Source organism: Stenotrophomonas sp. YJH_SMC_94-11, from assembly GCF_059370435.1.
On record NZ_JCAFTR010000002.1, the window covers coordinates 447,626 to 504,454 of the forward strand.

At 67.1% G+C, this 56,829-nt stretch carries 49 protein-coding genes (2 of these 49 only partly in view); 23 read left to right on the forward strand and 26 right to left on the reverse strand.

Annotation, left to right across the window (positions count from 1 at the left end):
- The 5 genes from AC5P74_RS06350 to AC5P74_RS06370 all read left to right on the forward strand — a co-directional run.
- A protein-coding gene (locus AC5P74_RS06350) for a hydrolase (RefSeq protein WP_005417006.1) crosses the window boundary here: on the forward strand, nt 1-409 show its 3' portion. 248 nt of this gene lie to the left of the window's left edge; the window shows 409 of its 657 coding nt (coding positions 249-657); the start codon falls outside the window, past its left edge; its stop codon occupies nt 407-409.
- 2 nt (nt 410-411) lie between these two features.
- Nucleotides 412-837, forward strand: coding sequence for a DoxX family protein (locus AC5P74_RS06355; protein WP_005417004.1), 426 nt, complete (start codon nt 412-414; stop codon nt 835-837).
- 119 nt (nt 838-956) lie between these two features.
- Nucleotides 957-2,804, forward strand: a complete 1,848-nt coding sequence (locus tag AC5P74_RS06360) for an amidohydrolase (protein ID WP_346607828.1) — start codon at nt 957-959, stop codon at nt 2,802-2,804.
- Entirely contained in the window at nt 2,783-4,066 is a 1,284-nt protein-coding gene (locus AC5P74_RS06365; RefSeq protein ID WP_070488933.1) for an alginate export family protein, read from the forward strand. Before AC5P74_RS06360 ends, AC5P74_RS06365 begins: the two co-directional genes overlap by 22 nt.
- Nucleotides 4,060-5,709, forward strand: coding sequence for an MFS transporter (locus AC5P74_RS06370; protein ID WP_235642272.1), 1,650 nt, complete (start codon nt 4,060-4,062; stop codon nt 5,707-5,709). Before AC5P74_RS06365 ends, AC5P74_RS06370 begins: the two co-directional genes overlap by 7 nt.
- A 103-nt stretch (nt 5,710-5,812) precedes the next feature.
- On the opposite strand, the gene AC5P74_RS06375 is transcribed toward AC5P74_RS06370, so the two are convergent.
- Nucleotides 5,813-6,637, reverse strand: coding sequence for an alpha/beta fold hydrolase (locus AC5P74_RS06375; protein WP_065196126.1), 825 nt, complete (start codon nt 6,635-6,637; stop codon nt 5,813-5,815).
- A 186-nt stretch (nt 6,638-6,823) separates the two neighbouring features.
- Here AC5P74_RS06375 and AC5P74_RS06380 point away from each other — a divergent pair, with 186 nt between their 5' ends.
- Nucleotides 6,824-7,210, forward strand: coding sequence for a hypothetical protein (locus tag AC5P74_RS06380; RefSeq protein WP_346607819.1), 387 nt, complete (start codon nt 6,824-6,826; stop codon nt 7,208-7,210).
- Between the two features lie 74 nt (nt 7,211-7,284).
- On the opposite strand, the gene AC5P74_RS06385 is transcribed toward AC5P74_RS06380, so the two are convergent.
- The 13 genes from AC5P74_RS06385 to AC5P74_RS06445 all read right to left on the reverse strand — a co-directional run bounded on the left by AC5P74_RS06385 (nt 7,285) and on the right by AC5P74_RS06445 (nt 19,880).
- Nucleotides 7,285-7,989, reverse strand: a complete 705-nt coding sequence (locus AC5P74_RS06385; RefSeq protein ID WP_329843570.1) for a DUF2968 domain-containing protein — start codon at nt 7,987-7,989, stop codon at nt 7,285-7,287.
- A gap of 99 nt (nt 7,990-8,088) precedes the next feature.
- Complete coding sequence (locus AC5P74_RS06390) at nt 8,089-10,242, reverse strand: TadG family pilus assembly protein (RefSeq protein ID WP_346607820.1); 2,154 nt, start codon at nt 10,240-10,242, stop codon at nt 8,089-8,091.
- A gap of 8 nt (nt 10,243-10,250) precedes the next feature.
- Nucleotides 10,251-10,718: a DUF3613 domain-containing protein gene (locus AC5P74_RS06395; protein ID WP_188247597.1), complete on the reverse strand. Its 468-nt coding sequence runs from the start codon at nt 10,716-10,718 to the stop codon at nt 10,251-10,253.
- A complete protein-coding gene (locus tag AC5P74_RS06400; RefSeq protein ID WP_171957158.1) occupies nt 10,715-11,605 on the reverse strand; it encodes a tetratricopeptide repeat protein in 891 nt (296 codons plus the stop codon). Before AC5P74_RS06400 ends, AC5P74_RS06395 begins: the two co-directional genes overlap by 4 nt.
- Nucleotides 11,605-12,540 (reverse strand): type II secretion system F family protein, encoded by a 936-nt coding sequence (locus tag AC5P74_RS06405; RefSeq protein ID WP_171957157.1) that lies wholly within the window; start codon nt 12,538-12,540, stop codon nt 11,605-11,607. Before AC5P74_RS06405 ends, AC5P74_RS06400 begins: the two co-directional genes overlap by 1 nt.
- Before the next feature lie 28 nt (nt 12,541-12,568).
- Entirely contained in the window at nt 12,569-13,525 is a 957-nt protein-coding gene (locus AC5P74_RS06410; RefSeq protein ID WP_346607821.1) for a type II secretion system F family protein, read from the reverse strand.
- Between the two features lie 2 nt (nt 13,526-13,527).
- Nucleotides 13,528-14,874, reverse strand: a complete 1,347-nt coding sequence (locus tag AC5P74_RS06415) for a TadA family conjugal transfer-associated ATPase (RefSeq protein WP_053500164.1) — start codon at nt 14,872-14,874, stop codon at nt 13,528-13,530.
- Nucleotides 14,859-16,115 (reverse strand): CpaE/TadZ family protein, encoded by a 1,257-nt coding sequence (locus AC5P74_RS06420; RefSeq protein WP_053500166.1) that lies wholly within the window; start codon nt 16,113-16,115, stop codon nt 14,859-14,861. Before AC5P74_RS06420 ends, AC5P74_RS06415 begins: the two co-directional genes overlap by 16 nt.
- 28 nt (nt 16,116-16,143) lie before the next feature.
- Nucleotides 16,144-17,502: a type II and III secretion system protein family protein gene (locus tag AC5P74_RS06425; protein ID WP_065178477.1), complete on the reverse strand. Its 1,359-nt coding sequence runs from the start codon at nt 17,500-17,502 to the stop codon at nt 16,144-16,146.
- 18 nt (nt 17,503-17,520) lie between these two features.
- Entirely contained in the window at nt 17,521-18,558 is a 1,038-nt protein-coding gene (cpaB, locus tag AC5P74_RS06430; RefSeq protein ID WP_346607822.1) for a Flp pilus assembly protein CpaB, read from the reverse strand.
- Between the two features lie 25 nt (nt 18,559-18,583).
- Nucleotides 18,584-19,060 carry a TadE/TadG family type IV pilus assembly protein gene (locus AC5P74_RS06435; RefSeq protein ID WP_053500170.1) on the reverse strand — a complete coding sequence of 159 codons (477 nt, stop codon included), beginning with the start codon at nt 19,058-19,060 and terminating at the stop codon, nt 18,584-18,586.
- Nucleotides 19,057-19,602, reverse strand: coding sequence for an A24 family peptidase (locus AC5P74_RS06440; RefSeq protein WP_053500173.1), 546 nt, complete (start codon nt 19,600-19,602; stop codon nt 19,057-19,059). The genes AC5P74_RS06435 and AC5P74_RS06440 overlap by 4 nt, the downstream gene beginning before the upstream one ends.
- Before the next feature lie 89 nt (nt 19,603-19,691).
- On the reverse strand, nt 19,692-19,880 hold the full coding sequence (locus AC5P74_RS06445) for a Flp family type IVb pilin (protein WP_005416979.1): 189 nt from the start codon (nt 19,878-19,880) through the stop codon (nt 19,692-19,694).
- 692 nt (nt 19,881-20,572) lie between these two features.
- Here AC5P74_RS06445 and AC5P74_RS06450 point away from each other — a divergent pair.
- The 4 genes from AC5P74_RS06450 to AC5P74_RS06465 all read left to right on the forward strand — a co-directional run bounded on the left by AC5P74_RS06450 (nt 20,573) and on the right by AC5P74_RS06465 (nt 28,210).
- The gene (locus tag AC5P74_RS06450; protein WP_053500175.1) at nt 20,573-21,553 is read left to right on the forward strand and encodes an AraC family transcriptional regulator; all 981 of its coding nucleotides are present in this window, start codon (nt 20,573-20,575) and stop codon (nt 21,551-21,553) included.
- A 235-nt stretch (nt 21,554-21,788) separates the two neighbouring features.
- Complete coding sequence (locus AC5P74_RS06455; protein ID WP_346607823.1) at nt 21,789-26,900, forward strand: YadA-like family protein; 5,112 nt, start codon at nt 21,789-21,791, stop codon at nt 26,898-26,900.
- A 61-nt stretch (nt 26,901-26,961) separates the two neighbouring features.
- Entirely contained in the window at nt 26,962-27,798 is an 837-nt protein-coding gene (locus AC5P74_RS06460; protein WP_346607824.1) for an OmpA family protein, read from the forward strand.
- A 148-nt stretch (nt 27,799-27,946) separates the two neighbouring features.
- Complete coding sequence (locus AC5P74_RS06465; protein ID WP_223224455.1) at nt 27,947-28,210, forward strand: DUF6959 family protein; 264 nt, start codon at nt 27,947-27,949, stop codon at nt 28,208-28,210.
- Between the two features lie 80 nt (nt 28,211-28,290).
- On the opposite strand, the gene AC5P74_RS06470 is transcribed toward AC5P74_RS06465, so the two are convergent.
- On the reverse strand, nt 28,291-29,118 hold the full coding sequence (locus AC5P74_RS06470; RefSeq protein WP_346607825.1) for a class I SAM-dependent methyltransferase: 828 nt from the start codon (nt 29,116-29,118) through the stop codon (nt 28,291-28,293).
- Nucleotides 29,119-29,280: 162 nt separating this feature from the next.
- Here AC5P74_RS06470 and AC5P74_RS06475 point away from each other — a divergent pair, with 162 nt between their 5' ends.
- On the forward strand, nt 29,281-29,685 hold the full coding sequence (locus AC5P74_RS06475; RefSeq protein ID WP_329843583.1) for a MerR family transcriptional regulator: 405 nt from the start codon (nt 29,281-29,283) through the stop codon (nt 29,683-29,685).
- Between the two features lies 1 nt (nt 29,686).
- Here AC5P74_RS06475 and AC5P74_RS06480 read toward each other — a convergent pair whose 3' ends face one another.
- The 3 genes from AC5P74_RS06480 to AC5P74_RS06490 all read right to left on the reverse strand — a co-directional run bounded on the left by AC5P74_RS06480 (nt 29,687) and on the right by AC5P74_RS06490 (nt 34,421).
- Nucleotides 29,687-30,403 carry an MgtC/SapB family protein gene (locus AC5P74_RS06480; protein ID WP_005416969.1) on the reverse strand — a complete coding sequence of 239 codons (717 nt, stop codon included), beginning with the start codon at nt 30,401-30,403 and terminating at the stop codon, nt 29,687-29,689.
- Between the two features lie 101 nt (nt 30,404-30,504).
- Nucleotides 30,505-32,277: a chloride channel protein gene (locus AC5P74_RS06485; RefSeq protein WP_050562703.1), complete on the reverse strand. Its 1,773-nt coding sequence runs from the start codon at nt 32,275-32,277 to the stop codon at nt 30,505-30,507.
- A 62-nt stretch (nt 32,278-32,339) separates the two neighbouring features.
- A complete protein-coding gene (locus AC5P74_RS06490) occupies nt 32,340-34,421 on the reverse strand; it encodes a TonB-dependent receptor family protein (RefSeq protein WP_346607826.1) in 2,082 nt (693 codons plus the stop codon).
- 131 nt (nt 34,422-34,552) lie between these two features.
- Between AC5P74_RS06490 and AC5P74_RS06495 the strand changes: the two genes are divergently transcribed.
- On the forward strand, nt 34,553-35,473 hold the full coding sequence (locus tag AC5P74_RS06495) for a M14 family metallopeptidase (RefSeq protein ID WP_346607827.1): 921 nt from the start codon (nt 34,553-34,555) through the stop codon (nt 35,471-35,473).
- 101 nt (nt 35,474-35,574) lie between these two features.
- Here AC5P74_RS06495 and AC5P74_RS06500 read toward each other — a convergent pair whose 3' ends face one another.
- Nucleotides 35,575-36,426, reverse strand: coding sequence for a LysR family transcriptional regulator (locus tag AC5P74_RS06500; protein WP_005416961.1), 852 nt, complete (start codon nt 36,424-36,426; stop codon nt 35,575-35,577).
- Nucleotides 36,427-36,586: 160 nt separating this feature from the next.
- On the opposite strand from AC5P74_RS06500, the gene AC5P74_RS06505 reads away from it, so the two are divergent.
- The 4 genes from AC5P74_RS06505 (at nt 36,587) to betT (ending at nt 39,916) form a co-directional block, all read left to right on the forward strand.
- The gene (locus AC5P74_RS06505; RefSeq protein WP_005416959.1) at nt 36,587-36,940 is read left to right on the forward strand and encodes an SMR family transporter; all 354 of its coding nucleotides are present in this window, start codon (nt 36,587-36,589) and stop codon (nt 36,938-36,940) included.
- Complete coding sequence (locus AC5P74_RS06510; RefSeq protein ID WP_069138327.1) at nt 36,940-37,263, forward strand: DMT family transporter; 324 nt, start codon at nt 36,940-36,942, stop codon at nt 37,261-37,263. Before AC5P74_RS06505 ends, AC5P74_RS06510 begins: the two co-directional genes overlap by 1 nt.
- Nucleotides 37,264-37,359: 96 nt before the next feature.
- Nucleotides 37,360-37,740, forward strand: a complete 381-nt coding sequence (locus AC5P74_RS06515; RefSeq protein WP_021204273.1) for a VOC family protein — start codon at nt 37,360-37,362, stop codon at nt 37,738-37,740.
- 196 nt (nt 37,741-37,936) lie between these two features.
- Complete coding sequence (gene betT / locus AC5P74_RS06520) at nt 37,937-39,916, forward strand: choline BCCT transporter BetT (protein ID WP_053500102.1); 1,980 nt, start codon at nt 37,937-37,939, stop codon at nt 39,914-39,916.
- Nucleotides 39,917-40,026: 110 nt separating this feature from the next.
- On the opposite strand, the gene AC5P74_RS06525 is transcribed toward betT, so the two are convergent.
- Both AC5P74_RS06525 and AC5P74_RS06530 read right to left on the reverse strand, forming a co-directional pair.
- The gene (locus tag AC5P74_RS06525; protein WP_495204811.1) at nt 40,027-42,654 is read right to left on the reverse strand and encodes a TonB-dependent receptor; all 2,628 of its coding nucleotides are present in this window, start codon (nt 42,652-42,654) and stop codon (nt 40,027-40,029) included.
- Nucleotides 42,655-42,934: 280 nt separating this feature from the next.
- Nucleotides 42,935-43,912 carry a zinc-binding dehydrogenase gene (locus AC5P74_RS06530; RefSeq protein WP_065179191.1) on the reverse strand — a complete coding sequence of 326 codons (978 nt, stop codon included), beginning with the start codon at nt 43,910-43,912 and terminating at the stop codon, nt 42,935-42,937.
- A gap of 433 nt (nt 43,913-44,345) precedes the next feature.
- Here AC5P74_RS06530 and AC5P74_RS06535 point away from each other — a divergent pair, with 433 nt between their 5' ends.
- From AC5P74_RS06535 to AC5P74_RS06550, 4 genes are all read left to right on the forward strand, one after another.
- Nucleotides 44,346-46,709 carry a ribonucleoside-diphosphate reductase subunit alpha gene (locus tag AC5P74_RS06535; protein WP_053500920.1) on the forward strand — a complete coding sequence of 788 codons (2,364 nt, stop codon included), beginning with the start codon at nt 44,346-44,348 and terminating at the stop codon, nt 46,707-46,709.
- A gap of 99 nt (nt 46,710-46,808) precedes the next feature.
- Nucleotides 46,809-47,849 (forward strand): ribonucleotide-diphosphate reductase subunit beta, encoded by a 1,041-nt coding sequence (locus AC5P74_RS06540; protein WP_005416944.1) that lies wholly within the window; start codon nt 46,809-46,811, stop codon nt 47,847-47,849.
- Nucleotides 47,850-47,874: 25 nt separating this feature from the next.
- The gene (locus AC5P74_RS06545) at nt 47,875-48,342 is read left to right on the forward strand and encodes a flavodoxin (protein WP_080375118.1); all 468 of its coding nucleotides are present in this window, start codon (nt 47,875-47,877) and stop codon (nt 48,340-48,342) included.
- A complete protein-coding gene (locus AC5P74_RS06550) occupies nt 48,314-48,640 on the forward strand; it encodes a thioredoxin family protein (protein ID WP_005416939.1) in 327 nt (108 codons plus the stop codon). Before AC5P74_RS06545 ends, AC5P74_RS06550 begins: the two co-directional genes overlap by 29 nt.
- Before the next feature lie 90 nt (nt 48,641-48,730).
- Here AC5P74_RS06550 and AC5P74_RS06555 read toward each other — a convergent pair whose 3' ends face one another.
- A complete protein-coding gene (locus AC5P74_RS06555; protein WP_346608040.1) occupies nt 48,731-50,062 on the reverse strand; it encodes an Nramp family divalent metal transporter in 1,332 nt (443 codons plus the stop codon).
- Between the two features lie 117 nt (nt 50,063-50,179).
- Here AC5P74_RS06555 and mntR point away from each other — a divergent pair, with 117 nt between their 5' ends.
- Nucleotides 50,180-50,650, forward strand: a complete 471-nt coding sequence (gene mntR, locus AC5P74_RS06560) for a manganese-binding transcriptional regulator MntR (protein ID WP_014647435.1) — start codon at nt 50,180-50,182, stop codon at nt 50,648-50,650.
- 69 nt (nt 50,651-50,719) lie between these two features.
- On the opposite strand, the gene AC5P74_RS06565 is transcribed toward mntR, so the two are convergent.
- The 3 genes from AC5P74_RS06565 to fabR all read right to left on the reverse strand — a co-directional run bounded on the left by AC5P74_RS06565 (nt 50,720) and on the right by fabR (nt 54,364).
- Nucleotides 50,720-51,280 (reverse strand): thioredoxin-like domain-containing protein, encoded by a 561-nt coding sequence (locus AC5P74_RS06565; protein WP_346608039.1) that lies wholly within the window; start codon nt 51,278-51,280, stop codon nt 50,720-50,722.
- Nucleotides 51,270-53,429 carry a TonB-dependent receptor plug domain-containing protein gene (locus tag AC5P74_RS06570; RefSeq protein ID WP_346608038.1) on the reverse strand — a complete coding sequence of 720 codons (2,160 nt, stop codon included), beginning with the start codon at nt 53,427-53,429 and terminating at the stop codon, nt 51,270-51,272. Before AC5P74_RS06570 ends, AC5P74_RS06565 begins: the two co-directional genes overlap by 11 nt.
- A gap of 278 nt (nt 53,430-53,707) precedes the next feature.
- The gene (gene fabR, locus AC5P74_RS06575) at nt 53,708-54,364 is read right to left on the reverse strand and encodes an HTH-type transcriptional repressor FabR (RefSeq protein WP_005416927.1); all 657 of its coding nucleotides are present in this window, start codon (nt 54,362-54,364) and stop codon (nt 53,708-53,710) included.
- A gap of 92 nt (nt 54,365-54,456) precedes the next feature.
- Between fabR and AC5P74_RS06580 the strand changes: the two genes are divergently transcribed.
- Together AC5P74_RS06580 and AC5P74_RS06585 are read left to right on the forward strand one after the other, a co-directional pair.
- Complete coding sequence (locus tag AC5P74_RS06580) at nt 54,457-55,527, forward strand: ferredoxin reductase (RefSeq protein ID WP_053498537.1); 1,071 nt, start codon at nt 54,457-54,459, stop codon at nt 55,525-55,527.
- 11 nt (nt 55,528-55,538) lie between these two features.
- Nucleotides 55,539-56,687 carry a fatty acid desaturase family protein gene (locus AC5P74_RS06585; protein ID WP_005416924.1) on the forward strand — a complete coding sequence of 383 codons (1,149 nt, stop codon included), beginning with the start codon at nt 55,539-55,541 and terminating at the stop codon, nt 56,685-56,687.
- Nucleotides 56,688-56,692: 5 nt separating this feature from the next.
- Here the strand turns inward: AC5P74_RS06585 and AC5P74_RS06590 are convergent, their stop codons facing one another.
- On the reverse strand, nt 56,693-56,829 hold the 3' portion of the coding sequence (locus tag AC5P74_RS06590) for a tetratricopeptide repeat protein (protein WP_053498539.1). Its footprint extends 199 nt past the window's final position; 137 of the gene's 336 nt are visible here — the last part of the coding sequence; the start codon falls outside the window, past its right edge — the gene reads right to left on this strand; the stop codon is at nt 56,693-56,695.

A 56,829-nucleotide genomic window follows, 5' to 3' on the forward strand; every position in this document is an offset into this window, starting at 1 on the left:
CCAGACGGTGTTCGATCGCACCTCGATGAACACCTGGGAAGACCAGCCTGTGATCGATGAGATCAACCGCATCGGCAAGCGCCGTCTGGTCATCGCCGGCCTGTGGACCAGCGTCTGCATCGTCGGCCCGGCACTGTCGGCGCTGGCGCAGGGCTTTGAGGTGTATGTGATCACCGATGCCTGTGGCGATGTCAGCGAGGAAGCGCACGAGCGTGCGATCACCCGCATGGTGCAGGCCGGCGCGGTGCCGATGACCAGCGTGCAGTACCTGCTCGAACTGCAGCGCGACTGGGCACGGGGTGAAACCTACGACCTGACCACCGGCATTGCGCGCGATCACGCTGGCGGCTACGGCATCGGCATCCAGTACGCCAAGCGGATGTTCGGTGCGCAGGAAGGCGGGCACTGAGCATGGTTGCCGGCCATGGCCTCGACCTGGCCCTGCTGATGCTGCGCGTGGCGGCAGGAGGCTTCCTGCTGCCGCACGCGCTGGGCAAGCTGTTCGGCTGGTTCGGGGGGCCGGGGCTTTCCGGCTTCGCCACCGAGCTGCGCGGTTTCGGGCTGCCGGCAGTGGCACCGTTGCCATTGCTGTTGGCCTTGCTGCAGGTGTTGTCCGGGCTGGCCGTGCTGCTGGGGTGGCAGACCCGCATCGCCGCGCTTGCGGCGGCTGCCTTCATCGGCTTCACCGTGCTGTTGGCCCTGCCCAAGGGCTGGTTCTGGATGCGCGGCGGCAGTGAGTACCCGTTGATGTGGACCACGGTGCTGCTGGCCCTCGCGCTGGCCGGCCCCGGCGCCTGGGCGCTGGACGGCCAACGCTTTCCGGGAGAATTCGCATGAGTCACGATCCCCTCGATCACGGCCGCCGCAACGTGGTGCTGGCCAGCGGCGCCGCTGTTGCGCTCGGCCTGGCAGGTCGCGCCGGTGCCGCACTCGATTCCGCTTCCAAGGAGCGTCGCATGAGCACGCTGGTCATCCGCAATGCCCGCATCACCACCCTCGACCCGCAGCAGCCGCATGCGCAGGCGCTGGCTGTACAGGAAGGCCGCATCGTCGCCGTCGGCAGCGACGAGGAGATCATGCGCGGCTGGGGCAATGAAGCGACGCTGATCGACGCGCAGGGCCGGCGCCTGCTGCCCGGCCTCAACGACAGCCATACCCACCTCATCCGTGGTGGCCTGAACTACAACCTGGAACTGCGCTGGGACGGCCTGCGTTCGCTGGGCGACGCCCTGGACATGCTGAAGGCCCAGGTAGACCGTACTCCCGCGCCGCAGTGGGTCCGCGTGGTCGGTGGCTTTACCGCCGCGCAGTTCAACGAGAAGCGCCTGCCGACGCTGCAGGAGCTCAACGACATCGCGCCGGATACGCCGGTGTTCCTGCTGCACCTGTATGACCGCGCACTGCTCAACCGCGCCGCGCTGCGCGCCTGCGGCTACAGCAAGGACACACCGGATCCGCCGGGTGGCCAGATCGTGCGCGATTCGCTGGGCAACCCGACCGGGCTGCTGCTGGCCAAGCCGAATGCGCTGATCCTCTACGCGACGCTGGCCAAGGGCCCGCGCCTGCCGATCGAGTACCAGGCCAACTCGACGCGCCACTTCATGCGCGAACTGAACCGGCTTGGCATCACCTCGGTGATCGACGCCGGCGGTGGCTTCCAGAACTACCCCGAGGACTACCAGGTCATCGAGCAGCTGCATCGCGATGACCAGCTGACGGTGCGCATCGCCTACAACCTGTTCACCCAGAACAAGGGCAGGGAAGTGGATGACTTCCGTGGCTGGAGCGAGATCCTGCAGCCGCGCCAGGGCGATGGCCTGCTGCGCCACAACGGCGCGGGCGAGATGCTGGTGTTCTCCGCCGCCGACTTCGAACTGTTCAACGAGCCGCGCCCGGAACTGCCGCCGGAGCTGGAGCCCGAACTGCACGACGTGGTGAAGCTGCTGGTCGAGAAGCGCTGGCCGTTCCGCATCCACGCCACCTACGACGAGAGCATCACCCGCATCCTGGATGTATACGAACAGGTCAACCGCGAGGTGCCATTCGATGGCCTGCACTGGTTCATCGACCACGCCGAGACCATCACTCCGCGCAATATCGAGCGCATCCGCGCGCTGGGTGGGGGTATCGCCGTGCAGCACCGCATGGCCTACCAGGGCGAAGCCTTCGTCGAGCGCTACGGCGTGCAGGCGGCACGGCACACGCCGCCGGTCAAGCGCATGTTGGCCGAGGGCGTGCCGGTGGGCGCAGGCACCGACGCCACCCGCGTGGCCAGCTACAACCCGTGGGTGACGTTGTCCTGGCTGGTGACCGGGCGCACCGTGGGCGGGTTGGCCCTGTATGGCGAGGAAAACCTGCTCGAACGCGAGCAGGCGCTGCGCCTGTGGACCCAGGGCAGCGCCTGGTTCTCCGGCGACGAAGCAGTGAAGGGGACATTGAAGGTTGGTCAGCTGGCCGACTTCATCCTGCTCTCGGCCGATTTCTTCCGCGTCGACGACGCGCAGATCGCCGACATCACCAGCATGCTGACCGTGGTCGGCGGGCGCATCGTGCACGCCGACGGCGATTATGCTGGGCTGGCGCCGCAGCTGCCGCCGGCGATGCCGGACTGGTCGCCGGTCAACCGGTTCGGTGGTTACCACGTTGGTGGTGCCGCCACCGGATTGGCCGCTGCCCATCGCCACCATCACGGTGTGGCCTGCAGTACGCATGGTGCTCACGGTCATGCCGCGCATCACGCGGCGCCGACCGATGACCTGGCCGGGTTCTGGGGCGCGATGGGATGCTCGTGCTTCGCGTTCTGAGCCTGGCGCTGCTGTCCGTGCCCTCGCTGGCGCTGGCCTGCGAGGGCGGCCGCTGCAGCGACGCGGGCAACGGCGAGCTGCAGCTGGACGCATCGCTGCGCCTGCGTGGCCTGTACTACGACCCGACCCGGTTTGGTATCGGCGGCAGCGAAGACGGCTATGGCCTGCTGCGCGCACTGGCTTCGGCCACCTATGTGGAGGACACCTGGCAGGCAAAACTGCAGCTGGGCGTGCATGCCGAGAATGGCAAGGCAGGCGGCCCGGGCCGCACCGACCGTGGTGCCTTGGACGTGCAGCAGGCGTACTGGCGCTGGCAGCGCGGTGGCTTCCATCTGCAGCTCGGCCGGCAGGAAGCCGGCTATGGCAGCTCGCGGCTGTTGTCGGTACGCGATGGGCCGAACATCCGCCTGGCCTTCGATGGTGCGCGCCTGGGCTGGAAGGGGCGGCTCGGCACGCTTGACCTGATGGCCCTGCGGCCGGTCGAGAACCGGCCGGGTGCCTTTGATGATCGCAGCGAACACGGTGCGCACCTGTGGGGTGCCTATGCCACCGCGGCACGCGGGCAGGGCGTGGGACAGTGGGATCTGTACCTGCTGGACTATCGTCGCGACGGTGCGCGCTTTGCGGCGGGCTCGGGAACCGAGCGCCGGCAGACACTCGGTGCGCGCTGGTTCGGCCAGTCAGGTCTGCTGGACTGGAACAGTGAGCTGGTGGCGCAGGGCGGTGAACTGCGTGCCGCCACCGGCCCACTCGACGTCCGTGCCTGGACGCTGGCGACCGACACGGGTTGGCGCTGGAGGGAGCGGCCACTGCAACCGCGGCTGGGGCTGAAGGCCGACATCGCCAGTGGCGATGGCAACCTGCACGACCGGCGACTGGGCACCTTCAATGCACTGTTCCCGAAATCGGCCTACTTCAGCGAGGCCAGCCTGCTGGCTCCGGCCAATCTGATGGACCTGCAGCCGACCCTGTCCCTGCGCCTGCACGACGCGGTGACGACGGAACTGGGCGTACAGATGGCCTGGAAGCATCGTCGTGCCGATGCGGTCTACACCACGCCGGCGCCGCTGGTGGCGTTGCCGGGCAGCGCCGGTGGCGCGCGCCGCATCGGCACCCAGTACAAATCCGAAACCCGCTGGCAGGCCAGCGAACACTGGCAATGGCAGCTGCAGCTGGCCTGGGTCGACGCCGGTCCTGCACTGAAGCAGGCTGGAGGCCAGGACACGCTGTTCGCCTCGATCGTTGGAGCATGGCAATGGTGAACGCAGCCGCGTCGCAACCCCCCGTACAGGACGCAGGTGCCTGGTCCCCGCTGAAGATCCAGATGTTCCGTTCGATCTGGCTGGCAATCCTGGCCAGCAACATCGGCACCTGGGTCAATGATGTGGCCGCCGCCTGGGTGATGGCCGAGCGCACCGGTTCGCCGCTGATGGTGGCCCTGGTGCAGTCGGCCACCACGGTGCCGATCGTGCTGCTGGCGCTCGCTGCCGGCACCCTGGCCGACATTGTCGATCGTCGGAAGTACCTGTTGGCCACCCAGGGCTGGATGCTGCTGGTGGCCGCAGCGATGGCTGCGTTGACCGCGATGGACCTGCTGACCCCGCAGTTGCTGGTGCTGCTGACCTTCTGCATGGGCTGCGGTGCGGCGATGGCAATGCCCGCGCAGGCCGCCATCGTCTCCGAACTGGTGCCACAGCCGATGCTGGCCTCGGCGGTGGCGCTGAACTCGATCGGCATCAATATCGCCCGTTCGATCGGCCCGGCCATCGGCGGCGTGATCGTCGCCCAGCTGGGTGCGGTCTGGGCGTTCGGCTTCAATGCCATCACCTTCGCCGCGATGCTGTTCGTGGTGTGGGGCTGGAAGCGCGACCCAAAGCAGTCGAGCTTGCCGCCGGAAGGCTTCGGTGCAGGATTGAAAGCGGGCCTGCGCTACGCGAGCCGTGCCGGACGGCTGCAGGCGGTGCTGATCAAGTCGGTCGGCTTCTTCTTCTTCGCCGCGGCAATGAACGCGCTGTTGCCGGTGGTAGTGCGTGGGCAGATGCAGGGTGGGGCTGGGCAGTACGGCATGCTGCTGGGCTGCATCGGCATCGGCGCAGTGGGTGGTGCGTTGCTGCTGCCGAAGCTGCGCGCACGGATGGATCGCGACCTGCTGGTGCTGCTGGCGACGTTGTCGCTGGCCCTGAGCCTGGTCGGGCTGGCGCTGACCCGCAGCTGGTACGTGCTTCCGGCGGTGATGCTGGTCAATGGCTTTGCCTGGATCACCGTGCTGTCGTCGCTGCAGATCGCTGCGCAGACTGCGGTTCCGGCATGGGTACGTGCGCGTGCGCTGGCGCTGTACATCATGGTGTTCTCTGCCGGCATGGCCGCCGGCGGCCTGAGCTGGGGCGCGCTCGCTCAGCGCACCTCGCCCGAACTGGCATTGCTGGTGGCAGCGGCCGGTGCGGTGATCGGTGGGTTGCTGGTGTGGCGCGTGCGCATCGCCGGCACCGAAGACCTGAACCTGCGCCCGGCCGGGCACTGGCCGGCACCCGAGCTGTCGGTGCCGGTGTCGAACGATCGAGGCCCGGTGCTGGTTACCATCGAGTACCGCATCGATGATGCTGATCGTGCCACGTTCCAGGCGCAGATGCGCGCGCTGGGCACGATCCGCCGCCGCGATGGCGCCGTGGTCTGGGGCGTGGTCGAGGACGTGGCCAGCCCGGGCATCCACCTGGAGTATTTCGTGACCCCGTCGTGGCTGGAGCACCTGCGCCAGCATGAGCGCATCACCGCCGACGACAAGGCGATCCAGGAAGTGCTGCGGGAACTGCATCGCGGTGAGCGCGCACCGGTGGTACGCCACTTCGTGGGTGGCCATGATCCGCTGCCGAAGACCGGGGTACCACACCATCACAGCGATATCTGACACAAAAAGGGGACGGAGGGGATTAAGTCGTTTATGCACAAACGACTTAATCCCCTCCGTCCCCTTTTTTTGCGGCGGCGCTGGGTAGCGCCGCCGCGATACCTCACTTGCGTGCGAACGCCAGCAGGTCGGCGTTGAACTGGTCGGCGTGGGTGATGGTCAGGCCATGCGGCGCACCGGCGTACACCTTCAGTTCGGCATCCTTGATGATCTGCGAGGACAGCTTGGCCGAGGCGTCGAACGGCACGATCTGGTCGTCATCGCCGTGCACGACCAGCGCCGGCACGTCGATCTTCTTCAGGTCCTCGGTGTAGTCCACTTCCGAGAATTCGTGCACGCAGTCGTACTGGCCCTTGACGCCACCGAGCATGCCCTGCAGCCAGAACGCATCGCGCATGCCCTGGGTGACGTTGTTGCCATCCCGGTTGGCGCCGAAGAACGGGGTGGTCAGGTCCTTGAAGAACTGCGAACGGTCGCCGCCGGTACCCTTGCGGATGCCGTCGAAGACCTCCAGCGGGGTGCCGGCGGGGTTGCCAGCGGTCTTCAGCATCAGCGGCGGCACGGCGCCGACCAGCACCACCTTGGCCACGCGCGCGCTGCCGTGGCGGCCGATGTAATGGGCCACTTCACCGCCGCCGGTGGAATGGCCGACCAGGATCGCGTCCTTCAGGTCCAGCGCTTCGATCACCGCGGCCAGGTCATCGGCATAGGTGTCCATGTTGTTGCCGTTCCAGGTCTGGCTGGAGCGTCCGTGGCTGCGGCGATCGTGGGCGACCACGCGGAAGCCGTTCTGGCCCATGAACAGCATCTGCGGATCCCAGGCATCGGAAGACAGCGGCCAACCGTGGGCAAACACGATCGGCTGGCCGGTGCCCCAATCCTTGTAGAAGATGCGGGCGCCATCGGCGACGGTGACGAAGTTGCTCATTGCAGGTTCCTTGGCGGAAGGGAGGGAAGGCTTCGGCAGGATGCCGGTGCCTTCGGCAGTACAGCGCAGGCGCAGGCGACCGACTTGCACGGCTGTGCTGGATTGCATCGGATGTGACGCGTATCGCTCTGGCAGGACGGGAGCCGTATGCCGAGGATGAGTGCAGCCCGCCACAGGAACGCACGGATGCCCGCCATGCGATGGTCGCTGATGCTGTGCCTGCTGCTGCCCATGGCAGCGCCGGCACAGACCCATGTCTACAAGTGCGTGGATGGACCGCACCCGGTCTACCAGCAGACACCCTGCCAGGGGCGTGCCGCATGGCGCTGGGACGTGCCCGCGGAGCAGTCATTGTCCCGCGGCGCTGTGGCGCCAGCGGCCTCGACACCGAAGCCAACGCCACGGCCACGGCGTGCGGCGCGGGCGCAAGGTGCGCTGATCACGATCAGCACGGATGCGGCAGCCTGCGAGCGTGCCCGGCGTGATCGTGAGAAGGCGTTGCTCAAGCGTCGGCGCTTGGATTTCGTGCAGCGCCGGCAGCTGGATGACGCGGTCTACGACGCCTGCCAGTGATGCGGGACGCTGAAGTGCCGAAAACGACAACGGCGCCATAGGGCGCCGTCGCGTGAGTACCGTGAGTGCAGCTCTCAGCGACCGTCGCTTGCGGCGGCCGGTGCGGGCACACTGTCCGGCTTGGGCAGGCTCAACTCCGGGTTGCCCTGTTCGGCCTGCAGGATCTGGATGCGGCGCTGCAGGGCGTCCAGCTGGCTGTTGGTGCTCTGCACGTCGGTGCTGAGGCTCACGGCCTGCTGCTGGGCCTGCTGCAGGGCCGCGCTGACCTGTGCCGACTGCGCCTGCTGCTGTTCCATTTCCTGCTGCAGGGTGCGCAGGCGTTCTTCGTTGTAGGCCACCAGGCGCTCGGTGTAGCGCTTGCCGGCTTCAAGACGGGTGGTGTCGATGTAGACCTGGGCGAGCTGTTCGGACTGCTGCGCGAAGGTGCGGTAGACGCGCTCGGCGTTGTCCACCGCATCGGTCTTGATCACCCGCCAGAAGTTCTTCTCCTGGAACAGGGCGACGTAGTAGGTCAGGGTGTTGGCATTGAACAGCAGGCTGGCGCCATAGTTGCCGTTGTAGGTGGTGCGCAGCTCGGTCAGCTGGCGCGAGTCCATCAACTGCTTGAGTTCGTCCACGGTATTGCGCACCACAGGCGCGCTGCGCGCCGGTTCGGCTGCCGCCTCGCGGTCGGCACGTGCAGCCATCGCTGCCGGTGCCACCAGCATCATGACCACGGCCAGCACTGCCGCGCTGCGCGCGTGCCGGGCAAAGACCGCGCCCCCTGAAGTTTCTCGCATGTCTAGACCATCCACGGATGAGTGTGGGTTGAGATGAAGGTGGTTCCCCGCCGGGAGTCTAGCATGGGTGTGGGCGCCGCCAAGGGCGCCCGTCACCGGTCAGTAGACCAGTTGTGCGGCGCTGCACTGGATCGACTGCACATTGACGTCGGTCCGGCCCAGTTCAACGCCCAGCACGCTGGCCAGCAGGTTGGTCAGCAGGGTGCCGATATTGTTGAGCACCGGCCGCAGTGCGGCCAGGATCGGCTTGAGCAGGGTGCACAGCAGTCCACTGCAGCTGACGCTGCCATCGGGGTTGGTGACACCCGTTCCCCCGGCACCATCGAGAAAGCCGGCCGGTGCGGTCTGGATGTAGGACGCCAGATTGTTGCGCACGCAGCCGTTGTAATCGATCAGGTTGCCGAGCAGGCTGTCGCAGCGGTTGATCAGCAGGCCGCCGACCAGCGAGCCGAGCAGACCGTCGAGCACGCCCAGTCCCTGGCCGGTGACCGTAACCTTCAGCGCATCCCAGACCGGCCCGTCCTTGTGGCAGGTGGTCAGGTTGAGCAGCCCGCACGCATATGGCAGCCCACCCGGCACGGTCCAGCTGTTCAGCGGAGCCAGCTGCTTGCCGGGATCGCCGTCGCGCAGCAGTGGAATGAGCTTGTCGATGTCGTAGCGCCCACCCGTGGGAAACGCCGCCTGCAGATAGCGATCGGCCAGCGCCTTGGCGGTGTCGTTGGCGTTCATGCCCTGCTTGGGCGAATTGAGCATGCCCGACAGCACCCGTAGCAGTTCGTTGACCAGGCTCGACACTGCGTCACCAATTGCGAGCGGATTGAACCGGGTCGAGCCGGTCTCGCCGGCGGCCAGGGTCAGGGTCTGCGTGCTGGTCAGGGCGGGCAGGGCAATCCTGTCGTTGATCAATGGTTGGCCCAGCAGCTTCAGCAGCTGTTCGTCCTGCAGCGTGGCATCGCAGACATTGGCCTTGGAGAAGCGCTGTGCGGGGTCGACATTGCCGACGCAGGCGCGCAGCACCGACGAGTCCACCTGGATCGTGGCCTTGGGTGGACTGCCGCCGCACTGGATGCCGGTCAAGGTGCCCATACCGTTGGCCACGTCGACGTGCAACGGCAGGTGCAGGCGCGTGCCAAGCAGGTTCAGCAGCGGCCCCAGCGCGAACAGGTTGTTGCTGTCCACGTCCGCCATCAGCCGCACCTGCGCGTTGTAGGCACGGCTGCCGACGCCGCCGATGGCGATCGATGGCGGCTCGACCACGCCGGCCTGGATCCTGATGCCCAGCAGGTCCAGTCCCTTGACCGCCACGCCGTTACCATCGTTGGCGATGGAGATCGCGGTGTTGATCAGGTTGAGCACGTTGATCTGTGACTCCAGTGCGCTGCCGACCGTGCCGTCGGGCGAGACAACTTCGGCAAACAGGCCACCGCCGCCGGACTGGCTGCCAAGCACGATGTTGAGCTTGTTGATGTCCAGCTGGGTGGCAACCAGATCGGACAGCGCGCGCAGCTGCACCCCCACTGCGGAGTCACGGCCGACCACGGTGGCGGTAGCATCGACCAGCTGTGCCAGCGAAATCTTGTTGACCGACAGCAGGCGATTGAAGTCGGCCACGCTGAGGTTGGCGCTTACCGGTATGTTGAGCGCTTTCAGCAGGCCGGACGGAGTCACGTTGGCCTGCGCCAGGCCGTCATAGGACAGCACCGTGGCATTGGTGACGTCCAGGCCAACCAGGCGCAGGGTGGACAGCAGCACTGAATCGCCATTGGTCCGCAGCAGCTGCGAGCCGACCGCAAACACCGCGGTGGGTTCGGCACGGCGCGCCACGGCCTGCACGCTCACGGTGGGCAGGCTGGAAGTCTGACCGAAGAAGGGCAGCACGCTGCGCTCGGCGATCACCTGAACCGCATTGCGGGGATTGCTGGCATCGACGCTGGTGACGAAGCGGGTGCCGGTGCCACGGCTGGCGCTCCAGTTGCCGCAGCGGATCTGCAGGGTGCCTGCGAACCCGTTCTGGACCACCGCATTCTGCCGGGCAGCGCTGTTGTCGCTGTTGTCCGGGCTGCACAGCTCCAGCCGCTGTGCGCCGGCCAGTGCGGCAAGGTCGGCCACCTTCTGCGCATCACGCTTGGCCCAGAACAGATAGCCGATCTCGATCAGGCCCAGCATGGCCACCAGCGCCAGCATGACCAGCATCATCGTGACCGACATGCCGCCGCGTGCGCGGCTGAAACTGAACTGTCGTGGGCGTTTCATGGCCGACCTCAGCGTCCGGAGGAGGAGGCGTCCTTGGACCGGGAGACATCGGTCTCAAAGAAGTCCGGGATCTCGTGTTCAAAGCTCTTCAGGTAACGCGCATAGCTCAGCGTGGCCTGGTCACCCAGGATCGGCAGGCGCTGGCCGGCCTGCTGCCCGGAGGCCTGCAGGCGGAACAGATTGCGGGTGGCCTCGCCGCTGGGCAGGCGCGCGCGCGGTGCTGCGGGCGATGCTGGTGCGATGTCGTTTGCGATGGTCGTCGCTTGCGCCGTGGCCCCCCCGGCGGATGCGGAGGGAGCGGCGATGTCCAGGCTGGGAAGCGGTTCGGCCTGCATCGGCGCTGCAGCCGGTGCCGACAGCGAGGGGCCACCGAGCATCTGTCCGGTCAATGGCTGTTGCTGTGCCTGCACGGCACCGGCCACAAGCAGGCAGCACAGCACGGGCAACAGGCGTCGGGTCTGGCGCATCGCGGTCATGGTGTGCTTCCGGTCGGGTGGTCGGTGGCGCTGAAGCGTTCCAGCATCGAGGGTGGCAGGCGCTGCGGATCGCGTTGGACGCGCGGGTCGCGGCGGGGTTCGCCCGCCAGCCGTGCGCCGCCCGATGCACGAGCGCCACTCTCGACGCTGGCCGTGTGTGCAGGTGTGGCTGCGTTGGCGGCGGCAGCGGCCTGTCGTTGCTGCAGGCGCGTGCGGATCTGCTGGGCCTGCTGCTGGATGCTTCGGCGCGTTTCCTCGTTGAGGCTGGCCTGTGCCGATAGCCGCTCCGCCGTGGCCTGGTCGCCGCGCAGTACCGCCCAGAGTGCAAGGTTGGCCGTTGCCTTGGCGTTGCCCGGTGAAAGTTCCAGGGCCTTGGCCAGCGGCTCGCGGGCTTGATCGAACTGGCCGGCACGCAGCCGTGCATAGCCCAGGTCGCCCAGATAGTCGGTGTTCAAGGGCTGCAGCTGCGTGGCGCGCGCCAGCGCCTGTTCGCTTCCGGCGTCGTCGTCGCGGCGTGCAGCGATCAGGCCCAGGCCGTGGGCGGCCGCCGCGGCCTGCGGCCCGCTGGACAGCTCGCGATACAGCGTGACCGCCGCGTCGGCCTGGCCGGTCTCGCGCAGTGCGTCGGCCTGCAGCAGGCGCAGGGCAGGGCGATCACCATAGCGCTGGCGGAAGGCCTCCACGTGGGCCAGCGAGGCATACCAGGCGCCCTGCTGCTGCATGCGTTCGATCAGCTCCAGATAGGCGTTGCGGCTGTCCTGCGGATCGGGTTCCGGCGGCGCAAGGCTGGGCGCCCGCACATATTTCGGTGTGGTCGAGGCGCAGCCACTGGCCAGGGCGGCGAGGGCGACGGCAAGCAGCAGGCAGGAGGTGCGCAGGGCAGGCATCAGGGAGATCCCATCTTGGACAGGGTGGTGGCCAGCGCGACCAGCGCCGGGCCGGCAAGCACCAGCATCAGTGCCGGCAACAGGGTCAGCATCATCACCACGGTCATCTTCACCGAGAGTTTGCCGACCTTTTCCTTCAACGCGTTGCGGCGCTGTTCGCGCAGGCGGATGCTGAACTGGCGCAACGGCTCCTGCACTGCGCCGCCGTGCGCATGCACCTGCAGGATCAACTGCATCAGGCTGGCCAGGTCATCATCGGCGTAGACCTCGCTCAGACGCCGCAAAGACTGCGCGCGCGTGCGGCCATGGGTATAGGCCACATTGGCTTCCTGCAGTTCGCCGCCGAGTACCGGCAATGCATCGCGCAGCTTGTCACCCAGGGTCTGCAGGCTCTGGTCCATGCTGAAGCCCACGCCCTGCAGCAGGCGCAGCAGGTCGATCAGCAGGGGCAGCTCGTTCTCGACCGCGCGGCGGCGGCGCCTGACCCACGACGACAGCACGAACTTGGGCAGCAGCAGCCCGGCCGCCAGCGCACCGATCACCACCATCACCTTGGCAAGCCCGTGCGCGCTGCTGAACGCCAGCGCCAGCGCCAGCACCAACAGGGCAAGCAGCAGGCGCAGGCCGAGATAGATCGCGGTGCCACGGCGCGTGTTCCAGCCAGCCAGGTCCAACAGCAGCTTGTCTTCGTTGGCAAGCAGCGCAGCCTCCAGGCGGCCGCCACTGAGCGAGCGCCCGAAGCGCTCGATCCAGCCCAGCGAGTCGCGGCGCGTGGCCTCGGTGTCGCGGCCTTCCTCACGCGGCTGCAGCGCGGTTTTCAGTGTGGCTGAGGTGCGGTGCTCGCGATGGCTGCGCACCCAGCCGGCGATACCGAGCAGGGCGACGCCGGCCGCCAGCACCAGCAGCGAAAGGGCGAACCAGGCGCTGGCGCTCATCGGGCACCTCCGGGGCGGCTGTGGGCGGTCATAGCGATTTGGCCAGGCGGTACAGCAGGAACGCCCCTAGCAGTTCCAGGCCCAGCGCGATCAACAGGATCCTGTGACCGAGCGGGTCGTGCAGCACCGGCTGGAAAAACGCCGGGCTGGAGATTGCCATCAGCACCGCACTGGCGGGCGGCAGCAGCCCCAGTACCCAGGCCGACATCCGTGTTTCCGAGGTGGTGGCCGCCAGTTCCTGCTGGGCCTGTTCCAGGTCGCGCATGAAATCGCCCATGCGTTGCAGGATCTGGTCGGCGCGGCCACCGATGCGCACGCTCACGCCGATCACCACTGCCAGCACCTTCAGTACGTCCATCCGGTACGGCTGCGCGGCCAGGCTCAATGCACGATCCAGGTCCATGCCGCTGCGCGCATAGCGCACCGTGGTGTCGAGCAGGCCGCGCAGTGGCGCGCTGGTCTGCATCGAAGACACCTGGAACGCGGCCTGCAGGCTGTTGCCCAGCGCGGTGAGGCGGACCAGGTTGTCGAGAAAGTCCGGCATCTGGTGCAGCAGCTGCGCGCGCAGCTTCGTGATCCGGCGCATCACCCACAGCCAGCAGCCCAGCAGGTACAGCAGCAGGGTCAGCGGAAACATCCAGGCCGTGCCCAGCCGCATCGCCGCCACGACCGCAAGCATCAGTCCCGGCACCAGCAGCATCAGCGGCAGCTTCCAGCCCGGCCGAAGGCCGGCGCGCTGCAGGACACCGTCCCACGGCAGTACACGGGTTCCGGTGCTGGCCGGGCGGGTCGAATCGTTGGCCGCCGCAACGGCAGGCCCGGCCGGTACCGCGCCGGCCGCGCTGCCGCGCGCCAGCTGTTGCTCGGCATGCTGCAGCGAGGCCTGGCGCTGCTCACGGCTGGCGGCGGTGCCCCATAGCCAGACGGCCAGCGCCAGCAGCACCGAGATGATGCTCAACACGCCCAGCAGCAGGCCGGTGCCCATGCTCAGAAGTCCCCGTAGAGCGATTCACGCAGTTGCTGGCGGAACGGCTCCAGCTTGTGCGAGTGCGGATGGAAGCCCAGGCCGATCCAGCGGTCGGTCTCGCGGCCGGTGGCGTCGATCTGCACCTCGTGGCGGAACATTTCCTGGGTGGTGATCAGGTTGTCGCTGACCCCGGTGATCTCGGTGATCGAGACCAGCACCCGGCGCCCGCTGCCCAGCCGCGAGATCTGCACGATGAAGTCGATGGCGCTGGCAATCTGCCGGCGCAGGCTGTCCTCGCTGCCCTGGAAGCCGGCAAAGCCTGCCAGCATCTCGATGCGGTACAGGCAGTCGCGTGGCGTGTTGGCGTGGATGGTGGCCATCGATCCGTCATGGCCGGTATTCATCGCCTGCAGCATTTCCAGCACTTCAGCGCCGCGCACTTCGCCGACCACGATGCGGTCCGGGCGCATGCGCAGACTGTTGCGCACCAGGTCGCGGATGCTGACCGCGCCCTGGCCCTCGGCGCCGCCGATGCGGCTTTCCAGGCGCACCACGTGCGGATGGTTCAGCGAAAGCTCGGCGGTGTCCTCCACGGTGATGACGCGCTCGCTGGGTGGCACGTAGCTGGCCAGCGCATTCAGCAGCGAGGTCTTGCCGGAACTGGTGCCGCCGGAGACCAGGATGTTGCAGCGGCCCAGCACCATCGCCTTCAGCAGGGCCTGCATCGGTGCGTCGAAGGTGCCCTTGGCAAGCAGCTCGTCGGGGGTGAACGGGTCCTTGCGGAACTTGCGGATGGACACCATCGGCCCGTCCACCGCCAGTGGCGAGATGATCGCGTTGAGGCGGCCGCCGTTGGGCAGGCGCGCATCGACCATCGGATTGGAATCATCCAGCCGGCGGCCAAGCGGCGCGAGGATGCGGCGCAGGATGCGCAGCAGGTGGGTGTCATCGGTGAAGCGCTGGGTGGCACGCCGGAGCTGGCCACCCTGCGAAACGTGCACGTCCTTGAAACCGTTGATCAGGATGTCTTCGATGGAGGGGTCGTGGAGCAGGTCGTCCAGCGGGCCGAAACCGGTCAGCTCCTTGACCAGGCCCTCGGCAACCACCTGCATCTCTTCTTCGTTGATCGGGATGCGCCATTCCTGGATGAAGCCCACGGTCTGTACCTGCACCCAGCGGGCGATGGTATCCGGGGCCCAGGAATCGATGTCGATGCGCTCGTCCTCGATGCTGTTGAGCAGGTGCTCATGCGCGGCCGACAGCACCTTCTGGTACTGCTCGGTCTGTGCGAACGGCAGGTGGCCCGGGCTTTCGTGCAGCAGCGGGCGGGCAACGGCATGCGGGAACGGGGTTACCTTGTCTTCCATTGCGATCCACCCAGGGCAAGGGAGAGTCTTTCCCGCAGGCCATGCGGCTGGACCGGGCAGGCAGCCGGGTCCAGCCGTGACACGAGCGGGGCGAGGGCACGCAGGTAGGGATCGCGCGGCGCATCCTGCAGCAGCAGGCGGCCCTGGCTGGCGGCAAGGCGCACACGCGGTCGTTCAGGCAATGTCGCCAGCAACGGCAGTTCGAAGCGGCGTGCGATCTGTTCCGGGCTCATGCCGCTGCTGTCGTCGTGGCGGTTGATCACCAGTTGCAGGCGTTTCTCGCGCTCGCGCTGGCCTGCAAGATGCTTCAGTGCCTGGTCCAGCGAGACCAGCGTGGCGATCGACGCATCGGTGACCAGCCAGATCTCGTCTGCCTGGTCCAGCAACAGCGGCGGCAGCTGCCGCAGCGGGCAGCCGCCGGCATCACACAGCACGCTGGCGAACACCCCGCGCAGGCGCTGCAGCAGCGCGCCAGGGTCGGACGGGGGCACGGCATCACTGCCGCCGGCACGGTCCAGCAGCACCAGCCCGGAGTCATGGCGCGCCATCGCGGTGCGTGCAAGGGTGGCGTCGATGCGGCTGGCGTTGCGCAGCGCATCCTCGTAGTGGAAGCGGCTGTCGAGATTGAGGTACAGCGCAAGGTCACCGGCGGGCTGCGCCAGTTCCATCAGCAGGCCGTCCTGCTGCACTGCATCGCCCTGGGCGAGGGCCCGCGTCTGTTGCGCCAGCACCGAAAGATGTGCGGCCAGGGTACTGGTGCCGACGCCTGCGCGCACGCCCAGCAGCACGATCAGGCGCGCCTTGTGCGCATGCTGCGCCACCGCGGCCGGGCGCGGTGACAGTGCGCGCCGCAGGGCCGCCTCGATGCCGGCGTTGTCACTGTCCAGGTCCAGCACATCGCGCAGGCCGGCGCGCAGCGCGATCACCACGCCTTCGACCTGGCCGGCGCTGGTGGCGCCGACCGCGACCAGCGCCAGGTCCGGTTGGGTCTGCTGCAGCTGCTGTGCCAGTACGCTCGAGGCAGCCGCGTGCTCGGGCCGGAAGTCAAGCAGCACCAGGCTCTGCGGGCCGCGTTGCAGGTCCTGCGCCGACGTCGGCGCACTGCTGTCCTGCCAGTGCAGGGTGGTGGTCGGCGGCAGCTTGGCGACCAGCCGGGGCAGCAGTTCGCGGTCGATGCCGTACAGGACCAGGTTCATCGGCGGTCCTTGCGGATGCAGCGGCTGGGCGGTGGCGTAGGGCATGGGCGTGGTTCTACAGGCGTCATGGAAGTCAGCGCGAGAAGCCGGGCACCGGGTCCTGGCTGACCGGCCCCAGCAACCACGATCCCCATTCGGGAAGATGCGGCTTGGCTTCGCGCTCGCCAGGCAGCGGCAGTTCGGTATTGCGTGCCAGCGGCTGCACCAGACGCGGGGTGACGATGATCACCAGCTCCTTGTCCTGGCGCTTGTAGTCGAAGTTGCGGAAGAACGAACCAATGATCGGCAGGTCGCCCAGCAGTGGAATCTTGTTGACGTTGGAGACGATGTTGGAGCTGACCAGGCCACCGATGACGAAGCTCTCGCCATCGCCCAGCTCGACCGTGGTATCGGCGCGACGGGTGGTGATCGAGGGAATCTGCACGTTGTTGAGCACGATCGCGTTGCTGTAGTCCAGGTCGCTCGCCTCCGGCGCCACCTTCAGCGCGATCCGGTTCGGCGCCAGTACCGTTGGGGTCACGGTCAGGCCGATGCCGAAGGGCTTGTAGGTGATGGTGGTGGTGCCAAGCCCCTGCGGCTCCAGGATCGGCAGCTCGCCACCGGCCAGGAAGCTGGCGCTCTGGCCGGACAGTGCCACCAGCGTCGGCTCGGCCAGCACGCGCGCCATGCCATTGCTCTGCAGCAGTTCGACATCGGCGTTCCACAGTCCCTTGGTCGAGCCGAACACCAGCCGGAACGCCGATGAAATCGGCGACACGGCCTCGTTGCTGCTGTTGCCTTCCTTCATGCCGGGCAGCAGGCCGGTATTGCCGGGCAGGCCAGTGCCGGGTCGCGCGAAGCCATAGGCGAAGCCGCCGTTGCGGTTCTGGAAGTTGATGCCGATCTGCTTCATCGCGGTCTTGTTGAACTCGACCACCTTGACCTCGACCTGGACCACGCCCCCACTGTTGATGGTGGACGCATCGGCAAGCATGCCGTCCTTGCCCAGCGCCATCGCCGCAGTGCGCTGTTCCTGCATGTGCGTGAGCATGCTGTCGGTGCTTCCCTGCAGGAGGCCCTGCTGGTCCTGCTGGGTGAACACCAGCCCGGTACCGCCGGTGCTGGCAGCGCCCTGTACGGCGCTCTGCACCCGTACCGTCAACCGCTGTGGCTCGGCCTGTCTGCGGTGCCACAGCAGCAGGGTGGTGGTACCGGGCATCTTGCCGACCAGCAGCGCCTGGCGCTGCCCGCGCAGCATCACGATGTCGGCCACACCCGGGTCGGCAATGGCCACCCGCTCCAGGTCGGCCGGCAGGTTCCAGGGACGCTGCTCGCGCGCCTGCAGCACCAGGTCATCGGCGGCCACGCTCGTTGCCGGCGCCAGCAGCACCAGCAGCAGGGCCAGCCAGCGCTGGCGGAGGGAGAGGCGTGGACGGCGGCGACGTTCGGTCATGGATGCACTCGATGCAGGTCAAAGGGAGGCACGGGATGCGGAACTGTCGCCGCGGATGATCTCGATCCCCGACGCGCGCGGTGCACTGCGACGTGGCGCCGGCGCGCGCGCCGGTGAATCCGGGGTGCCGCGTTGCGGTGCACTGCCACGTCCGGCCAGCGCGTCGCTGTCGATACCGGCAAAAGCGTGGTTCTCCGGCCGCTGCAGGGCGAGCTGCTGTTCGGCGTCGAGCCCACGCAGCGGGTCGATCACTCCGCGCGATTGCGGGAACAACGCCAGGTCGGGCAGGCCGGTATCGGCGGGATTGCGCAGGGCCAGGAAAAGCTTGCCCTGCTGCGCACCCAGCAGCAGCCGGTTGGCGTCGGCCACCGGTACCGCAAGCACCGCGCTGCGCGCGGGTTGCGGCGCTTCATTGCTGCTGCTGTGCGTGCTGCCACTTCCGGTGATGTCGGCAGCGCGCGGGTCGTTGCGGGTGTCGGCCTCGCTGTCGGAAGTAGTCTCTGTGGCTACCGGCACGATGTCCTGCTGGCCGTAGCTCAGGACGCGCAGGCGCGACAGCAGCAGGCGCGTCTGCGCGGCTTCGCCAGGGCTGTTGATGTTGGGTTGGGCGTTGCGGAGGTTGAGGAAGACGTCGACGAAATCACCGGGAAGGATGCGGTTGCCGGCACCGACCAGTTCGTCCACGGGCACGGCCAGTGCACGCTCGCCCGGCCGCAGCTGCAGCGAGAAGCCCTGAGCCAACGCGCTGCCGTTGATCACACTGCCTTCGGCAATGTCCTGCACCGGCACCTTGCCGGTCACGGCGGCAATGCTGGTAGCGGCGCCGGGGACGGGTGAGGTGCGCTGGGCCAGGCGCAGGCCGTTGGCGCTGATCGGCTCGCCCGCAGGCAGGCGTGCCACGGCTTCGACCACGGTGATCGCCTGCGTCTCGCTGTGAACGACTGGTGCGACCGTTGCAGGTGCGGCGGGTTTGCGCCCGATCATGAAGGCGATCAGCGCCAGCAGCACGGCCAGGCCGATCAGGGCGACGGCAGCGATGCGGGTCAACTTGAGCATGGAACCGTCTCCAAAGTACCGATCATCAATTGCCGCTGCCGAGATCGAGCTGCGCGACCGCGACGCTGCGGATGGGGGCCTGCATCACCCACTTGTAGAGCGTGGCGGTGCCGGGCAGGAAGGGATGGTTGGCGTAGTCGTAGCTGACCGTCACGGTCATGCACTGGGCCGTGGCCAGACCGGCGCAGGGCGCCTGTGCCGACACCACGATGGCGTTGCTGCCCCCCGCGCTGCAGTCCACGTTCTGCTTGGAAAACTGCAGCAACCATTGCATCGAGGTGCGTGCGGCGACGCAGGCGGCTGTGCGTCGTTCGCTGGCGGTGCCGTAGCGCAGCGAGGCGCGCGCGCCTTCGGCCGAGGCGGTGGCCAGGGTCTGTTGCGCCGCCATGATCATCACCCCGGAGAAGGTGAACAGCAGCAGCGGCAACAGGCCGAGCATCAGCATCAGGGCGAACTCGATGCTGGCGACACCGCGTTGCAGGCGTGGGCTGCGGATGTTCATGGTGCACCTCCGTAGATGCTGGCCAGCACCCAGCCGATGGCGGCCAGTGCCAGGTAGGCTGCATAGGGAATGCCACGTCGTCCCTGGCGGGCGGCCTGCATGTCACGCAGCACCGGGTGCGCTTGCCACTGCGTGCTGGTGCGATTGACCTGCATCTGCAGGTGACCGGGCAGCAGCACGCCCAGGCGGCGACCGGCCAGCACCAGCACGGCATGCAACCCAGCCGTGAGGCTCGCTACCAGCCAGACCGGCAGCAGCGCCTGCCAGCCCAGCATCAGGCCCACCACGGCGAAGAACTTCACGTCCCCGGCGCCCATCCAGCGCAGGGCATGGAACGGCAGCAGCGCCAACAGGCCGATCGCCGCGCCGGCCAGGTGGGGCAGCCACGGCTGGCGCGGCGCACTGAACTGGCCGACCACGATCACCGCAGTGGCGATCACGCATGCGGCGACCAGCCAGGTGTTGGGCACCCGACGGGCATACAGATCACTGATCGCGATCCGCAGGCAGACGCCGATGGCCAACAATCCCAGCACTGTCATCGCACACTCCATCGTCCGTCACTGGACGGTCTTCGCCTGGTTCCATGGGCCCCGCCGTCGCGGCCCTGCCGGCCGCGCGCGGTCGCCGCTCAGGTCGTCGAGCCCGACGCCTTGGTGGCCAGTGCGGAGAGGTTCTTGAACAGCGTTTCGAAGAACCCCTTGATCTGGTCGTTGCCGACCGCAATCAGGACGCCAGCGATGACGGCAGCCAGCAGCCCGTACTCGAGCGCGGTGACGCCGTCTTCTTCCTTCAGGAATTTGCGGATCGATGCGTTCATGACCAATGTCTCCCTCTACCTGTCTGCGGATGCAGTACACCTGCGTTGGGCGGTGGCCCGGCTCCGCCGGGATCGTCCGTGGGCCTCCGCGCGTCCTGGCGGAGGAGGCACGGCGGGACTGGCCCGCTGTGCTCAAGCAGGGTGATCGTTTCCAGGCGGGACATCGGCCGCACGGTCGCGACCGGACGGCCCGGGGCCGGTGGTCGAGGCATCCAGTGATGCGTGCGTGGTCATGCTGTCCCCCTGGGTGCGGCCAGATCAGATGGCCGGATCACCGTAATGTCGACTTTGCCTGAATGGCGGTTGGCTGCAACCGGAACCTATATGCAAATTCGGCAGAAACCCCGGAATCCTGAAAATTTCAGATGGTTTCTGTGACGAAAATCCGTTCGCACGCAAAACGATTCATTGTCGTGCAGATAATGTGATTCGCTTTGTAGTCCATGCGAAAACCGTGCCAGCCGCTCCGACATTTTCTTCACTTGTGTATCCATTTTCATCATGCCGGGCCGCGGGTTTACCTTTGCCGATTATTGGGCATACTCGCATTCAAGCTCTTGCATTGATTTGTACGATCGCATCGACGCCGGCGCTGCCGGCGTGGCAACGGAAATGGATTCTGGATCGTTGCGCGCCCTGTCAGGCAGTGGGGGCCGCAGCGGATGGCGGATCAACGGGGGGACAACACTGTCATGGTCGATGGTGGGGTAGAGGACAGCGACGACAGCGGCCTTCGGTCCATAGACCTGGCCACGCTGAGCGGCGTGCTTCGCGTCTGTGATGTCGAACTGCTGCTGCTGGATGGCAACGGGCCACGGGCGGCGTTCGCTTCGCGCGTGCACGAGGAAGCCCTGTTCTGCAGCATCAGCTGCGGCTTCCATTGCCGTGGCCGTTTCATGCTGCCGCCGGACTGGGCGATGCTGGGGTACCTGCACGCCACCGATGAAACGATGAGCTGGTGCCACGGCGTGCCGCTCACGCCGGGCATGGCGCTGACGATCATGCCGGAGGGCATCAGTGAGTTCACCCTGAGCCCGGGCACGCACATGACCCTGATGCTGGTGCCGGTGGCCCGCGTCCAGCGCAAGCTGACCGAACTGAGCCTGCGCAGCACGCCACCTGCTGGCCAGGCACTTTCGCTGTTCAACCTGGCCAGCGACGCCACGCCGCTGGCGCGCCATTACCAGCAGCTGCACCTGCAGCTGGGACAGGGGGCAGGGCTGCAGCCGGATGAAACCGAGAACCTGCTGCATGAGCATGTGCAGGCCCTGCTGGGCGCCGGTGCGGCGGATCGCCCAGGCTGTACCCGTGCGCGGCGCACGCATTATCTGATCGCGCAGCGTGCAGAGAACTTCATGCGGCTCAACCTGCGTCGCAACATCTACATGAACGAGATCTGCGATGCCGCCGGCGTCAGCGAGCGCGGCCTGCGCTATGCGTTCGAGGACCTGTTTGGAACCTCGCCGAACCGCTACCTCTCCATGCTGCGCCTGTGCGCGGCCTGCCGCAGCCTGTCGATGGCAGACTCCAGCCGTCGCTCGGTGAAGGCGATCGCCCTGAGCTGCGGGCTGTGGGACCTGTCGCGCTTCGCTGACAACTACCGCAAGGTATTCGGCGAACTGCCGCGCGACACCCTGATGCGCGCACCCGCGCAGATCGGCCAACCGGCCTGATCCAGGCCCGGCAAGGGTTTTTGCGGTGTTTATGCCGGAATTGCGTATCCGCTTGCCGATCGTGTTGCCGCTTATGCATAGCCGGCTGCCGATTCCGGCCGTGGATTTGCCGGAATGCGCGATTGCCGTGCCGGATTGAAGTGCACCGCCCTCGTTGCAACCGCTGAAATGTCAGTCACCTGCCTAGCGGCAAGTCCACTGACATTCCAGTTGTTCGCCTACGGGGGAAATGCTCATGAACCGCATCTACCGGCGTGTATGGAACCGCCAGCTCAATGCTCTGGTTGTGGCCTCGGAACTGGCCACCGGCGACAGCGGCGGCAGCGCCGCACGCGATCCGCGAGCCTTCCTGCTGATGCCCACGGCCCTGGCGCTGGCACTGCTGTGTGCGCTGGCCAGCGGTCACGCTGGGGCCTCGGAAACCAATCAATCGCTGCGTGACCTGCAAGCACTCGCGGCAAAGTATGCGCAGCCGATGCCGGTCAAGGTTGACGCGGAAGTGGCCCTGGCTGCCGCCGCGCGGCAGGCGCAGAACAGCCCCGCAATCAGTGCGGATGCTCGTCTGGGCCTGCAGTTGAATACCACGTCGCTGCCGCTGGTACCTGACGTGTTGCCGGCCACCGTGCAGGTGAAGCTGGCGGCGAACACCGTGCCGAAGCAAGTGGCCGTGCCGGCGCTGGCGGCTGATGTCCGCGCCAATGTTGGCGTGGGCAACGCTGCGGCCAGGGCGGCACAGGTGGATGCATCGCTGGCTGCGCACGTTGCGCCCGGCGCCCAGGCGCCGCTGGGCGTCGCTGCCGATGCGCGCGCCAGGGCCAAGGTCGGCATCGCTGGCCGCCAGGTCGCTTCGATCGATACGGGTGCCCGGGCGGCCGCCGGCCTCAGCGGTGCAGCCGCCGGATCACTGCCTGGGCTGAAAGCCACCGTCGACGGCAAGGCCGACACGCATCTGGCGGTCGCTGGCCATCACATCGAAGGGCAGGGCCAGGCCCGGGCGACGGCGGCAGTCACGCTGCCGGCCAAGGAGGAGCTGCCGGGTGAAACCCATGATCGTGCCATCAACGCCGCCTTCGATGCCGGCGTCGCCGGCAAGGTGCGCGTGCAGGCGCCGGACGGCCAGGAGGTAGTGGCCGATCGCAACCTGAAGCTGGCCGGACAGGCGACCGTCGCGGCGCAGCACAGCGCACTGGGCGTCGGCAACCTGGTGGGTGGTGCGGTGGGTGCTGTCGGTGGGACGCTTCACAGTGCCGCGGGTGCAGTTGGTAGCGCGGTGGGTGGCGCGCTGAACGGCACAGTCAGCACGGTTGGCAGCGCAGTGGGTGGCACGCTCAACAACACGGTGGGCGCAGTCGGTGACGCAGTTGGCGGTGCTCTGAACGGCACCGTCGGCCAGGTCGGCAGCGCCGTGGGCGGCACGCTCAACAACACGGTAGGCGCAGTCGGCGGCGCAGTGGACGGTGCTCTGAACGGCACTGTCGGTACCGTTGGAAGTGCAGTGGGCGGCGCACTGAACGGCACCGTCGGCCAGGTCGGCAGCGCCGTGGGCGGCACGCTCAACAACACGGTTGGCGCAGTCGGTGGCGCAGTTGGCGGTGCTCTGAACGGCACTGTCGGTACCGTTGGAAGTGCAGTTGGCGGCGCACTGAACGGCACCGTCGGCCAGGTCGGCAGCGCCGTGGGCGGCATTCTCAACGGCACCACCGGCAGCCCCACCGGCGACCTGGGCGGCGTGCTGGGCAGCACGCTGGGCAGTGTCGGAAGCGCGGTGGGCAACCTGCTCAACGGCAATCTCAATGGCACCGTCGGCAACCTGGGCACCGCCGTGGGTGGCCTGGTGGGAGGCACGCTGGGCAGCCTCGGCCTGACCCAACCCTCGGCGATTCCGCCAACCAGTCCGAAGGCGCCCGCGCCGGCCGACCCGAATGCTGGCCTGATCATCGGCACCGGTGGCCTGGTCGGCAATGTCGGCCAGCTGATCGGGCCGACCACCACCAGCCTGTTCGGCGGCAACGGCTACCTGAGCAACGGCAATCTCAAGCTCAGCAACGCCAACGTCATGCAGACCTATTCGACGGTCAATGTGCTGGGCCTGCCGGTGGTCAACCTGTCGCCGGTCGGCAGCACGCTCAATGGCCTGGGCGGCGCAGCCACGGGCGGCAGCTCGCACCTGACCCTGATCGGTGGCGTGACTTCCGACAGTTACATCTACAACATCAACAACGGCAATCCCGGTGGCCTGCTGGGCCTGCTTCTGCCAACCGACTCGCCGGCGTGGGCGGCCAAGTGCCTGGACATCGCGCTGGCCGATATTTCCTGCTGGGCGGTCAACGCGGCACAGGACTACCAGGTGTTGATGGGCGATGGCGCCTTCGCCAACGGGTCCAAGGAAGTGGTGATCGGTGCCAATGCACGCCATGAACTGCCGAAGGTCGATGCCAATGTCGCCTTCCCCGGCGATGGCGTCAACGATCCCAGCAATCCGACCGGCGTGCCGACGGCCGACTATGCCGCCCGCATGGGCCACTCGGTCGTCGTCGGTGACAGTGCCGTCGGCACCGCCAACGGACAGACCCTGCTGGGTGCCGAAGCCACTTCGAACCAGGCCAACTCGGTCGCGCTGGGTTACCGCTCCGCTGCACTGCGCGGCGCTCAGGCCAGCTACAGCGCGTACGGCCTCACCGCACCCCAGGTCTCGGCCGGCGAAGTGTCGGTGGGCACGGCCGGTGGCGGCGAGCGCCAGATCACCAACCTTGCCGCGGGCAGCGCCAATACCGATGCTGTCAACGTGGCCCAGCTGAAGGGCGCCATCAGTCTGATCGACGATGTGGCCTCCGCAGCGGTCACCTATGACCTGGACGGCTCGGGCAACCCGAACTATCGCCGGGTCACGCTCGGCGCAGGCACCGGCACCACCACCATCGGCAATCTTGCCGCCGGCGCGGTCACCGCCGGTAGCCTGGAGGCGGTCAACGGCGGCCAGCTGGCGGCTACCAACAGTGCCATCGCCAGTTTCTTCGGTGGTCGTGCGGCTTTCGATCCGGCCAGCGGCATCTTTACTGCACCGTTGTTCGAGATCAGCACGATCTCCACTGGCGGTGCCATCGCCAAGGGCCTGTATGAGAATGCCACCGATGCCTTCGCCGCAGTCGATGGCTCGCTGGTCAACCTCAATACGCAGATCACCGACATCCGCAACGGTGGCACCAAGTACCTGCGGGTGAACTCGACCGGTACCGAGGCGCTGGCCACCGGCGCCGACTCGATCGCGGTCGGTACCAACGCCCGCGCCACTGCCCCCAACAGTATCGCGGTGGGTGCCGGCAGCCTGGCCGACCGTGCCAACAGCGTGTCCATCGGTGCGGCCGGTGCCGAGCGCCAGGTCACCCACATGGCGGCCGGTACTGCTGCGACCGACGCGGTCAATGTTGGCCAGCTGCAGGCATCGGAACAGGGCGCGCTGCGCTATGACCTCAACGCCGATGGCAGTGTCAACTACGCCAGCGCCACGCTGGGCCAGACCGGCACGGCAACCACGCTGCGCAACCTTGGCCCGGGCCAGGTCAGTGCCACCAGCAGTGAGGCCATCAATGGTGCCCAGCTGTTTGCCGCCAACCAGGCGGTAGCCACCCATCTGGGCGGTGGTGCCGCGGTCGATGCCAACGGCGTACTGACCGCACCGACCTACTCGATCAACAACGTCGCCGCCAACGGCACCGTGACCAAGGGCAGCTACAACGATGTTGGCACCGCGTTCGATGCAGTCAGCAACTCGCTGGCCAACGTTGCCGACCAGACCGGCGAGATCGACAAGCTGGCCGTGAAGTACGACGTCGATGGCAGTGGCAACGTGCTCAACAGCGTGACGCTGACGGGTACCGGCACCGGCGCGGTGAAGATCACCAACGTCGCCGCCGGCAGCATCCTGGCCGGCAGCAGTGATGCCATCACCGGCGACCAGCTGTTCAGCACGAACAGCACCATCGCCACCTACTTCGGCGGCACCACCGCCTACAACGGCACCACCAACGTGTGGACCGCGCCGACGTTCAGCATCTCCAGCATCGCCACCGATGGCACCTTCACCAGCGGCGACTACAACAACGTCACCGCCGCCTTCACCGCTGTCGACGGCTCGCTGAAGGTCCTCAACCAGCGCATCACCAATGGCGGTGGTGGCAGTGCGTACCTGGCGGTCAACTCAACGGCGGCCGCAGCCACCGCGGCGGGTGCGGAAGCGGTGGCGGTCGGCCCGCAGGCCAGCGCAGCCGGTGCGAACAGCGTGGCGGTCGGCAACGGTGCCAGCAGCAGTGCCGGCAACAGCGTGGCGCTGGGTGCCGGTTCGGTCGCCAGCGTCGGTGCACAGAGCGGCTACACCGGCGCCTACGGGCAGACTGGTGCCAGCAATTCGGCCGGTGAGGTCTCGGTCGGCAGCAGTGGCAGCGAACGCAAGATCACCCACGTGGCCGATGGCTCGGACACCTACGACGCGACCAATGTCGGCCAACTGAAGAACGGCGTGAACTACGCCATCGACGAGTCGAAGAAGTACACCGACCAGAAGATCCAGAACATCACCAACGTGGCCGGCAGCTTCCGCGCCAACAACACCAACAACCTGGCCGACCCGTCCGCCAGCGGCGCCAATTCGGCCGCCGGTGGTGCAGGCTCCACTGCCGCCGGTGCCAACTCGACCGCGCTGGGCAATGGTTCGCAGGCGCAGGCCGACAACTCGGTGGCCTTGGGTGCGGGCTCGGTGGCGAACCGGGCCAACACGGTCTCGGTCGGTGCCGCCGGTGCCGAACGCCAGGTGGTCAACGTGGCAGACGGCTCGCAGGCCACCGATGCGGTCAACGTGCGCCAGCTGCAGGCTTCGCAGCAGGGCACGATCCGCTACGACACCACGGTGAACGGCGCGACCAACTACAACAGTGTCACCCTGGGCAGCACCAGCAGCGGCCCGACCACGGTCCGCAACGTTGCCGCCGGCACCGCCGGTACCGACGCGGTCAATGTGGACCAGTTGAAGTCGGGCATGGCGCAGACCCTGGACTGGTCCAAGGCCTACACCGACGAGCGCATGGGCGGCTTCGAGCGCGACCTGCGCAAGACCGACAATCGCGCTTCGGCCGGTATCGCTTCGGCGATGGCCACCGCAGCGCTGCCGCAGCCGAGCGAGGCGGGCCGCAGCATGGCCTCGATCGCCGCCGGCAGCTACAACGGCGAATCGGGCGTGGCGGTCGGTATCTCCGGTGTCTCCGAAGGCGGCCGCTGGATCTACAAGTTCAGCGGTTCGACCAACAGCCGTGGCGAGGCCGGTGTGGCCGTCGGTGCCGGCATCCAGTGGTGATCCCCGCCGCCGGGCCGCACCCGCGGCCCGGCATCGCGGAAACGTCTACAGGGGGAACGACATGAAACAGCATCGCATCGCCCGCGCCGGCCAATGTGCCGCCACGCTGGGCCTGATCCTGGGGATGGGCCTGCTGGCCGCCTGCCGCAGCCATGCGCCGGCCGCCGACGGTCCTGCCGAAGCCACCGCCGTGCACTTCCCGGAGGCCTCCAAGGCCTCGCTGAAGGAAGGTATCTATCCCGACGTCGCCGACCTGCGCCGCTTCGCGCCGGGCATGAGCAAGCGGCAGCTGTACACGCTGCTGGGCACGCCGCACTTCAATGAAGGCATGTGGGACGTGCGCGAGTGGAACTACCTGTTCAATTTCCGCACCGCGCAGGGTGCGGAGTACTTCACCTGCCAGTTCCAGGTGCGCTTCGACAGCAAGGGCATCGCGCAGGGCGGTTATTGGAAGCCGGAGTCGTGCGCGGCCGTGCTCGAACCGCCGCGGCCACCAGCGCCACTGGCACCGGCACCGCTGCCGGAGCAGCCCCTGCGGCTGTCGGCCGACGCGCTGTTCGGATTCGACAGCGCGGTACTCAGCGCCGAAGGCCAGCAGGCGGTGCAGGGCATCCTGGCGCAGGTACGCGAGGCCGCGCAGGTGCAGTCGATCAAGGTAACCGGCTACACCGACCGTATTGGCAGCGCCAGCTACAACCAGGCACTGTCGCAGCGCCGCGCCGATGCCGTGCGCAACGCGCTGGTGCAGGGGGGCGTGCCTGCAGCCAGCATCAGTGCCGAAGGACGCGGTGCGGCCGAGCCGATCGTGCAGTGCGAGCAGCGCAACCGGCGCGAACTGATTGCCTGCCTGGCGCCGAACCGGCGCGTGCAGATCGCCGGGATGGCACAGCCACATTGACCTTCCTGCGCCGGGGCGATGCCCCGGCATCCCGAGTCCCCCCTGACCGCCGGCAGGCGTGGCAACGTCTCCCCCGTCGTCCACGCCTGCCTGCGGCTCAGGTTTCCAAACGGTGCACGCGATGAATGCCCAATTCCTGCCCCTCTCCATGAAGACGGAAGCTACGCTCAGCGTGTACGGCCAGCTCGGCAACCATGCCGTGGTGCGCATCCCCGGGCGGCGCCTGCCGGGCCTGATCCTGCAGGCCGATACCGTGGCCGGGTTCCTGGCCCAGCTGCAGGAAGCCCAGGCCTGCCTGCGCAGTGGCCGCGCACAGCGCACCGATGCCGAGCTGGACATGCTGATCGACGTGCTGCAGCAGTGGTATGCACTGATCGAATCGCGCCTGGCCGACGCCGGCGAGGCCCTCTAGCAAAAAAAGGGACGGAGGGGATTAAGTCGTTTCCGGCACAACCGGGGCATATGCGACTTAATCCCCTCCGTCCCCTTTTTTCAAGCGTGGGCGCGGATCAACCAACAGGCGGCATCCACACGAACGCGGTCACCTTCGATGAACGGCGCGAATGCGGCCAGTGCTTTTTCGCGAAGCACTGCGGCGCGGGCTTCCGGCATCGATCGCAGGGCCAGTCCCAACGGTCCCAGGTGACCGACATAGGTCGGCAGGTCTTCGCGGGCGAGCGAACAGGGCAGGTCCACCGCAACCACTTCCACGCCATTCCAGCCGGCGGCCTGCAACAGGTGCTGCACGCGCTCGCCATCGGCAAAAGCGAACTGTCCCGGTGCGCCGGGTACGCGGGGCGGAAGATCCAGTTCATCGCCAATGGCGCGCTCGGCGGTGGTCATGAACGGATTCTCCCCGGCACTGCGCCACGCGATGAAGCGCAGCCCAGCGCCCGGTGTCGTGGCACGATGCAGGTTGGCGAACGCGGCCTGGCTGTCCTCGAAGAACATGACGCCCAGCCGCGACTGGATCCAGTCGAAGTGCGCGGGCGGCAGCGGATGGCGCTGCGCGTCTGCCACGATGAAGTCCGCGTCCAGTCCTGCCGCCTTGGCGCGCTGATGGGCCAGCGCCAGCATCGGCGCGGAGATGTCCAGGCCGGTGCAATGTGCCGCGGGGCGCGCTGCGGCCGCGGCCAGCAGGCTGGCGCCGGTGCCGCAGCCGATGTCGAGCAGTTCGGTAACGGTCTCTGGAAGTTCGGTGACCAGCAGGTCAGCCATCGGCTGGAACAGGCCGTCAAGAACAGCCTGTTGCGCAACCCACGCCTGGCCGCCAGGGCCGTTCCACAGGGCGTTCTGATCAATGGGAGATGTGCTTGCCATGGCCTTGCCTCGCCGGGTAGTTGCCCATAGCTTGACCCACGCCTGGCCGCCAGGGCCGTTCCACAGGGCGTTCTGATCAATGGGAGATGTGCTTGCCATGGCCTTGCCTCGCCGGGTAGTTGCCCATAGCTTGGTGCTTGAAGGTCACTTGAGGTCAAGCCCGTGCGCGAACTGGATATCGGCGAGGTGGTCAAGCGCAGTGGCGTGCCGGCCTCGACCCTGCGCTACTACGAACAGCTGGGGTTGTTGCATGCGCTGGGGCGCCGCGGCCTGCGCCGGCAGTACGACGCGCAGGTGCTGGAACGGCTGGCGCTGATCGGCCTGGGCCAGGCGGCCGGGCTGTCGCTGCAGCAGATCGGTGCATCGCTGCCGTCACAGCAGGGGTGCATCTCACTCGACCGCGAGGCACTGCTGGCACAAGCCGAGGTGCTGCAGCGGCAGATCACCCGGTTGCAGCGGGTGCGGCGGCACCTGCAGCGCGCAGCGGCCTGCCCGCAGGCGGAGGATGCCCGCAAGTGCGGTTCGTTCCGGAAACTGTTGCGCGCGCAGCAGCGGATGGGCGGTTGAATCAATCGCGGGTACTGACTTCCCACGTGGCATGCAGCACGCCCGGCACCTGCTCCATCCGTGCCAGCACCACGTCCAGTTCATCGGCACTCACGGCCGTACTGACCAGCACCGCGATCACATCGGTAGGCGCGTCGGCATGCTCGACCACCTGCACATCGCCCACCGGATACTGCGCCGCTTCCAGCGCATCGACCAGGCGCTCGCGCACCCGCGGCACGGCGTCGGCATCCACGCTCAGGCGCACCTCGTAGGTGGCTTCGGTCGCTGCCTCGTTGATCGGAATGCGGTTGATGGCATTCACCAACGGCCGCAGCAGGGTGTTGCCGGCGATGATCAACACGGTCAGCAGGACGCCCTCGGCCAGCATGTCCGCGCCGGTGCAGCTGCCGACCGCTGCAGAGCACCACAGGGTGGCGGCGGTGTTCAGGCCACGCACGTTCATGCCTTCCTTCATGATCACGCCGGCACCGAGGAAGCCGACACCGGAGACCACGTAGGAGATCACCCGTACTGCCTCGGCGCTGCCGGCGATGCGCATGCCGAGGTCGACGAAGGCGGCGGCGCCGACCGCCACCAGCACATTGGTGCGCAGGCCGGCGGTGCGTTGCCGGTACTGGCGCTCGGCACCGATCAACGTACCCAGCACGAAGGCGGCCAGCAGGCTGACCACGGTGTCGGCGAAGGGACCTGCCTGGAAGGTCTCAATGAAGCGCATGGCCGGAGTCTACCCGGTCGAGGTGACAGTAGATCCACGCCATGCGTGGATTTCGAAAGTGCCAGAAGCGGCTTAATCCCCTCCGTCCCCTTTTTGCGGGGTCAGTCGGTGTCGTCGACGCGCTCGCCCATCAGTTCGCGCTGGCGCTTGTCCAGCTCCTCGGCGTAGCGCTTGCGTACGAAGGCTTCGGACACCACGCCCAGCACCTGGCCGTCGGCGCCGACCACGGCCAATTCATCGGCCTGGGTCTGGTCGAAGCGCTGCATCACGCTGACCACGTCCGCGGACGGCGACAGCGACACGTCACGGTTCTCGGCCAGCTCGCCAATCGCCGTCTCCGGTTTCACGCCGTCGCCGTAGACGCGCGGAATCTGCACGATGCCGGCGTAGTGGCCCTCGCTGTCGATCAGGATCACCCGGCTGCCCGAGCCCAGCGGGAAGCGCTGGCGGAACGTGGCGGCGTCAAGGTCGGACGGGGCGGTGGCCACGCCCTTGCGCATCAGTCGGCCGGCGTTGAGGTTCTGTACCCAGCCCACGTCGCGGGCACTCTTGATGGTCTCCCCGCGCAGGTGCATGCGCCAGGTCGAGAACGAATAACCAAACCACTGCCGTACCAGCGTGCTGGAGACCAGCACCGCACTCATCACCACGCTGGTCAGCAGGAAGTCGTGGGTGCCTTCCAGTACCAGCATGGCCATGGTCATCGGCGCGCCGACCACGGCTGCGGCCAGCGCCGCCATGCCGGCCAGCGCGGCGGAGGTGGCGTCGACCACCGGCACGCCGGTGGCCATGGCCAGCAGGCCGGCGAACAGCGCGCCGACCAGGGTGCCCATGAACAGCGAGGCAAAGAACAGGCCGCCACGGAAGCCGAAGCCCAGCGAGATGCCCGAGGCCAGGCACTTCAGGGTCAACAGGCCGCCGATCCAGATCAGCGGCAGGTGCGTGGTCAGGTCCAGATGCAGCGCGCCGTGGCCGGACGACAGCACTTGCGGGCTGGCCAGGGCCAGCGGTATCAGCAGCAGTCCACCGACCACCGGCCGACCCCAGGCAGGCAGCGGGCTGCGCTTGACCGTGCCCTCGATCGAGGCGATCAGCCGCATGATGGCAATGCCGACCATCGCGCAGCAGCAGCCGAGCAGGCCGTAGATGGCGTAGTCGGCAGCGCGAACGTCGATGGTCGAGGCAGCGGGCAGCAGGTAGGCCTCGATGCCAGCCTGGTCGGCCACGAACGCGCCGGCCAGTGCAGCCACCGCCACCGGCGCCAGTGCGGCCGGGGTGTAGGCGCCGATGACGATCTCGAAGGCGTAGAAGGCACCCGCCAAGGGCGCACCGAAGGCGGCGGCGATGGCGCCGGCGGCACCGGCGCCGACCAGGATGCGCACGTCATTGCGGCGCAGGCGCATCACCCGGCCCAGCTGCGAACCACTGCCGGCGCCCATCTGCGTATACGAAGCCTCCAGACCCACCGAGGCGCCGCAGCCATTGGACAGCAGGGTCTGGGTCAGCACGATCAGGTTGTCGCGCATCGACATGCGGCCGCCATGCAGGGCATTGGCTTCCACCGCATCGAGCAGGGGCCGCTTGAGCCGGGTCGCGGCCAGGCTGACCAGGCCCACCAGCAGGCCACCCAGCGGCAGCACCAGCAGCGCGGTCCATGTCAGCGAGGGCAGGGAGCTCAGGCGCATACCGTCGTCCAGCCCATACAGCGTGCCCTGCAGCCAGCGCGCGATGCCCGACTGCAGCAGGGTCAGGTAGCCGGCGATCAAGCCGACCAGCAACGCCAGCGCGATGAACCACAGGTCGCTGCCACGCAGGCGCAGGCGCAGGCCCTGGAAGGCCAGATGCAGGCGCGATGGCGAAACAGGCAGTGACATGGTGGCGGCATGATACGCCGCCACCGTGATCGCCACCGTCACTGCATCGGGCGGTTATGGCCTCAGAAGCGGTAGCGGCCCTGCACGTAGAACGTGCGCGGCGCGGCCACCATGCGGCCGGCGTTGCCATCAACGTTGCGGGTGTACCAGCGCGTGTCGGCCAGGTTGTTCACGCCCAGCGCAATCTCGCTGTCGCCCAGGCCCGGCACCTGCCAGGCCACCTGCGCGTTCCACAGGCGCACGCCCGGCACGCGGCCCACGCGCGCATCGGCGGTTTCTTCCCAGGTGTTGGCGGCATCGGAGAACTGGCCGCTCTGGTGGGTGCTGGAGACATTGAAGGTCCAGCCGGCCAGCGCGTAGCGGGCGCCGACGCTGTCGGTGTCGCGCGAGTAGAACGGCACGTCCAGGCCACGGTTGTCACCCGACTGCTGGATCGCCTTGGTCCAGGTGTAGTTGGCGTACAGCTCCAACCCGGCCAGCGCACTGTCCTCGGCGAAGTGGTACTCCAGTGCACTCTCCACGCCCTTGTGGTCGGTGGCGCCGATGTTCTGGAAGGTCGGCGGGGTGATTCCCGGCACCTGCAGGATCTGGTTGTCGAAGCGCATCTTGAACACGGTCACTTCCGCGCGCAGTGCGCCGTCCTGCCAGCGTGCACCCAGTTCGGTGGTCCTGGCGATTTCCGGGTTCAGCGGGTTGCTGGCGGTCTGCGAATTCAGCTGGATGTTCTGCACCGGCCCGAACGAGGTGGTGTAGTTGCCGAACACGGTCAGCTGCGGGGTCAGCAGGTAGGCGATGTTGAGCGAGGGCAGCGCCTTGTCGTTGCGGCGGCTGAAGGTCGCCGCACCACCGGCCTGGCGGCGGTCCATGTCGATCCATTCCATCCGCACGCCCGGGGTGATCCGCCACTGGCCGATCGCGATGCGGTCGTCGATGTAGAACGCATGCGCATCGGTGGCGTTGTCGAAGCGGGTGGTGGCGCTGGCCACGCCGGTGCGGCGGGTGACGGTGTAGCTGCGGTCGTTGCCGCGCTCGCGCAGGAAGCGATAGCCCGCGGTGATGTCATGCACCGTGCTGCCCCAATGCAGGCGCTGGGTGTAGCGCGGCTCGATGCCGAGCACGCGGTAGTCGCGCGGCTGCACGGTCAGCTGGGTATTGGCGGCGTTGATCAGCGAGCTGGCTCGGCTGCTTTCGTTGTAATAGGCCAGTACCTCGAACTCGCTGTTGGCCGACAGCGTGTTGGTGTAGCCCAGGTCGACGCCGGTGCGGTGGCCCTTCCAGAAATCGGTGGGGCGGGTGTTCTGGAACGGATCGGCCTCGTACTGGGTGCGGGTCAGGCCGCCCGGGGTCAGCGAGCGCACATCGTAGTAGGACAGCTTGGCGCGCAGTTCCTGCTGCGCATCGATGGCGTAGGCGAACTTCAGCGCGAGATCATTGAAGCGGTCATCGCTGCCCCGGCGCCAGCCGCGACCATCCTGGCCGGAGTACAGCAGGGCCGCGCCCAGGCCATTGTCGCCGGTACCGCCGAGGAAGGCGTTGTACTGGGTGCTGTCACCGCCGCCATGGTCGTAGGCGGTGTAGCGCATGCCGGCTTCGCCGTGCAGGCCGGCCTCGGTGGGAATGGAGCGGGTGCTGAAGTTGATGATGCCGCCCACGTTCTGCGGCCCGTAGCGCACCGCGCCGCCGCCGCGCACCACGTCGATCGACTCGATGTTGGACAGGCTGGTCGGCGCGAACGACAGCTGTGGCTGGCCATACGGCGCCACCGCCAGCGGCACGCCGTCCAACAGTACGGTCGAGCGCGGCGAGTAGCGCCCGGTGAGGCCGCGCACGCCGATGTTCAGCGACACCGAACTGCCCGCGGTGCCGGAGTTGTCGGTGACCTGCACGCCGGGGATGCGGCGCATCGCATCGCCGAGGCTGGCCGCGCCGCTGGCCTCGATGCGCTGGCGGTCGACCACGGTGCGCGCGCCGGCGAAGCTCTTCACGCTGTCATGCAGGCCGGTGCCCAGCCAGCTGCCCGAGACCTGGATGCTGTCCAGCGTGGTGGCGCCGTCCTGGGCGAAGGCGGTGGCGGCCGGGAGCAGGCACAGGGTGAGGGCGGCGGCCAGCGGCAGGCGGGCCGGTTGCAGGGCAGGGATGGGCATCGGTGCGGGCTGTGGAAGGCGGTAAATGAGAATTATTGCTGATTCCATTCGCCAATGGAATGCGCCGCCGGTTCACGTTGTCCCCCCAGTGGTAGAGTGGGCGATTGCTTCCTGACTCGCTGAGATCTGCCATGTCCCAAGCCGCCTTCTACCCCGTCGGAACCCCTGGCCAGCCGTGGGGAGCGGCGGAACGGGAGACGTGGCGTGGCCGCCAGCAGCGCCTGCGTCGCTATGACGAGGAAGTGCTGCCGCGCATCGAGGCGCTGGCCCCGCGCTTCGACAAGGTGGCCTATGGCCAGCTCGACTACGCTGGCGAGACCTACACCCTGTTTGCCCTGCGCAGCCGCGATTGGAACCCGGCGCTGCCGGCTGCCCTGGTTACCGGTGGCGTGCACGGTTATGAGACCAGCGGCGTGATGGGCGCGCTGGAATTCCTCGAAAAGCACGCCGCCGACTACGCCGGCAAGGCCAATCTGCTGGTGGCACCGTGCGTGAATCCGTGGGGCTTCGAGCGCATCAACCGCTGGAACTTCGATGCGATCGACCCGAACCGCAACTTCCGCGCCGACGGCCCGGCGCGTGAATCAACGGCGGTGATCGATCTGATCGCGCCGTACAAGGGCCAGTTCGCGCTGCACATCGACCTGCACGAGACCACCGACAGCGACGAGAGCGAGTTCCGCCCGGCGTTGGCCGCGCGTGACGGCAAGCCGTTCGAACCGGGCCTGATCCCCGATGGCTTCTACCTGGTGGATGACAGCGAGAACCCGCAGCCGGCCTTCCAGCAGGCGGTGATCGCCGCGGTGGAGAAGGTCACCCACATCGCGCCGGCTGACGACAAGGGCGAGATCATCGGTTCGCCGCTTGTGGCCCACGGCGTGATCGAATATCCGCTGGTGAAGCTGGGCCTGTGCGCCGGCATCACCGGCGCGAAGTACACCACCACCACCGAGGTCTACCCGGACAGCCCGCGGGCAACCCCGCAGCAGTGCAACGACGCCCAGGTGGTGGCGGTGTGCGCGGCACTGGATTACGCGCTCGCCCATCGTTGACCGGTAGTGCCGGCCGCTGGCCGGCAACTGAAAAAGGGGACGGAGGGGATTAAGTCGTTTGTGGCACAAACGACTTAATCCCCTCCGTCCCCTTTTTCGTATCACCCCAACGCGTCGGCCCACCACAGTGCGGCCGGTCCCGGCGGCGCGTCGCGGCGCCAGAGCAGGTCGCTGTGGATGCGCCGCGGCCAGCCGGGCAGCGTCAGTTCCACCAGTCGCCCGCGGTCATAACGTTGCACCAGTGCCCGCGGCAGCTCGGCCCAGCCGATGCCGTCCTCGGCCATCTCCATCACCATCAGATAGTCGGTGGCGGTCCAGGCCAGGCCGGTGACGATGTGGGATTGATCGACCTCCGCACTCAATCGCACCTGCCGGTGCCGCGCCAGCTGTGCGGCGCTGCGACGGCCGGCGCTGGCCAGTGGGTGCTCGCGCGCCACGTACACCGACAGTTCGCTGTGATGGGCCAACGGCCGGGCCATCAGGCCATCCGGATAGCTTTCCTGTTGCGGCAGCAGGCCCAGCGCGGCGCGGCCGCTGCCGACCAGCTCCAGCACGTCATCGCCTTCGGCATCCAGCCATTCCAGTTCGATCTCCGGGAATGCTTCGGCAAAGCGCTGCAGCACGCGCTGCTCCGGATCGAGCTGGTACACGTCGGAGAACACCACGGTCAGCCGCGCTTCGACCGGCGCGGCCAGGCGCACACTCAACTGCTGCAGGCGGGCATCGGCGGCGAGGATTTCCTGGGCATGGCCGAGCACCTGGCGCCCGGCCTCGGTCAACCGGGGGTAGCGCCCGCTGCGGTCGAACAGGCTCACCCCCAGGTCGGCCTCCAGATGGGCAATGGCGGTACTGACCGTTGACTGGGTCTTGCGCAGGCGGCGCGCCGCCGCCGAGAACGAGCCCAGCGCGGCGGCTTCCACGAAGGCCTGCAGGGATTCAGGGGAATAGGGCATTGATCCATCGCTCCTGTCGATGGGATCTATTTTGATACCACCGTAAAAGGCGATGATACTGGCCGTCGTCGCCCCTGTCTGCGGGGCGTTCCGGACCCTCCACGCATGCCGTGGACCCATTGAGGAGGCGGCGCGGTCCCCGCCCTGCAAGGAGCTTCACATGTCCCGTACTGTTCCCGCCCGTGGCGCGCTGGCCGCCTGGGCCTGCCTGACCGTGGCGATCATCGCCGAGGTGGTCGGCACCTCGTTCATGGCCCATGCCGCCCGCGACGGCGGCTGGAGCGGCTATCTGATCATGGCCGGCGCGTTGGCGCTGTCCTACTTCTTCCTGGCGCAGTCGGTGCGCCGCATTGCTGTGGGCGTGGCCTACGCGGTGTGGGAAGGCCTTGGCCTGACCCTGCTGACCGTGGTCGGCCTCACTGTGTTCGGCGAGAGCCTGTCGCTGCAGCAGCTGGCCGGCCTGATGCTGGCCGTGGCCGGCATCGTCTGCGTCACCCTCGGGGAGGCGCACTGATGAATACCCTGGCCCTGTTTTTCGTGATCTGCTCGGCGCTGATCGACGTCGCCGCCAACATGATGGTGGCCAAGTCGGAAGGTTTCCGTCGTTGGCGCTGGGGCGTCGGTGCGATCGTCCTGGTCTGGATCGCCTTCGCCCTGCTGGGCCAGGCCGTACGCTACATGGATCTGGCCACGGCCTATGCGATGTGGGGGGCGATCGGCGTGATCGGCACCGCCACCTGCGGCCGCCTGTTGTTCGGTAACCGCCTGCGGCCGATCGGCTGGGTCGGCATCGCCCTGGTCACGGCGGCGGTACTGCTGCTCAGCACCGCCAAGTAGCAGCACGCCCGGTCGCGAGCGGGGCGGCGATGATGCAGCGATTTGCGAAGTCGCCCGCGCTCATCGACACTGCGGTTTTCCACATGGAGTGCCCGCATGTTCAGCCACATCACCGTAGGAACGAACGACATGGATGCCGCGCGTCGCTTCTACGACGCCCTGTTCGCTGCGATGGCCGCGCGTGCGGGCGTATTCGACGAGAAGGGACGGCTGCTGTACTTCAAGGATGGACGGATGTTCGGTGTAACCGCGCCGATCGATGGGCAGCCAGCGTGCCATGCCAACGGTGGCACCATCGGTTTCAGTCTGGGCAGTGCAGAGGCCGTGCGTGCCTGGCAGGAAGCTGGAGTGGCTCACGGTGGTACCGCCATCGAAGATCCGCCCGGCGTCCGCAACATGTCCGGTCGGCAGGTGTTCCTGGCCTATCTGCGTGACCCGGATGGCAACAAGCTGTGTGCGGTGCATGTGATGTCGTGATCGGACAGGATGCGCGTGGCCGCGCCGCAGGCGGTGCGCGCGGCCCGCGCAAGCAAGGGTGCGTCGCAGCGCGCGCGTGATACCACGGAATGAGCGGACGGGCCTGCGACCACAGGCCGCAACTTCATGCTCTGTCCACTGCGGTTCAGCCAGAATCGGTCGGCTAACCCTTTGATCTACCGGAGAACGCCGCCCCATGGAAGTACTGGAGCCGCAACAATCCCCGGTGCGCACCCTTCGGCCTGTGTTCGCCTTCGCGGCGATCGTTGTCGTGGCGTTCGCGCTGTTCGTCAGCCTGTTCCCGCTCGGCGCGGGCCGCCTTCTGCTCAGGGCACAGGACTGGGCCGCCCTCAACGTCGGCTGGTACTACCTGCTGGCCATGACCCTGTACCTGGTGTTCGTGGTGGGCGTGGCGCTGTCCAAGTACGGTGGCATCAAGCTGGGTGCCGACCATGACGAGCCGGAGTTCAGTTACCTCTCATGGGCCGGCATGCTGTTCGCCGCAGGCATCAGCATCACCCTGTTCTTCTTCTGCGTATCCGAACCGCTGACCCACTACCTGCAGCCGCCGCAGGGCGATCCGGCCGCAGGCGAGGCTGGCGCGCGCCAGGCCATGCAGCTGCTGTTCCTGCACTGGGGCCTGCACGGCTGGGGCGTGTTCGCGCTGGCGGCGATGGCGATGGCCTACTTCGCCTATCGCCACAACCTGCCACTGGCCCTGCGCTCGGCGCTGTACCCGCTGATCGGCAAGCGCATCAATGGCCCGATCGGCTACACCGTGGATGCGCTGGGCATCGTCGCCACCGTATTCGGCATCGGTGCCGACATGGGCTTCGGCGTGCTGCACCTCAATGCCGGCCTCTCGCACCTGTTCGACATTCCGCACTCCAACCTGGTGCAGATCATCCTGGTGGTCAGCATGATGGGCGCGGCCGTGGCCGTGGCCGTGTCCGGCGTCGAGAAAGGCGTGCGCTGGATGGCCAACATCAACATGCTGCTGGCGATCGCGCTGGTGCTGTTCATGCTGTTCGCCGGGCCGACGCAGTACCTGTTCAGCACGCTGATGCAGAACCTGGGCGACTACCTGGGCAGCGTGGTCGGCAAGAGTTTCGATGTGTACGCCTATGGCGGCCGACCGGAATGGCTGGGCGGCTGGACGGTGTTCTACTGGGCCTGGTGGATCGGCTGGGCACCGTTCGTCGGCCTGTTCATCGCGCGCATCTCACGTGGCCGCACCATCCGCGAATTCGTGTTCGGGGTGCTGCTGATCCCGCTCGGCTTCACCCTGGCCTGGCTGTCGATCTTCGGCAACAGCGCATTGGACCAGGTGCTCCACCACGGCCAGCAGCAACTGGCGCAGCTGGCGGTGGATGACCCACCGACCGTGTTGTACGCACTGCTGGATGGCTACCCGTGGAGCCGCACGGTGATCGCGGTGACGGTGCTGGTGAGCTTCATCTTCTTCGTGACCTCCGCTGATTCGGGGGCGGTGGTGTTGTCCACGCTGTCGTCGCATGGTGGATCACCCGAAGACGATGGTCCGCGCTGGCTGCGCGTGTTCTGGGGCACAGTGATTGCGGTGCTGACCGCAGGGTTGTTGCTGGCCGGCAGCATCGATGCATTGAAATCGGCGGTGGTGCTGGCATCGCTGCCGTTCTCGGCGATCCTGCTGCTGATGATGTGGGGCCTGACCCGCGCGTTCAGTGACGAGTCGCACCGCAAGCGCGCGCTGCAGTACCGGCCCTCGCCGTTGATCGGAGACGATCGCCATCATCAGGGCTGGCGCCAGCGCCTGAGCCAGGCCATGCACTTCCCGGTGCGCGACCAGGTCTACCGCTTCATGGATGACACGGTGAAGCCGGCGATGGAGGCGGTGGCCGAGCAGCTGCGCGGGCAGGGCTGGGATGTATCCACCCGCTTCGAGGCTGGCGACATGGAGCTGACGGTGAACCACGGCGAGCAGCAGGACTTCCTGTACCGGGTGATCCTGAGCGGCTACCTGACCCCGTCGTTTGCCGCGCAGCAGCTGCGCAACCAGCGCTACTACCGCGCCGAGGTGCATCTGTTCGAAGGCAGCCAGGACTACGACCTGGTGGGCTACAGCCGCAAGCAGATCATCAACGACATCATCAGCCAGTACGAACGGCACCTGCAGTTCCTGCACCTGAGCAGGTGATGCGGTGGGTGCGGACCGTTGGTCCGCACACCCCTGTGGAGCCGAGCCCATGCTCGGCTTCCTGTTGCCGAAGAGCAGCCGAGCATGGTCTCGGCTCTACAGCTGGCCTATCAGAACCGGTAGCGCGCACCCAGCGAGACGAACTGTCCGCGCAGGTTGTACTGGCTGATGTCGAAGCCGTTGGAACCGCCAGCCGGATCGAACGGCGGATCCTTGTCGGTCAGGTTCAGCACCGACAGCGACAGCGTGGTATTCGGAATTCCCTCGTACGCCACGTAAAGGTCCAGCTGGTGATACGGCTTGACGCGGTCACGCAGCCCCGGATTGCTGGTCGCCGTCGCCACGCGCTGGTCGTAGCCGCTCACGTACTGCAGGCTCAGCGTGCTGCTCCAGTCGCCCACCGCCCAGTTCAATGAGGTGGTGCCGCGCGTACGCGGCAGTGCGCCGTGGCGGTTGTTGCCGGCGCCTTCGTACGGCGACTGGCCAGCTACCAGCGGCTGCTTGAAGCTCAGCAGGTGGGTCCAGCTGCCGGCCACGGTGAAGTTGCCCCAGCCGTCGGTACGGAAGGTGCGGCTGGCGTCCAGGTCCAGCCCCGAGGTGGTCAACTCGCCCTGGTTGGCATACTGGTTGGAGATGAACTGGATGCGTCCCTGCGCATCACGTTGCACGCGGCCCGGGAACAGGGTCGGGTTGTCGACGATGAACTGCGCGCTGTCCGGCTTGACCAGGTTGTCCTGCTCGATGCGGTACCAGTCCAGGCCGATGCTGGTATCACCATCCGGAGACCACACCGCACCCACGTTGAAGTTGCGCGAGCGTTCGGCCTTCAGGTCGGGGTTGCCGGTACGGATGTTGGTGACGCCACGGCTGCCGCCGGGTTGCAGCGGATCCAGCGGATCGATCACCGAGCCGTAGCTGACGGTCTGGCCCGGCGCGATTTCCGGCAGCGACGGTGCACGGAAGCCGCGCGAGAACGAGCCGCGCAGCAGCAGGCTGTCCAGTGGCTGCCAGCGCAGCGCCACCTTCGGCGAGAACGCCTTGCCGAAGTCGTCGTAGTGGTCGCCACGGCCGGCCACCTGCAGTTCCAGCGTGCGGTGCAGAGGTACGCTCAGTTCGGCATAGGCGGCGCTGACCTGGCGTTCGCCGTTGACCACGTTGATCGCCGGGCGCAGTTCGGTGCCCGACAGCACCTGTGCACTGGTGCGCGCATCCAGCGACTCCTTGCGGAACTCGGCGCCCCAGGCGAAGCCGACCGCACCGGCCGGCAGCTCCCACAGCGAGGTCGAGGCCTTCACGTTCAAGGAGTGCAGCCTGTACCAGCCCGGGCGCTTGGTCTGCAGGCGCAGTGCATCCAGCGCGCCCGGCGTGGCGGACGGGTTGAGGAAGTTGTAGCTTCCGTCGCGCAGGATCTGTTCGAACGCATAGCGGTTGACGAAATTGTCGACGTACTCGCGCTGCGCACTTTGCGAGGTCAGCGCCGCGACTTCCCAGTCCCAGCGTTCACCGCTGCCGCGCACGCCGGCCAGGGCACGGTAGAACACCTGCGTGTTGTCCTTCAGGCGCGGGCCGAGATCGAAGAAGGTGTACTCGAACGGCAGCGGCGTGCTGCCCGGGTTGTTCGGGTGGCCGACCGGCAGCACCGCCGGCACGTCAATCAGCGTGCCGGTGGCCGGGTTGTACGCGCGCAGGCCGGGGCCGACGGTCAGCGGCGCGCTGAAGATCTGGTCGGCCTTGTTGTGGCTGTACAGCACATCGGCGAAGGCCTCGACGCTGTCATTGAAGCGGTAGGTCGCGCTCAACGAGGCCTGCAGGCGCTCGGCGCCGGGTTGCAGGGTCTTGAACGGCTGCGCATTGAAGGCGCAGGCCTGGCCGGGCAGGGTACTGCCGAAGTCGCTGTACGGGCGCAGCTGGCTGCCCTCGGGGCAGTTGGCGAACGGCTGAGGTGCACGTGGGTTGGACAGCCAGTTGCCACCGGCGGTGGACCAGCCGGCCAGGCGTCCGCCGGGCTTGTCGCGGAAATCGCCGCTGCGGGTATAGGCGCGCTGGTCGGCGTCGAGGCGATCGCGCTTGAGCAGGTCCAAGCCGAACAGCACGTTCCAGCCCTGCTGCTCCAGGTCGCCGAAGCCGGCCAACAGGTTGGCCTTGCGTTCGTTCAAGCCGCCCTGGGTGGCGGTACCGAAGCCGCCACCGACTTCCACGCCCTGGAAGTTCCTGCGCAGGATGATGTTGATGACCCCGGCGATGGCATCGGAACCGTACACCGCCGAGGCGCCGTCCTTGAGCACTTCGATGCGCTCGACCGCGCTGATCGGCAACGCGTTGAGGTCGACGAAAGTGTCCTGGGTATTGAGTGCGAAGCCGAAGTTGGACACGCGGTAGCCGTTGACCAGCACCAGCGTGTTCTTCGGTGACAGGCCACGCAGGCCGATCGAGGCAGAGCCAGCGGCGAAGCTGCCCGTGTACTGCTCGTCGAAGCTGTTGCCGGCATTGGCCGACAGATTGCGCAGCACGTCGGTGAGTGTTGAACGACCGGTCTGCTCGATCTGTTCGCGGCTGACGATCTGCACCGGGTTCGGCCCGGCGGTATCGCTGCGCTTGATGTTGGAGCCGGTCACCAGCACGGCGCCGAGGGTGGTGCTGTCCTTGCCGGCATCAGTGGTTTCAGAGGCGCTGGCGGTGCCAGCAGTGAGGCCCAGCGCGATCGCGCCGGCAAGCAGGTTCAGGGTGGTGCGGTACATGGAAGCGGCAACGCCGAACGGGGGAGGAGCCGTCAGTACCGCATGCAGGTACCTGCGCCTTCCAATGACGAAAGCGCATTCAGTTATACATCACAGGTTCTTAACGAAAGTAAGCGCTCTCGGCGGCGCGGTCTATGCTTCGGTGGGTGCGGACCGATCTTTGGTGGGTGCGGACCGTTGGTCCGCACGCCCCTGTAGAGCCGAGCCAACGCTCGGCTCCACACACTGGCCGGAAAGCAGCCGAGCATGGCTCGGCTCTACAGAACGCAATGTCAGACGATCACGGCCGCAGCAGCACCTTGCCGTTACGGCCCGAACCGGCGCCCGCCTTCGCCGCTTGGGCGATATCGTCCAGCGCGAAGATCTGCTCCACCGGCAAGGTCAGTTCGCCGCTGGCCGCGCGCTTGAGCAGCTCGCCGACCAGCCGGCGCTTGTCCTCCACCGCCATCGCCTGGCTGACCTTGCTGCCCCAGAAGCCCTTCACCGTGGCCTCTTTGTAGATCAGGCCGCCGGCGGGAATGTGCATCGGTTCGCCACTCATCACACCGAACGACACCAGCGTGCCGTGGTGGCCGAGCAGGTCGACCAGATCGCCACTGGCGTCGCCGCCGATGGAATCCACTGCGGCCGCGGCCTGTGCTTCGCCGGTCGCCTCACGCACGCGATCCTTCCAGCCGTCCACCGAGGTGTCGAATACATGATCGATGCCCAGCGCCTGCAACTGCGCTACGGCCGCGGCATTGCGCACCAGGTTGGCCACGTGCACGCCGCGCGCCTTTGCCAGCATCGCCAGCGACTTGCCGACCGCGCCGTTGGCGGTGTTCTGCACGATCCACTGGCCTGCTTGGACGTGCAGGAATTCCAGCAGCATCAGCGCGCTCAGCGGCATCGCGATCAACTGTGCGGCCATCTCGTCCGGGATCGCCTCCGGCATCGGAATCACCATGCGTGCCGGTGCGACGAAGGCCTCGGCCCAGGTGCCGTGCACCGAGGCGGCGGCTACCCGCTGGCCGATCTGCAGGCCGTCCACGCCATCGCCGAGTGCATCGACCACGCCCAGTGCTTCACTGCCACCGATCGCCGGCAATGTCGGCTTGTACCCGTAGAGGCCACGCACGGTCAGCAGGTCGTGGTTGTGGATCGAGGCCAGCACGGTGCGGATGCGCACCTCGCCGGGGCCGGGCTCGGGCAGGGCGGCATCGGCAATGGCGAGGACGTCGGCCGGGTTGCCGAAGGAGGAGTACTGGGCAGCGCGCATGGGGCGGTGTTCCGGGGAAAGTGGATGTTGTACCGAACTGGGGACGCAGGGCATGTCGACAAGGCGTCGCCGCTGCAACACGGCATCCTGCGACTGATCGTCGCGGCATGTCGTGATTACCGCATCTTGTGTTGACGGTGCGCGTCATCCCCACTATGTTGTGGCTGTCACTCCCGGTCAGCCGCCGCCGCCGGACATGCAGCAAACGTCCCGCGGCCCGCCCCTGAAGGCTTGCCGTGTCGACGCGGCCGCCATCGTGCGGACGCAGGTCGCCCCCCACGGCCCGGATACCGGCCGCAGGCGCAGGCAGATGCCGACGACCTACGTTCCCGCACCCTGGCAATCCACCCGTTCGCCCCGTGCGCCGGTATCGCGTCCAGGGCCGCCATGGCATCGACCGCCAATGCGCGTGCGAGCCTGGAGTTTCACCACCATGACCGACAGTACCTTCCGCGTGGCCGATCCGGCCGGCGCTGGCGACGCCTTGCGCGCCGGTGGCGAGCGCGTACCGACCTGGATCACCAAGGAGGCCGGCAACCGCCGCCTGCCGTTCGACGCCGAGCGCCTGCAGCGAAGCATCGATGCCGTGCATGCCGAGTTCCCGCAGCTGGATGTGAGCGACTACCGCCGCGTGGTGCAGGCAATGGTCGAGCGCAAGCCCAGCATCAGCGCCGATGACCTGGTCGATCTGTTGATCCGCGAGGCCGAATCGCGGGTGGACCTGGTCGCGCCCGAGTGGGAACAGTTCGCCGCGCGCATCTACCTGCGCCGCCTGTACAAGCGTGCCAGCCGCAACCGCTTCTACGATGTCAGCCTGAAGTACGGCTCCTACGTGGGCCTGCAGGAAAGCCTCGCCGATCGTGGCATCTACAGCAACGACATCCTGCGCTGCTATTCGAAGGAAGAGCTGCAGCAGGCCGGTGAGATGATCGATCCGGAACGCGACCGCCTGTTCGCCTACAACGGCCTGTACCTGCTGGCCACGCGCTATCTGGCCAGCGACCGCAGCCGCGAGGTCTATGAACTGCCGCAGGAGCGCTGGCTGACCATTGCGCTGTACCTGATGCAGGAGGAAAAGCCGCGCGAACGCCGCATGCAGCTGGTTGGCGAGGCGTACTGGGCGCTGTCCAACCTGTACATGACCGTGGCCACGCCGACGCTGGCCAATGCCGGCAAGGTGGGCGGCCAGCTGTCCAGCTGCTTCATCGACACGGTGGACGACAGCCTGCAGGGCATCTATGACTCCAACACCGATATCGCGCGCGTGTCCAAGCACGGCGGCGGCGTCGGTGCCTACCTGGGCTACGTGCGCAGCAGCGGCGCACCGATCCGTGGCGTGGCCAACTCCTCCGGCGGCGTGGTGCCGTGGATCAAGCAGCTCAACAACACGGCGGTGTCGGTTGATCAGCTTGGCCAGCGCAAGGGCGCAGTGGCGGTGTACCTGGACATCTGGCATCGCGACATCGAAGCCTTCATGGACCTGCGCCTGAACAACGGCGACCAGCGCCTGCGCGCGCACGATGTGTTCACCTCGGTGTGCGTACCCGACCTGTTCATGGAAGCGGTGGAACGCCGCGCCGACTGGTACCTGTTCGACCCGCACGAGGTGAAGCAGGCCAAGGGCTGGTACCTGCAGGACTTCTACGACGAGACGCGCGGCGCGGGCAGCTTCCGCGACCGCTACGCCGAACTCGTGGCGGACGAGCGCATCAGCCGCCGCACGGTGAAGGCCATCGACCTGTTCAAGCGGATCATGCTCAGCCAGCTGGAAACCGGCAACCCGTTCCTGTTCTACCGCGACGAGGTCAATCGCAGGAACCCGAACAAGCACGCGGGCATGATCTATTCCAGCAACCTGTGCACCGAGATCCTGCAGAACATGAGCCCGACGCGGATGATCCAGGAGATCGTCAGCGGCGACCAGATCGTCACCACGCGCCGTGCGGGCGACTTCGTGGTCTGCAACCTGTCCTCGATCAACCTCGGCCGGGCGATCAGTGCGCCGGATGACCTGCTGGCCACCGATGTGCTGGAGCGCCTGATCCCGATCCAGGTGCGCATGCTCGACAACGTGATCGACCTCAATGCGTTGCCGGTGCCGCAGGCCACGATCACCAACCGCAAGTACCGCGCCATCGGCCTGGGCACGTTCGGTTGGCACCACCTGCTGGCGCAGCAGGCGATCCAGTGGGAATCTCCGGATGCCGAAGTATTGGCCGACCATCTCTACGAACGCATCAACTTCCTGACCATCCAGGCCAGCGCGCAACTGGCGCAGGAGAAGGGCAGCTACCCGATGTTCGCCGGCAGCGATTGGCACAACGGACGCTATTTCAGTGACCGCGGCTACAGCGGCGCGGCCTGGGACAGCCTGGCCCGCGAGGTCGCCACGCACGGCCTGCGCAACGGCTGGTTGCTGGCCGTCGCGCCGAACATGAGCACCGCGCAGATTGCCGGTTCCACCGCATCGATCGACCCGATCTACAGCGCGTTCTACTACGAGGAAAAGAAGGACTTCCGGCGGCCGGTGGCGGCGCCGGGCCTGTCGCTGGAGACCTGGCCGTACTACGAGAAGGGCGCCTACAAGGTCGACCAGTTCGCCAGCGTGCGCCAGAACGCGCGCCGCCAGCGGCATGTCGACCAGTCGATCAGTTTCAACCTGTATGTGCCCAGCACCATCCGTGCGAGCACGCTGCTGGAGCTGCACCTGAGCGCCTGGCGCGAAGGCCTGAAGACCACCTACTACGTGCGCTCCAACGACATCGACATCAGCGAATGCGAGTGGTGCGCCAGTTGACCATCCACGGTAGCGCCGGGCCACGCCCGGCGAGCGCATCGCGCGGCCGTCGCACATTCCGCCGGGCATGGCCCGGCGCTACCCCCTGCAGGTAACACCATGGCAACCCCCCTTGATCGCATCAAGATACTCGAACCACGCCACCCCAACCGCAGCACCGGCATCATCAACGGCCAGACCAGCGGCATCCTCAACTGGAACGATATCCCGTACCCGTCGTTCTATCGGGCCTACAAGGAGCTGTCGACCAACTTCTGGATTCCCGACGAAGTGGACATGAAGCTGGATGCGCGCCAGTACGGCGAGCTGTCAGGGCGCGAAAAGAACGCCTACGATTCAATCATCGGCCTGCTGGCCACGCTGGATTCACCGCAGACGCGCTTCATCTACAACGTGGCCGAGTACATCACCGACCCGGCCGCGCATGCCAACGCAGCCATCATCGGCCAGCAGGAAGTGATCCACAACGAGAGCTACAGCTACGTGCTGGCCTCGATCACCGACCTGCCGAACCAGAACCGGATCTTCGAGATCGCCCGCACCCACCCGACCATCATCAAGCGCAATGCCCCGATCATGGGCGCGTATGACGATTTCATGCGCGAGAAGACCGCCGAGACCCTGCTCAAGTCGTTGATCCAGTCGTCGATCCTGGAGGGCATCAATTTCTATTCCGGGTTCGCGTACTTCTACAACATGGTGCGGCAGAACCGCATGAACGGTACCGGCAAGATCATCAGCTTCATCAATCGCGACGAGCTGGCGCATACCAAGTTCATCAGTGAGCTGATCCGCGCCATCATCGGCGAGAACCCGGAGCTGCAGACCAACGAGCTGACCGCCTATGTGCACCAGTCATTCGAACATGCCATCGAACTTGAGACGCAGTGGTCGTCAGAGGTGCTGGATGGCATCGATGGCATCGACGTGGACGAGATGGTGCGCTACGTGAAGTACCGCGCCAACAAGATGGCCGGCATGCTCGGCATCGAGCGCCTGTACAGCGACACCACCGACAACGTGATGCCTTGGATCAGGGCCTACGCCGACAACTTCACCGAGACCAAGACCGACTTCTTCGAGATGCGCAATGCAAGTTACAAGAAGACCAACGTCGACAACGGCTTCGACGACCTCTGAGCCCGGCACCGCGCTGAGCATCCTGATGGTGGTCGCCTCCTTGAGCGGCAACACCCGCGAGCTCGGCCGGCAGATCGCCGAGCGCTGCCGCGCCGCAGGTCATGCGGTGCACTGGCAGGAGGCCGACGACCTGCGGCAGGCGCCGCCGCTGGCTGCCGGCGAGGCTGACCTGGTGCTGCTGGGCTGCTGGACCGACAACGCCGGGCGCACGCCAGCGGAGATGAAGGCGTGGGTGGCTGGCATTGCCGAGCGCGGTCAGCAGCCACGCCAGCTGGCGGTGTTCGGCACCGGCGAAACGCAGTGGGGGCAGGAGTACTACTGTGGTGCCGTGCACCGGCTGATCCGCTATTTCCGCAGCGACTACCCGCCGCTGGAGATCGAACAGATGCCGCATGGCGAGCGTCATGCCGAAGCCATCGACGCCTGGACCGATGCGGTCCTGGCCCACTACTGGAGCAACCACGATGCAGATCATCGACGCCACCACGCCTGAGCAGTTCCAGCAGCTGCTGGCTGAGCACCCGCGGGTGCTGGTGGATTTCCACAAGGACCAGTGCCCCGGGTGCCGGATGCTGGAAGTGTCGCTGCACCGCGTGGCCAACAGCGTGGCGGGGCAGGGCACCACCTTGCTTCGCGTGCAGCTGGAAGTGCTGGGTGAGGCGTTCTTCAGGGAACTGGGGCTGCGGCAGACGCCGACGCTGTCCCTGTTCCGTGATGGTAACGAACGCACGCGCCTGGCCGGGTTCCAGTCGCCGCAGCAGATCGAGGCCGCGATCGCCCTGCATCTGTAGAGCCGAGCCATGCTCGGCTGCTTTCCGCGCGATGCGAGAAGCCATCCACGCATGGCGTGGATCTACCGGGGCAGGGTCCGTGGTTCGGCATCAGGCGCCGTTGAAGGTATCCACCAGCAGCTTCACGTTCAACACCACGATCACCAGCGCGATCACCCAGGCGATCGCGCCCAGCCAGCGCGGTGCCACCAGCGCCCCCATCGTCACCTTGTCGGTCACGATCCGCACCAGCGGGATGATCGCGAACGGCAGCTGCATTGACAACACCACCTGGCTCAGCACCAGCAGCTTCACCGCGCCCTGGTCGCCGAACAGCAGGATCACCACCACCACCGGAATGATCGCCAGTGCGCGGGTGATCAGCCGTCGCAGCCACGGCGGCATTCGCAGGTGCAGGAAACCTTCCATCACGATCTGGCCGGCCAGCGTCGCGGTCACCGTCGAGTTCAGGCCGGAGGCCAGCAACGCGATCGCAAACAACGTCGCCGCCGCGCCCACGCCCAGCATCGGCGCCAGCAGCTGGTGCGCCTGCTCGATGTCTTCCACGTCGAAACGACCATTGGCATGGAACACCGCCGCCGCCAGGATCAGGATGCTGGCGTTGATGAACAATGCGAGTGTCAACGCGAGAGTGCTATCGGTAACCGCCCAGCGCAGCGCACTGCGGCGGCCTTCATTGGTACGCGGGTAGGCGCGGGTCTGCACGATGGACGAATGCAGGTAGAGATTGTGCGGCATCACCGTGGCACCGATGATGCCGATCGCGATGTACAGCGCTTGCGGATCGGTCACCACCTGCGCGCGCGGAATGAAGCCGCCCAGCACCGCCATCACTGGCGGCGCAGCCATCGCGATCTGCACCACGAAGCAGGCGAAGATCACCATCAGCAGCGCGATCACGAAGGCTTCCAGCGCACGGAAGCCGCGGTTCATCAGCAGCAGAACCAACAGCGTATCCAGCGCAGTGATCACCGCGCCCCACAGCAGTGGCAGGTCGAACAGCAGCTTCAGCGCGATCGCGGTGCCGATCACCTCGGCCAGGTCGCAGGCGATGATCGCCGCCTCGCACAGCGCCCACAGCGCCAGGTTCACCGGCTTGGGGTAGCGGGCGCGGCAGGCCTGCGCCAGGTCCATGCCGGTGGCGATGCCGAGCCGCGCCGACAGCGCCTGCAGGATCACCGCCATCAGGTTGGAAATGAGGATGACCGACAGCAGCAGGTAGCCGAAGCGCGAACCGCCGGCGAGGTCGGTGGCCCAGTTGCCTGGATCCATGTATCCGACCGAGATCATGTAGCCCGGGCCAAGGAAGGCCAGCAGGCGGAACCACCAATGGCCTTTGTCGGGCACGGCGACCGAGGCGTTGAGCGCACCCAGGCTGGCCGGAGTGGAGGCCGAAGGGTCGCGGGGCGCCAGGGTGTTCATGGGTCCGAATATAGCTCCTGCTATAGTCAATAGCAACGTGAAACAATCGTCTTTATCGCGTTACTGGTCCAGAATTCAGGTTCAACACCGGATCACCCCGGAAGGACAGGCGCAGGCGTGGGCAAGACCGACGATTCGACATCGCTGAAAAGCACCCCCTTAATTGAGGCCGAGCGCCAGGTCGAGAGCTTCCGGCAAGTGCGCGAGGCGCACCGGATGGAACTGGTGGAGGACTATGTCGAGCTGATTTCGGACCTGCTGGCCGACGGCGGCGAGGCCCGCCAGGTCGACATTGCCACGCGCCTGGGTGTGGCCCAGCCCACCGTGGCGAAGATGCTGCGGCGCTTGGCCCGTGATGGTTGGGTGGTGCAGCGGCCGTACCGCGGCGTGTTCCTGACCCCGGAAGGCGAGGCGCTGGCCCATGCCAGCCGCCAGCGGCACCAGACCGTGGAGCGTTTCCTGCTGGCGCTGGGCGTGGACGCAGACACCGCGCGGCGCGATGCGGAGGGCATCGAGCACCATGTCAGCGAACAGACGCTGGCGTTGTTCGAGGCATTCGTGCGCAAGGCCGAGGGCGAGGCGCCGTAACGGTAGCGCCGGGCCATGCCCGGCGGGCGCGTCGCCACCTTCATGGCTTTCGCCGGGCATGGCCCGGCGCTACCGTGGTTGGATGGCGCCGTTGGGGCAACGGGCCTGCGCTTGCGCGCACGCGCGTTTCGTCCATTCCTTCAACACTGGCTGCAGGCCTTCATAGCGCCGGCCCTGCCATCCGTTGGCCAGCACCTTCCCATCCGCATCGATCAGCACCAGGTTGGGTGGTCCCAGCCCGGCCAGTGCCTGCAGTGCGGGCATGCGCGCGGCGCGGCGCGGGTCCAGTACCGGCCACGGCATGTCCTGCGCGTGCATGTAGCGCCGCAATGCAGCCTCGCTCTCATCCAGGCTGACGTACACCACTTCGGTATCGGCGCCGGCCTCGCGCAACGCGTCGCGCACACTGCGCAGCGTGGGTACGAAGGCATGGCACGGTGCACACCAGTCGGCGCCGAAGTACAGCGCCACCAGCTTCGGCGGCGGCGACCATTGCATGGGCCGCAGTGATCGCTGTTCTGGCCGCATCAACGAGGCGGCGACCTGCGCGTGCAAGTCTGCCGCCATCGCTGGTACGGCCAGCAGGAGCGCGCCGGTCAGCAACAGCGTCCGCAGTGCTTCAGAACGCATAGCGCAGGTTGACGTACCACGAACGTGCAAAGCGCGGCCCGTAGACATAGTCGCTGTCACGCAGCGCGCCCACTTCCAGATCTTTCTGGCGCTGGTCGAATACGTTCTTGACGCCCGCAGCTACCGACACTTCCTGCTGCGCCTGCGCGCCCAGATGTCGGTGCCAGCGAGCACCAAGATCGGTGACCAGGAACGAGCGTGTGCGGTGCAGCTCGCCCAACCGGTTGTTCAGCACCGACATCGGCCCGGTATGGCGCAGCGCGATGAAGGTTTCCCACGGTTCGGCCGGCATCCAGCTGAGCTGCGCCAGGCCGGTCCAGCGGGGTGTCTTCAGGTAATCGCGGCTTTCGATCACGGTGTCGCCACCGTCGCCACTGTCGTCGAAGATGCGTTGCGGCTCGCGGAAGCGCGAGCGGTACCATGAGGCACCTGCGGTCAGGCGCCACTGCGGCGAGGGTTGCCAGCCGAGGTTGGTTTCCGCCCCCAGCACGTTGGAGCCGGAGGCGTTGTAGCGCAGCTGGCTCAGCTGGCCGTCATCGCCGCGCTGGATCTCGCCCAGCGCGAAGGTGTCGCGGATGCGTGCATAGGAGGCGGTGGCATCCCAGCTCCACACCGGATTGGCCGGGTCCGAACGCCAGTCGAAGCCGAACAGGGTGGTCAACGCGCGTTCCTCTTTCAGACCGTCCGTGTTGCGCACGCGCACCTGTTCGCCGCCCAGCGTATCGACGTGCACATCCTCGACGAAGATCTCCGGCGCACGGAAGCCGGTGGCGATACCGGCGCGCCACTTCAGGTTCGGCGTGGCCTGCCAGGCCAGCGCGATGCGTGGTGAGAACACCGCGTTGTCCAGCTCCGAGCTCTTGTCCACGCGTGCGCCCAGCACCAGGTCGACGTTGTCGCGCAGGCTCCACTCGTCCTGGATGAAGGCGCCCAGGTTGTGGAAGGTCGCATCCTCCAGTACCGCAAGACGCTGCCCGTCACCGGTACGGTTGTCGTCGCGCAGCGCCTCGTGCTTGTACTGCACACCGAAGGCCAGTGCATGCGCGCCCAGCCGCCAGTTCAACTGGCTGTCGATGTAGTGCAGCGGGTTGTGGGTGTGGCCGTACTGGCGCCATGAACGCGAGGCCGCGCTGCCGGCCAGGTTGCGGTCAAGCTGCAACGGGTCATGGCCGGGCGCCGAGGGATCGGTGACCACGTCGCCCAGGCCGCCGTAGAAGCTGTCGCGGTCGATGTCGGCGAAGGCGTAGGCCAGGCGGAAATCGACGTCAGCGGTGATCTCCTGGTCCCACGACACACTGCCGCGGCGGTATTTCGTATCCAGCGATTCGGCGATGTTGGCCAGGTACTCTGGCTGGTCCAGGCGATTGCCGCCGCGGCGGGTTTCATCGGTCACCTGCAGGTCCAGGCGCAGCCGCGTGCCCGGCGTGGGCGCGTACCAGGCCTGCAGCCCGCCGACCTTGAGGTTCTTGCGGGTGATCTCGGTGTAGCCGTCACCGTTGTAGTCGATGCCACTGTTCCAGTTGCGCTGGGCAATCACCGACAGACCGGCGTCTGCGTCCTTGGCGACCAGGTCCAGTCGAACGTCGGCGTTCTTCTGAGGTGTACCCTCCAGCACATCCACGCCGGCCTGCACATGGCCACCGCTGCGCGCCGGCAGCGGCGGAATCAGGTTGATCACACCGGCAACCGCGCCCGGTCCGTACAGCGCCGAGCCACCGCCCTTGACCACTTCGATGCGGTCGACGAACCCGGCCGGGATCTGTTCCAGGCCGTACACGCTGCCCAGCGTGGACAGCAGCGGGATGCCATCGAACAGGAGCTGGTTGTAGGCGCCGGGCAGGCCCAGCAGCTGTACTTCGCTGGTGTTGCAGTTCTGGCAGTTGCTCTCCACGCGCAGGCCGTTGATCAGCTCGGCGGCGCGCGAGAAGTCGGTGGCGGCGCGCAGCGCGATGTCTTCCTTGCGCAGCACTTCCGTGCGGATCGGCACGTCCGACAGCAGGCGTTCACTGCGTGTGGCGGTGCTGACCTTGACCTGCACACGGTCCAGTTCGGTCGGTTTCGGAGTGTCAGCCAGTGCAGGCAGCGGCAGGATCAGGGCAATGGCGGCGGCCAGCGGCAACCTTCGGAAGCGGTGGGGGATAGAGCACATGAGGGCGTCGTCCTTGGGGGAAGAAAGGCGGCGAGGGCGACCTGGCTGATGCATATGAAAGCAGTGGCTTATCAATATAGCAAGTGCTATATAACGAAGCCGCAGCAATTCCGAGTGGAGCGCCGGCCCGGTCAGATCACAGGAGTGTTATAACATTACATAAAACAACCACAAACCTGCCGGTGGTCATGTCCGGAGGATGGAGTTGCCGTGTGGGCAGGGAGGTTGGGGTCAGAGCCCTTTCCTTTGGAAAGGGATCCGACCCCAGGGCGCGATCGTCAGCCGCGGCGGAATGCGGCGGGCGTGCGGGCGCCGACGATGATCATGCGGATCATCGTGGAGATCTGTTCGACCAGCTCCGGATCCTTCTCCGGGGGCAGGTCCATGGCGGTGGCGCCCATCGCGAACACCAGCCGGGTGATGGCCTTGGCTACCAGTTCCGGAGCGTGCAGCACCGCGCCGTCCAGTGCGGCCAGGCGCACCAGGTCGTGCTGCAGCTCTTCCTCGAAATAATGCAGCTCGCGTTCGACTGCGTGCTTGAAGTCGTCCGAGCCGACCGCGCCTTCGCGCAACAGCACGTGCAGCAGCTTGTCGTCGGCGCGCAGCTGTTCCATGAAGGTCTCCACCGAGACCCGCACCACGCTGGTGGCGGTGGAGGTGGCGCGCTGGCGGGCCTCGCCGATGATGGTGCGCAGCGAGCGGCCGGCTGCGTCGATCAGCGCTACGGCCAGTTCGTCCATGTCGCGGAACTGCCGGTAGAAGCTGTTCGGCGCGATGCCGGCCTCGCGTGCCACTTCGCGCAGGCTGAGCGTGGACAGGCTGCGGTGCGGCCCGATCAGCTTCAGGGCGGCGGCCAGCAGATCTTCGCGGCTCACCGTACGGCGGGCCGGGCTGTTGGCATCTTCAGGCGTCGACAAGACGGTGGCGGCGGCCATGACGGTTCCGGTGGGGCGAGGCTGAATCATACCCAATCCGGTTCAATATACACATGTATACACAGGTGTATGTGCGCCCGTATAGTGCGCCCATGAGCGCTGTCGTCCGTCCATCCCTGTTCTCTCCGTACCGCTGGGTCTCGCCGTCGCTGTTCGATTTCTGGGCGGGCCAGCTCAATCCCCTGTGGACCCTGCGCGAGCCGGTGGCCCGCCTGGTCCGGCGCGAGCCGGCCGGCGAGGGCGCGGCGACCCTGGTCCTGCGCACCAACCGGCACTGGGCCGGCATGCGCGCGGGCCAGCACGTCACCCTCGGCGTGGAGATTGAAGGACGCCTGTGGCAGCGCAGCTACAGCCCCACCGCGCTGGGACCGCGCGAACTGGCGATCACCGTCAAGGCGGTCGAGGGCGGCCGGGTCAGCCAGCATCTGGTCAACCACGCACAACTGGGTGAGCTGTTCCGCCTGGAGGCTGCGTTCGGAGAATTCCAGTTGCCGGCCGCGGCTCCGGTATTGCTGCTGGCGGCCGGTAGTGGCATCACGCCGATGCGCAGCCTGCTGCGCGACGCCTGCCAGCGCCCGCTGGCCGCGCCGGTGGACCTGTTCTACTGGGAGCGCAGTGCCGCCCAGCTGCAGTTCCGTGATGAGCTGCAGGCGCTGGCCGCGCGCCAGCCGAACCTGCGTGTGCACCTGCTGACCACCCGCGAAGGTGATGTGCCTGCCGCACGCATCGATACTCACGATCTGCAGGTTGCCGGCGATGACACCCCGTTGGCGCAGCGCCACGTGCTGGCCTGTGGCCCGGATGGATTCGTTGCCGCTGCGCGCGAACGCCTGGCGCACCAGGTCGCGGGTTTCCAGGCGGAAGCGTTCACTCCGCCGGCGCCGTTGCGTGACGCCAGCAGCGAAGGCGAAGTGTCGCTGACCCTTGCCCGCAGTGGCCGCCAGCTGAGCGTGCCGCGCGGCCGCTCGTTGCTGGAAAGCCTCGAAGCCCATGGCATCAAGCCCAAGCATGGCTGCCGCATGGGCATCTGCAATACCTGCAGCTGCGACCGCGTCAGTGGCGCCACCCGCCACCTGCGCACCGGCGACCTGCAGTCCGAATCGGCACAGCCGGTGCGGATCTGCGTGAGCGCACCGACCACCGACCTGACCCTGGATCTCTGAGGACGCCTGCCATGACCCGCGCCACCGACCGTGCCCTGAGTACTGCCGAGATGCATGCCTTCGGCGAGGAACTCGACGCGATCCGCGACCGTGTGATCGGCAGCCTCGGCGCCTCCGATACCCGCTACATCCGCCGCGTGGCCGCCGCCGTGCGCTGGTTCGGCGTGGGTGGCCGTGGCCTGCTGTTCCTGGCAGCGTTTTCGCCGCTGTTCTGGATGCCGCTGCTGTGGCCGGCCGCGATCACCGGCACGCTGCTGCTGGCGCTGTCGAAGATCCTGGAGAACATGGAGCTGGGCCACAACGTGATGCACGGCCAGTTCGACTGGACCGGTGATCCCAAGCTCAATGGCAACACCTACGAGTGGGACATCGTTGCCACCGCCGACAACTGGCGCAAGACCCACAATTTCCGCCACCACACCTACACCAATGTGCGTGGCATGGACGATGACATCGGCTATGGCCTGCTGCGCATCTTCCCCGAACAGCGCTGGAAGCCGTTCTACCTGCTGCAGCCGATCATCGCGCCGATCTTCGCACTGCTGTTCCAGTGGGGTGTGGCCGCGCAGGACCTTCGCCTTGGCCGCTGGCTGAAGGGCCGCATGAGTGCCCGTGCGATGTGGCTGCAGACCCGGCCGGTGGCGCGCAAGATGCTGCGCCAGGTGCTGAAGGACTACGTGTTCTTCCCGCTGCTGGCGGGTCCGTTCTTCCTCACCGTGATGCTGGGCAACCTGGTCGCCAACGGCCTGCGCAACATCTGGACCTACGTGATCATCTTCTGCGGGCACTTCACCGCCGAATCGGAAACCTTCCCCAAGGAGTGCCTGCGCAATGAGTCGCGCGGCCACTGGTACCTGCGCCAGCTGCGCGGTTCGTCCAACATCAGTGGTGGCTTCCTGATCAACGTGCTGTCGGGCAACCTCAGCCACCAGATCGAGCACCATTTCTACCCGGATCTGCCGGCCAACCGCTATGCGGCCATCGCCAAGGAAGTGAAGGACATCTGCCGCCGCTACGGCCAGCACTACAACAACGGCTCGCTGCCGCGCCAGTTCGGCCAGGTGGTCTGGCGCATCCTGCGCCACGCATTCCCGAGCAAGCCGCGCCGCCTGCCGATGCCGGACATCATGTCCGCACCGGCATCTGCCAACGCGGGCTGATCGACTCAGCCCGCCTTCGCCAGGGCCGCCTGCTCGCGGTCCAGGCGTCGCAGGAACACCTGCATTTCCTTGCGTGCCTGCTGGTCGCCCTTGCTGCCGGCCACGCTCAAGCCGCGCTGCCACGCCTCACGGGCCGCCTGTG

Coding starts and splice junctions, on each gene's coding strand:
- AC5P74_RS06355 (WP_005417004.1), top strand. CDS start 412: ATGGTTGCCGGCCATGGCCTCGACCTGGCCCTGCTGATGCTGCGCGTG.
- AC5P74_RS06360 (WP_346607828.1), top strand. CDS start 957: ATGAGCACGCTGGTCATCCGCAATGCCCGCATCACCACCCTCGACCCG.
- AC5P74_RS06365 (WP_070488933.1), top strand. CDS start 2,783: ATGCTCGTGCTTCGCGTTCTGAGCCTGGCGCTGCTGTCCGTGCCCTCG.
- AC5P74_RS06370 (WP_235642272.1), top strand. CDS start 4,060: ATGGTGAACGCAGCCGCGTCGCAACCCCCCGTACAGGACGCAGGTGCC.
- AC5P74_RS06375 (WP_065196126.1), bottom strand. CDS start 6,637: ATGAGCAACTTCGTCACCGTCGCCGATGGCGCCCGCATCTTCTACAAG.
- AC5P74_RS06380 (WP_346607819.1), top strand. CDS start 6,824: ATGCCCGCCATGCGATGGTCGCTGATGCTGTGCCTGCTGCTGCCCATG.
- AC5P74_RS06385 (WP_329843570.1), bottom strand. CDS start 7,989: ATGCGAGAAACTTCAGGGGGCGCGGTCTTTGCCCGGCACGCGCGCAGC.
- AC5P74_RS06390 (WP_346607820.1), bottom strand. CDS start 10,242: ATGAAACGCCCACGACAGTTCAGTTTCAGCCGCGCACGCGGCGGCATG.
- AC5P74_RS06395 (WP_188247597.1), bottom strand. CDS start 10,718: ATGACCGCGATGCGCCAGACCCGACGCCTGTTGCCCGTGCTGTGCTGC.
- AC5P74_RS06400 (WP_171957158.1), bottom strand. CDS start 11,605: ATGCCTGCCCTGCGCACCTCCTGCCTGCTGCTTGCCGTCGCCCTCGCC.
- AC5P74_RS06405 (WP_171957157.1), bottom strand. CDS start 12,540: ATGAGCGCCAGCGCCTGGTTCGCCCTTTCGCTGCTGGTGCTGGCGGCC.
- AC5P74_RS06410 (WP_346607821.1), bottom strand. CDS start 13,525: ATGGGCACCGGCCTGCTGCTGGGCGTGTTGAGCATCATCTCGGTGCTG.
- AC5P74_RS06415 (WP_053500164.1), bottom strand. CDS start 14,874: ATGGAAGACAAGGTAACCCCGTTCCCGCATGCCGTTGCCCGCCCGCTG.
- AC5P74_RS06420 (WP_053500166.1), bottom strand. CDS start 16,115: ATGCCCTACGCCACCGCCCAGCCGCTGCATCCGCAAGGACCGCCGATG.
- AC5P74_RS06425 (WP_065178477.1), bottom strand. CDS start 17,502: ATGACCGAACGTCGCCGCCGTCCACGCCTCTCCCTCCGCCAGCGCTGG.
- cpaB (WP_346607822.1), bottom strand. CDS start 18,558: ATGCTCAAGTTGACCCGCATCGCTGCCGTCGCCCTGATCGGCCTGGCC.
- AC5P74_RS06435 (WP_053500170.1), bottom strand. CDS start 19,060: ATGAACATCCGCAGCCCACGCCTGCAACGCGGTGTCGCCAGCATCGAG.
- AC5P74_RS06440 (WP_053500173.1), bottom strand. CDS start 19,602: ATGACAGTGCTGGGATTGTTGGCCATCGGCGTCTGCCTGCGGATCGCG.
- AC5P74_RS06445 (WP_005416979.1), bottom strand. CDS start 19,880: ATGAACGCATCGATCCGCAAATTCCTGAAGGAAGAAGACGGCGTCACC.
- AC5P74_RS06450 (WP_053500175.1), top strand. CDS start 20,573: ATGGTCGATGGTGGGGTAGAGGACAGCGACGACAGCGGCCTTCGGTCC.
- AC5P74_RS06455 (WP_346607823.1), top strand. CDS start 21,789: ATGAACCGCATCTACCGGCGTGTATGGAACCGCCAGCTCAATGCTCTG.
- AC5P74_RS06460 (WP_346607824.1), top strand. CDS start 26,962: ATGAAACAGCATCGCATCGCCCGCGCCGGCCAATGTGCCGCCACGCTG.
- AC5P74_RS06465 (WP_223224455.1), top strand. CDS start 27,947: ATGAAGACGGAAGCTACGCTCAGCGTGTACGGCCAGCTCGGCAACCAT.
- AC5P74_RS06470 (WP_346607825.1), bottom strand. CDS start 29,118: ATGGCAAGCACATCTCCCATTGATCAGAACGCCCTGTGGAACGGCCCT.
- AC5P74_RS06480 (WP_005416969.1), bottom strand. CDS start 30,403: ATGCGCTTCATTGAGACCTTCCAGGCAGGTCCCTTCGCCGACACCGTG.
- AC5P74_RS06485 (WP_050562703.1), bottom strand. CDS start 32,277: ATGTCACTGCCTGTTTCGCCATCGCGCCTGCATCTGGCCTTCCAGGGC.
- AC5P74_RS06490 (WP_346607826.1), bottom strand. CDS start 34,421: ATGCCCATCCCTGCCCTGCAACCGGCCCGCCTGCCGCTGGCCGCCGCC.
- AC5P74_RS06495 (WP_346607827.1), top strand. CDS start 34,553: ATGTCCCAAGCCGCCTTCTACCCCGTCGGAACCCCTGGCCAGCCGTGG.
- AC5P74_RS06500 (WP_005416961.1), bottom strand. CDS start 36,426: ATGCCCTATTCCCCTGAATCCCTGCAGGCCTTCGTGGAAGCCGCCGCG.
- AC5P74_RS06505 (WP_005416959.1), top strand. CDS start 36,587: ATGTCCCGTACTGTTCCCGCCCGTGGCGCGCTGGCCGCCTGGGCCTGC.
- AC5P74_RS06510 (WP_069138327.1), top strand. CDS start 36,940: ATGAATACCCTGGCCCTGTTTTTCGTGATCTGCTCGGCGCTGATCGAC.
- AC5P74_RS06515 (WP_021204273.1), top strand. CDS start 37,360: ATGTTCAGCCACATCACCGTAGGAACGAACGACATGGATGCCGCGCGT.
- betT (WP_053500102.1), top strand. CDS start 37,937: ATGGAAGTACTGGAGCCGCAACAATCCCCGGTGCGCACCCTTCGGCCT.
- AC5P74_RS06525 (WP_495204811.1), bottom strand. CDS start 42,654: ATGTACCGCACCACCCTGAACCTGCTTGCCGGCGCGATCGCGCTGGGC.
- AC5P74_RS06530 (WP_065179191.1), bottom strand. CDS start 43,912: ATGCGCGCTGCCCAGTACTCCTCCTTCGGCAACCCGGCCGACGTCCTC.
- AC5P74_RS06535 (WP_053500920.1), top strand. CDS start 44,346: ATGACCGACAGTACCTTCCGCGTGGCCGATCCGGCCGGCGCTGGCGAC.
- AC5P74_RS06540 (WP_005416944.1), top strand. CDS start 46,809: ATGGCAACCCCCCTTGATCGCATCAAGATACTCGAACCACGCCACCCC.
- AC5P74_RS06545 (WP_080375118.1), top strand. CDS start 47,875: ATGGTGGTCGCCTCCTTGAGCGGCAACACCCGCGAGCTCGGCCGGCAG.
- AC5P74_RS06550 (WP_005416939.1), top strand. CDS start 48,314: ATGCAGATCATCGACGCCACCACGCCTGAGCAGTTCCAGCAGCTGCTG.
- AC5P74_RS06555 (WP_346608040.1), bottom strand. CDS start 50,062: ATGAACACCCTGGCGCCCCGCGACCCTTCGGCCTCCACTCCGGCCAGC.
- AC5P74_RS06565 (WP_346608039.1), bottom strand. CDS start 51,280: ATGCGTTCTGAAGCACTGCGGACGCTGTTGCTGACCGGCGCGCTCCTG.
- AC5P74_RS06570 (WP_346608038.1), bottom strand. CDS start 53,429: ATGTGCTCTATCCCCCACCGCTTCCGAAGGTTGCCGCTGGCCGCCGCC.
- fabR (WP_005416927.1), bottom strand. CDS start 54,364: ATGGCCGCCGCCACCGTCTTGTCGACGCCTGAAGATGCCAACAGCCCG.
- AC5P74_RS06580 (WP_053498537.1), top strand. CDS start 54,457: ATGAGCGCTGTCGTCCGTCCATCCCTGTTCTCTCCGTACCGCTGGGTC.
- AC5P74_RS06585 (WP_005416924.1), top strand. CDS start 55,539: ATGACCCGCGCCACCGACCGTGCCCTGAGTACTGCCGAGATGCATGCC.